The organism is Duodenibacillus massiliensis (genome assembly GCF_900128485.1).
GTDB classification, from domain to species: Bacteria; Pseudomonadota; Gammaproteobacteria; order Burkholderiales; family Burkholderiaceae_F; genus Duodenibacillus; species Duodenibacillus massiliensis.
On the sequence record NZ_LT635858.1, the window covers coordinates 54,860 to 108,193 of the forward strand.

At 58.1% G+C, this 53,334-nt stretch carries 66 protein-coding genes, 4 tRNA genes and 1 pseudogene (1 of these 71 running past the window's edge); 23 read left to right on the forward strand and 48 right to left on the reverse strand.

Annotated features, from left to right (window positions below):
- From BQ7486_RS12030 to BQ7486_RS02370, 5 genes and pseudogenes are all read right to left on the reverse strand, one after another.
- Positions 1–215 (reverse strand): annotated as a pseudogene (locus tag BQ7486_RS12030) (potassium-transporting ATPase subunit KdpA); the annotation flags it as partial.
- Positions 216–463: 248 nt separating this feature from the next.
- Positions 464–1,012, reverse strand: coding sequence for a YggT family protein (locus BQ7486_RS02355; protein ID WP_022372986.1), 549 nt, complete (start codon positions 1,010–1,012; stop codon positions 464–466).
- A 77-nt stretch (positions 1,013–1,089) separates the two neighbouring features.
- Positions 1,090–1,704, reverse strand: coding sequence for a 1,6-anhydro-N-acetylmuramyl-L-alanine amidase AmpD (ampD, locus tag BQ7486_RS02360; RefSeq protein ID WP_074008831.1), 615 nt, complete (start codon positions 1,702–1,704; stop codon positions 1,090–1,092).
- Positions 1,691–1,987: a PP0621 family protein gene (locus BQ7486_RS02365; protein ID WP_074008832.1), complete on the reverse strand. Its 297-nt coding sequence runs from the start codon at positions 1,985–1,987 to the stop codon at positions 1,691–1,693. Before BQ7486_RS02365 ends, ampD begins: the two co-directional genes overlap by 14 nt.
- Before the next feature lie 6 nt (positions 1,988–1,993).
- Positions 1,994–2,827 carry a cytochrome C assembly family protein gene (locus BQ7486_RS02370; RefSeq protein ID WP_022372989.1) on the reverse strand — a complete coding sequence of 278 codons (834 nt, stop codon included), beginning with the start codon at positions 2,825–2,827 and terminating at the stop codon, positions 1,994–1,996.
- A 256-nt stretch (positions 2,828–3,083) separates the two neighbouring features.
- On the opposite strand from BQ7486_RS02370, the gene ffh reads away from it, so the two are divergent.
- The 8 genes from ffh to trmB all read left to right on the forward strand — a co-directional run bounded on the left by ffh (position 3,084) and on the right by trmB (position 9,418).
- Complete coding sequence (gene ffh / locus BQ7486_RS02375) at positions 3,084–4,469, forward strand: signal recognition particle protein (protein WP_074008833.1); 1,386 nt, start codon at positions 3,084–3,086, stop codon at positions 4,467–4,469.
- Between the two features lie 12 nt (positions 4,470–4,481).
- Positions 4,482–5,267 (forward strand): class I SAM-dependent methyltransferase, encoded by a 786-nt coding sequence (locus BQ7486_RS02380; protein WP_074008834.1) that lies wholly within the window; start codon positions 4,482–4,484, stop codon positions 5,265–5,267.
- Positions 5,264–5,767, forward strand: a complete 504-nt coding sequence (gene rnhA / locus BQ7486_RS02385; RefSeq protein ID WP_074008835.1) for a ribonuclease HI — start codon at positions 5,264–5,266, stop codon at positions 5,765–5,767. The genes BQ7486_RS02380 and rnhA overlap by 4 nt, the downstream gene beginning before the upstream one ends.
- Positions 5,764–6,561, forward strand: coding sequence for a DNA polymerase III subunit epsilon (dnaQ, locus tag BQ7486_RS02390; RefSeq protein WP_074008836.1), 798 nt, complete (start codon positions 5,764–5,766; stop codon positions 6,559–6,561). Before rnhA ends, dnaQ begins: the two co-directional genes overlap by 4 nt.
- Before the next feature lie 149 nt (positions 6,562–6,710).
- Positions 6,711–7,763 (forward strand): methionine ABC transporter ATP-binding protein, encoded by a 1,053-nt coding sequence (locus tag BQ7486_RS02395; protein WP_074008837.1) that lies wholly within the window; start codon positions 6,711–6,713, stop codon positions 7,761–7,763.
- Positions 7,753–8,406: a methionine ABC transporter permease gene (locus BQ7486_RS02400; protein WP_022372995.1), complete on the forward strand. Its 654-nt coding sequence runs from the start codon at positions 7,753–7,755 to the stop codon at positions 8,404–8,406. Before BQ7486_RS02395 ends, BQ7486_RS02400 begins: the two co-directional genes overlap by 11 nt.
- 141 nt (positions 8,407–8,547) lie before the next feature.
- Positions 8,548–8,621 (forward strand) — tRNA-Gly (locus tag BQ7486_RS02405).
- A 74-nt stretch (positions 8,622–8,695) separates the two neighbouring features.
- Positions 8,696–9,418, forward strand: a complete 723-nt coding sequence (trmB, locus tag BQ7486_RS02410) for a tRNA (guanosine(46)-N7)-methyltransferase TrmB (RefSeq protein ID WP_022372996.1) — start codon at positions 8,696–8,698, stop codon at positions 9,416–9,418.
- 4 nt (positions 9,419–9,422) lie between these two features.
- Here trmB and hisI read toward each other — a convergent pair whose 3' ends face one another.
- From hisI to BQ7486_RS02470, 12 genes are all read right to left on the reverse strand, one after another.
- The gene (hisI, locus tag BQ7486_RS02415; RefSeq protein WP_074008838.1) at positions 9,423–9,812 is read right to left on the reverse strand and encodes a phosphoribosyl-AMP cyclohydrolase; all 390 of its coding nucleotides are present in this window, start codon (positions 9,810–9,812) and stop codon (positions 9,423–9,425) included.
- Between the two features lie 14 nt (positions 9,813–9,826).
- Complete coding sequence (hisF, locus tag BQ7486_RS02420; protein ID WP_074008839.1) at positions 9,827–10,600, reverse strand: imidazole glycerol phosphate synthase subunit HisF; 774 nt, start codon at positions 10,598–10,600, stop codon at positions 9,827–9,829.
- A 9-nt stretch (positions 10,601–10,609) separates the two neighbouring features.
- Complete coding sequence (gene hisA / locus BQ7486_RS02425; RefSeq protein ID WP_074008840.1) at positions 10,610–11,353, reverse strand: 1-(5-phosphoribosyl)-5-[(5-phosphoribosylamino)methylideneamino]imidazole-4-carboxamide isomerase; 744 nt, start codon at positions 11,351–11,353, stop codon at positions 10,610–10,612.
- A gap of 41 nt (positions 11,354–11,394) precedes the next feature.
- Positions 11,395–12,039, reverse strand: a complete 645-nt coding sequence (gene hisH / locus BQ7486_RS02430; protein ID WP_022373000.1) for an imidazole glycerol phosphate synthase subunit HisH — start codon at positions 12,037–12,039, stop codon at positions 11,395–11,397.
- Complete coding sequence (gene hisB / locus BQ7486_RS02435; RefSeq protein WP_022373001.1) at positions 12,036–12,623, reverse strand: imidazoleglycerol-phosphate dehydratase HisB; 588 nt, start codon at positions 12,621–12,623, stop codon at positions 12,036–12,038. The genes hisH and hisB overlap by 4 nt, the downstream gene beginning before the upstream one ends.
- Positions 12,624–12,668: 45 nt before the next feature.
- A complete protein-coding gene (hisD, locus tag BQ7486_RS02440; protein ID WP_074008841.1) occupies positions 12,669–13,967 on the reverse strand; it encodes a histidinol dehydrogenase in 1,299 nt (432 codons plus the stop codon).
- Positions 13,968–13,999: 32 nt separating this feature from the next.
- Complete coding sequence (hisG, locus tag BQ7486_RS02445) at positions 14,000–14,677, reverse strand: ATP phosphoribosyltransferase (RefSeq protein ID WP_022373003.1); 678 nt, start codon at positions 14,675–14,677, stop codon at positions 14,000–14,002.
- A 27-nt stretch (positions 14,678–14,704) separates the two neighbouring features.
- Complete coding sequence (murA, locus tag BQ7486_RS02450; protein ID WP_074008842.1) at positions 14,705–15,958, reverse strand: UDP-N-acetylglucosamine 1-carboxyvinyltransferase; 1,254 nt, start codon at positions 15,956–15,958, stop codon at positions 14,705–14,707.
- Positions 15,959–16,074: 116 nt separating this feature from the next.
- Positions 16,075–16,938, reverse strand: a complete 864-nt coding sequence (gene thiD, locus BQ7486_RS02455; protein ID WP_074008843.1) for a bifunctional hydroxymethylpyrimidine kinase/phosphomethylpyrimidine kinase — start codon at positions 16,936–16,938, stop codon at positions 16,075–16,077.
- Positions 16,920–18,203 (reverse strand): 3-deoxy-D-manno-octulosonic acid transferase, encoded by a 1,284-nt coding sequence (locus BQ7486_RS02460; RefSeq protein ID WP_074008844.1) that lies wholly within the window; start codon positions 18,201–18,203, stop codon positions 16,920–16,922. Before BQ7486_RS02460 ends, thiD begins: the two co-directional genes overlap by 19 nt.
- Positions 18,200–19,177, reverse strand: coding sequence for a lipopolysaccharide heptosyltransferase I (gene waaC, locus BQ7486_RS02465; protein WP_074008845.1), 978 nt, complete (start codon positions 19,175–19,177; stop codon positions 18,200–18,202). Before waaC ends, BQ7486_RS02460 begins: the two co-directional genes overlap by 4 nt.
- Positions 19,177–20,589: a glucose-6-phosphate isomerase gene (locus tag BQ7486_RS02470; RefSeq protein WP_074008846.1), complete on the reverse strand. Its 1,413-nt coding sequence runs from the start codon at positions 20,587–20,589 to the stop codon at positions 19,177–19,179. Before BQ7486_RS02470 ends, waaC begins: the two co-directional genes overlap by 1 nt.
- Positions 20,590–20,846: 257 nt before the next feature.
- On the opposite strand from BQ7486_RS02470, the gene rfaE1 reads away from it, so the two are divergent.
- The 3 genes from rfaE1 to gmhB are packed head-to-tail and all read left to right on the forward strand — an operon-like array spanning position 20,847 to position 23,325.
- Entirely contained in the window at positions 20,847–21,782 is a 936-nt protein-coding gene (rfaE1, locus tag BQ7486_RS02475; protein WP_074008901.1) for a D-glycero-beta-D-manno-heptose-7-phosphate kinase, read from the forward strand.
- Positions 21,783–22,775, forward strand: a complete 993-nt coding sequence (rfaD, locus tag BQ7486_RS02480; RefSeq protein WP_074008847.1) for an ADP-glyceromanno-heptose 6-epimerase — start codon at positions 21,783–21,785, stop codon at positions 22,773–22,775. It abuts the gene before it with no gap.
- A complete protein-coding gene (gene gmhB, locus BQ7486_RS02485) occupies positions 22,762–23,325 on the forward strand; it encodes a D-glycero-beta-D-manno-heptose 1,7-bisphosphate 7-phosphatase (RefSeq protein ID WP_235836712.1) in 564 nt (187 codons plus the stop codon). The genes rfaD and gmhB overlap by 14 nt, the downstream gene beginning before the upstream one ends.
- Here gmhB and BQ7486_RS11870 read toward each other — a convergent pair whose 3' ends face one another.
- From BQ7486_RS11870 to recA, 7 genes are all read right to left on the reverse strand, one after another.
- Positions 23,326–23,475 (reverse strand): hypothetical protein, encoded by a 150-nt coding sequence (locus BQ7486_RS11870; RefSeq protein WP_154666302.1) that lies wholly within the window; start codon positions 23,473–23,475, stop codon positions 23,326–23,328.
- Complete coding sequence (locus BQ7486_RS12455; RefSeq protein WP_074008848.1) at positions 23,451–23,789, reverse strand: AEC family transporter; 339 nt, start codon at positions 23,787–23,789, stop codon at positions 23,451–23,453. Before BQ7486_RS12455 ends, BQ7486_RS11870 begins: the two co-directional genes overlap by 25 nt.
- 256 nt (positions 23,790–24,045) lie before the next feature.
- A complete protein-coding gene (locus tag BQ7486_RS02495) occupies positions 24,046–24,732 on the reverse strand; it encodes a TerC family protein (protein ID WP_235836718.1) in 687 nt (228 codons plus the stop codon).
- A gap of 128 nt (positions 24,733–24,860) precedes the next feature.
- The gene (sucD, locus tag BQ7486_RS02500; protein ID WP_074008849.1) at positions 24,861–25,739 is read right to left on the reverse strand and encodes a succinate--CoA ligase subunit alpha; all 879 of its coding nucleotides are present in this window, start codon (positions 25,737–25,739) and stop codon (positions 24,861–24,863) included.
- A complete protein-coding gene (sucC, locus tag BQ7486_RS02505; protein WP_074008850.1) occupies positions 25,736–26,926 on the reverse strand; it encodes an ADP-forming succinate--CoA ligase subunit beta in 1,191 nt (396 codons plus the stop codon). The genes sucD and sucC overlap by 4 nt, the downstream gene beginning before the upstream one ends.
- A 127-nt stretch (positions 26,927–27,053) precedes the next feature.
- Positions 27,054–27,539 (reverse strand): recombination regulator RecX, encoded by a 486-nt coding sequence (gene recX / locus BQ7486_RS11580; RefSeq protein WP_235836713.1) that lies wholly within the window; start codon positions 27,537–27,539, stop codon positions 27,054–27,056.
- Between the two features lie 6 nt (positions 27,540–27,545).
- Entirely contained in the window at positions 27,546–28,760 is a 1,215-nt protein-coding gene (recA, locus tag BQ7486_RS02515; RefSeq protein WP_143183009.1) for a recombinase RecA, read from the reverse strand.
- A gap of 401 nt (positions 28,761–29,161) precedes the next feature.
- Here recA and BQ7486_RS02520 point away from each other — a divergent pair.
- Together BQ7486_RS02520 and BQ7486_RS02525 are read left to right on the forward strand one after the other, a co-directional pair.
- A tRNA-Lys gene (locus BQ7486_RS02520) sits at positions 29,162–29,237 on the forward strand.
- A 14-nt stretch (positions 29,238–29,251) separates the two neighbouring features.
- A tRNA-Lys gene (locus BQ7486_RS02525) sits at positions 29,252–29,327 on the forward strand.
- Positions 29,328–29,486: 159 nt separating this feature from the next.
- Here BQ7486_RS02525 and tatC read toward each other — a convergent pair.
- From tatC to BQ7486_RS02550, 5 genes are all read right to left on the reverse strand, one after another.
- Positions 29,487–30,284, reverse strand: coding sequence for a twin-arginine translocase subunit TatC (gene tatC, locus BQ7486_RS02530; protein ID WP_022373018.1), 798 nt, complete (start codon positions 30,282–30,284; stop codon positions 29,487–29,489).
- A 12-nt stretch (positions 30,285–30,296) separates the two neighbouring features.
- The gene (gene tatB / locus BQ7486_RS02535; protein WP_022373019.1) at positions 30,297–30,947 is read right to left on the reverse strand and encodes a Sec-independent protein translocase protein TatB; all 651 of its coding nucleotides are present in this window, start codon (positions 30,945–30,947) and stop codon (positions 30,297–30,299) included.
- 104 nt (positions 30,948–31,051) lie between these two features.
- Complete coding sequence (gene tatA / locus BQ7486_RS02540) at positions 31,052–31,315, reverse strand: Sec-independent protein translocase subunit TatA (RefSeq protein ID WP_022373020.1); 264 nt, start codon at positions 31,313–31,315, stop codon at positions 31,052–31,054.
- Between the two features lie 35 nt (positions 31,316–31,350).
- Positions 31,351–31,695: a histidine triad nucleotide-binding protein gene (locus BQ7486_RS02545; RefSeq protein WP_022373021.1), complete on the reverse strand. Its 345-nt coding sequence runs from the start codon at positions 31,693–31,695 to the stop codon at positions 31,351–31,353.
- 15 nt (positions 31,696–31,710) lie between these two features.
- A complete protein-coding gene (locus BQ7486_RS02550) occupies positions 31,711–32,094 on the reverse strand; it encodes a phosphoribosyl-ATP diphosphatase (protein ID WP_022373022.1) in 384 nt (127 codons plus the stop codon).
- Positions 32,095–32,489: 395 nt separating this feature from the next.
- Here BQ7486_RS02550 and BQ7486_RS02555 point away from each other — a divergent pair, with 395 nt between their 5' ends.
- On the forward strand, positions 32,490–33,083 hold the full coding sequence (locus tag BQ7486_RS02555; protein ID WP_074008851.1) for a transposase: 594 nt from the start codon (positions 32,490–32,492) through the stop codon (positions 33,081–33,083).
- Between the two features lie 18 nt (positions 33,084–33,101).
- Positions 33,102–33,518 (forward strand): transposase, encoded by a 417-nt coding sequence (locus BQ7486_RS02560; protein WP_074008852.1) that lies wholly within the window; start codon positions 33,102–33,104, stop codon positions 33,516–33,518.
- 230 nt (positions 33,519–33,748) lie between these two features.
- On the opposite strand, the gene BQ7486_RS02565 is transcribed toward BQ7486_RS02560, so the two are convergent.
- Both BQ7486_RS02565 and BQ7486_RS02570 read right to left on the reverse strand, forming a co-directional pair.
- Positions 33,749–34,783: an SLAC1 family transporter gene (locus tag BQ7486_RS02565; protein ID WP_074008853.1), complete on the reverse strand. Its 1,035-nt coding sequence runs from the start codon at positions 34,781–34,783 to the stop codon at positions 33,749–33,751.
- Between the two features lie 59 nt (positions 34,784–34,842).
- Positions 34,843–35,571: an ArsR/SmtB family transcription factor gene (locus BQ7486_RS02570; RefSeq protein WP_084765586.1), complete on the reverse strand. Its 729-nt coding sequence runs from the start codon at positions 35,569–35,571 to the stop codon at positions 34,843–34,845.
- Positions 35,572–36,262: 691 nt separating this feature from the next.
- Here BQ7486_RS02570 and BQ7486_RS02575 point away from each other — a divergent pair.
- Positions 36,263–36,676, forward strand: a complete 414-nt coding sequence (locus tag BQ7486_RS02575; protein WP_074008854.1) for a hypothetical protein — start codon at positions 36,263–36,265, stop codon at positions 36,674–36,676.
- 138 nt (positions 36,677–36,814) lie between these two features.
- Here the strand turns inward: BQ7486_RS02575 and BQ7486_RS02580 are convergent.
- The 10 genes from BQ7486_RS02580 to BQ7486_RS02625 form a co-directional block, all read right to left on the reverse strand.
- Positions 36,815–36,891 (reverse strand) — tRNA-Met (locus tag BQ7486_RS02580).
- A gap of 76 nt (positions 36,892–36,967) precedes the next feature.
- Entirely contained in the window at positions 36,968–37,261 is a 294-nt protein-coding gene (locus BQ7486_RS02585) for an STAS domain-containing protein (protein WP_022372780.1), read from the reverse strand.
- A 9-nt stretch (positions 37,262–37,270) separates the two neighbouring features.
- Complete coding sequence (locus tag BQ7486_RS02590) at positions 37,271–37,903, reverse strand: MlaC/ttg2D family ABC transporter substrate-binding protein (protein WP_074008855.1); 633 nt, start codon at positions 37,901–37,903, stop codon at positions 37,271–37,273.
- A complete protein-coding gene (locus BQ7486_RS02595) occupies positions 37,900–38,691 on the reverse strand; it encodes an MlaA family lipoprotein (RefSeq protein ID WP_074008856.1) in 792 nt (263 codons plus the stop codon). Before BQ7486_RS02595 ends, BQ7486_RS02590 begins: the two co-directional genes overlap by 4 nt.
- Positions 38,692–38,712: 21 nt before the next feature.
- Positions 38,713–39,189, reverse strand: coding sequence for an outer membrane lipid asymmetry maintenance protein MlaD (mlaD, locus tag BQ7486_RS02600; protein ID WP_074008857.1), 477 nt, complete (start codon positions 39,187–39,189; stop codon positions 38,713–38,715).
- Positions 39,190–39,213: 24 nt separating this feature from the next.
- The gene (gene mlaE, locus BQ7486_RS02605) at positions 39,214–40,008 is read right to left on the reverse strand and encodes a lipid asymmetry maintenance ABC transporter permease subunit MlaE (RefSeq protein ID WP_022372784.1); all 795 of its coding nucleotides are present in this window, start codon (positions 40,006–40,008) and stop codon (positions 39,214–39,216) included.
- The gene (locus tag BQ7486_RS02610) at positions 40,005–40,814 is read right to left on the reverse strand and encodes an ABC transporter ATP-binding protein (RefSeq protein ID WP_074008858.1); all 810 of its coding nucleotides are present in this window, start codon (positions 40,812–40,814) and stop codon (positions 40,005–40,007) included. The genes mlaE and BQ7486_RS02610 overlap by 4 nt, the downstream gene beginning before the upstream one ends.
- 162 nt (positions 40,815–40,976) lie before the next feature.
- Positions 40,977–41,819, reverse strand: coding sequence for a lysophospholipid acyltransferase family protein (locus tag BQ7486_RS02615; RefSeq protein ID WP_074008859.1), 843 nt, complete (start codon positions 41,817–41,819; stop codon positions 40,977–40,979).
- Positions 41,820–41,823: 4 nt separating this feature from the next.
- The gene (gene ruvX / locus BQ7486_RS02620) at positions 41,824–42,240 is read right to left on the reverse strand and encodes a Holliday junction resolvase RuvX (protein ID WP_022372787.1); all 417 of its coding nucleotides are present in this window, start codon (positions 42,238–42,240) and stop codon (positions 41,824–41,826) included.
- A 41-nt stretch (positions 42,241–42,281) separates the two neighbouring features.
- Positions 42,282–42,863: a YqgE/AlgH family protein gene (locus tag BQ7486_RS02625; protein WP_143183010.1), complete on the reverse strand. Its 582-nt coding sequence runs from the start codon at positions 42,861–42,863 to the stop codon at positions 42,282–42,284.
- Positions 42,864–43,012: 149 nt separating this feature from the next.
- Here BQ7486_RS02625 and BQ7486_RS02630 point away from each other — a divergent pair, with 149 nt between their 5' ends.
- From BQ7486_RS02630 to BQ7486_RS02640, 3 genes are read left to right on the forward strand one after another with little or no spacing between them, the layout of a single operon-like run.
- Positions 43,013–43,510 carry a YbaK/EbsC family protein gene (locus tag BQ7486_RS02630; protein ID WP_022372788.1) on the forward strand — a complete coding sequence of 166 codons (498 nt, stop codon included), beginning with the start codon at positions 43,013–43,015 and terminating at the stop codon, positions 43,508–43,510.
- 7 nt (positions 43,511–43,517) lie between these two features.
- Entirely contained in the window at positions 43,518–43,946 is a 429-nt protein-coding gene (locus BQ7486_RS02635; protein WP_074008862.1) for a DUF2721 domain-containing protein, read from the forward strand.
- Positions 43,947–43,959: 13 nt separating this feature from the next.
- On the forward strand, positions 43,960–44,406 hold the full coding sequence (locus tag BQ7486_RS02640) for a DUF2721 domain-containing protein (protein ID WP_022372790.1): 447 nt from the start codon (positions 43,960–43,962) through the stop codon (positions 44,404–44,406).
- Between the two features lie 62 nt (positions 44,407–44,468).
- On the opposite strand, the gene BQ7486_RS02645 is transcribed toward BQ7486_RS02640, so the two are convergent.
- The 7 genes from BQ7486_RS02645 to BQ7486_RS02675 all read right to left on the reverse strand — a co-directional run bounded on the left by BQ7486_RS02645 (position 44,469) and on the right by BQ7486_RS02675 (position 49,213).
- Entirely contained in the window at positions 44,469–44,717 is a 249-nt protein-coding gene (locus BQ7486_RS02645; RefSeq protein ID WP_074008863.1) for a hypothetical protein, read from the reverse strand.
- Positions 44,718–44,731: 14 nt separating this feature from the next.
- Positions 44,732–45,535, reverse strand: coding sequence for a hypothetical protein (locus tag BQ7486_RS02650; protein ID WP_235836714.1), 804 nt, complete (start codon positions 45,533–45,535; stop codon positions 44,732–44,734).
- A 147-nt stretch (positions 45,536–45,682) separates the two neighbouring features.
- A complete protein-coding gene (locus tag BQ7486_RS02655) occupies positions 45,683–46,687 on the reverse strand; it encodes a DUF7146 domain-containing protein (RefSeq protein ID WP_074008864.1) in 1,005 nt (334 codons plus the stop codon).
- Between the two features lie 123 nt (positions 46,688–46,810).
- Entirely contained in the window at positions 46,811–47,320 is a 510-nt protein-coding gene (locus tag BQ7486_RS02660) for a hypothetical protein (protein WP_074008865.1), read from the reverse strand.
- A 93-nt stretch (positions 47,321–47,413) separates the two neighbouring features.
- Positions 47,414–48,094, reverse strand: coding sequence for a response regulator (locus BQ7486_RS02665; RefSeq protein ID WP_074008866.1), 681 nt, complete (start codon positions 48,092–48,094; stop codon positions 47,414–47,416).
- Between the two features lie 75 nt (positions 48,095–48,169).
- Complete coding sequence (secB, locus tag BQ7486_RS02670) at positions 48,170–48,712, reverse strand: protein-export chaperone SecB (RefSeq protein ID WP_022372795.1); 543 nt, start codon at positions 48,710–48,712, stop codon at positions 48,170–48,172.
- 96 nt (positions 48,713–48,808) lie between these two features.
- Complete coding sequence (locus BQ7486_RS02675) at positions 48,809–49,213, reverse strand: rhodanese-like domain-containing protein (protein WP_074008867.1); 405 nt, start codon at positions 49,211–49,213, stop codon at positions 48,809–48,811.
- Between the two features lie 134 nt (positions 49,214–49,347).
- On the opposite strand from BQ7486_RS02675, the gene gpmA reads away from it, so the two are divergent.
- From gpmA to BQ7486_RS02695, 4 genes are all read left to right on the forward strand, one after another.
- Positions 49,348–50,094, forward strand: a complete 747-nt coding sequence (gene gpmA, locus BQ7486_RS02680) for a 2,3-diphosphoglycerate-dependent phosphoglycerate mutase (RefSeq protein WP_074008868.1) — start codon at positions 49,348–49,350, stop codon at positions 50,092–50,094.
- 61 nt (positions 50,095–50,155) lie between these two features.
- Positions 50,156–51,439: a murein hydrolase activator EnvC family protein gene (locus BQ7486_RS02685; protein WP_084765592.1), complete on the forward strand. Its 1,284-nt coding sequence runs from the start codon at positions 50,156–50,158 to the stop codon at positions 51,437–51,439.
- A gap of 135 nt (positions 51,440–51,574) precedes the next feature.
- A complete protein-coding gene (locus BQ7486_RS02690) occupies positions 51,575–53,104 on the forward strand; it encodes a S41 family peptidase (protein WP_235836715.1) in 1,530 nt (509 codons plus the stop codon).
- Positions 53,101–53,334, forward strand: the 5' end (the start) of a protein-coding gene (locus BQ7486_RS02695) for a HesA/MoeB/ThiF family protein (protein ID WP_074008870.1). It continues 507 nt past the right edge of the window; the window shows 234 of its 741 coding nt (coding positions 1–234); it begins with the start codon at positions 53,101–53,103; its stop codon lies beyond the right edge, outside the window. The genes BQ7486_RS02690 and BQ7486_RS02695 overlap by 4 nt, the downstream gene beginning before the upstream one ends.

Genomic DNA, 53,334 nt, shown 5'->3' on the forward strand with positions numbered 1-53,334 from the left:
CCCGCCATATTGAAAACCACGGCGCTTGCGGCATAGGCCGCCCACGTCTGCGGGGTGTTGGTAAGGCCCAGAAAATGCAGTACCGCGCGGTCGGCGGGTTCAACAACGGCGGGCGCACGCCCCTTGGCAAGCGGCGTAAGCCACAGCCCCAGGGGCTTGGTGATGAGAAAAAGCACGATCGAAAAGACCGTGAGGGCAATCAGTGCCGGCTGCATGGGCGGGGACCTTTTTAGCAGGCAGAAACGTCAGAAAAAACCTTACACGTTCCAGAATTTGTAGAGAACCCAGCCGATGATGAGGGCACCAGCCGTGAGAAAAATTATGTCGTCAAGCGGCATGCAGCCTCCTTCGTCAGGATGCATCCTTATCAAGAAAGCGCCTGAAAAGCGCCAAAAGCGCAAGCGTTACGCCGAAAGCGGCGGCCGCGAGAAGCGCTGCCAGCAAGTCCTGCATGAGTACATCCTTAAAACATCAGGATACCAGCGGACACCGGCGCCACAAACCGCAGCACGAGGTTAAGCAGCAGGAAAAGCACGATGGGCGACAAATCAAAGCCGCCGATTCTCGGGATAAAGCGGCGGAAGGGCCGCAGAAACGGATCAATCATCGTTGCCATCAGCGCCATCGTCCCGGAATTGCGGGCACTCGTAAAACTCATGATGCAGTAAATGATCGTGCCCCAGATGAGAAGATCCACGCCCCAGCGCACGAGAAGCGCGACGGGCATCGCGACAAAAGCAGCAACCGTTGCCGGCAGCCCCGTAAATTCCCGCGTAAAGACCGTGTAGGCAACGGCAAGAATAAGTGCCGCCGCAAGGCTTGAGAGATCCCAGTTACCGCGGGGCTTCACCAGATAAGCCACGGGATTGACAAGCCAGTCGGTGAGTTTCCAGGCAAAGCGCACCAGAGGATCGCGGGGGCTGATCGCCAGAGACCAAAGATAGGCGCGCAAAATAAGGAGGCTTCCCAAAAGCCCCACCACAACCGCCAGAACCGTTAAAAGAAATCCCATGAAAGTACTCACTTATGCGTCAGAAGTATCGTGCGGCTAGTTTAGCGGACTTCCGCATGCCGGACCTGCTTTTAAGGCTAAATATCTGAAAACCCGAGCGAATTTAAGGCCGCCGCACCGGGGAAAGCTGGGGCCCCGAACTCAGCCCTTTTAAACCACAGCCGCCGCCAGTCAAAAAACGGACCCGGATCGGTTTTGCGGCCCGGGGCAATGTCACTGTGCGCGACAACTGCCCGCACGGGATAAGCCGCGGCCAGCGCCGCAAGAAGCTCCGTCAGGGCCGCGTACTGGCTTTCGGTAAAGACCGTAAAGTCCGTCCCCTCGATTTCAATGCCGACGGAAAAGTCGTTGCAGCGGCTTTTGCCCTCAAACGTGCTCACGCCGGCGTGCCATGCTCTCTCAAGGCAGCTCACAAACTGAGTGACGCCGCCCCTGCGGTCAATGAAATAGTGGCTGCTTACGCGCACCCCGCGGATATCCTCAAGCCGCGGATCGATCGAAAAATCGAGCCTGTCGGTGAAAAAGTCCGCAACGCACCCGGAGAGAAACTCTCCCGGCGGCAGCGAAATGTTGTGAAGCACCACAAGATAAGGAAGTTGCGCCCCGGACCTCGCGTCAAAGTGATCGGAAGGCTCACGCACAACGCTTTGGCTCCAGCCGCAGGCGTCAACGGCAAACTTATTTTCTGCCATGCAGGGTCTCTTCAAAGGCGCGGCGCCGCGCCTCACCGCGGCACTTTTCCGAGCAGTAGGCAACGCCGTTACCGAGCACAGCCTCTTCTTTGGGGAAATGCGTGCCGCAGACCGGGCACTGCAGCATGGGCTGCGGCGTCTGTGCGGCTGCGGCCGCCGCCTCTGCCTCGCGCCGTGCTTCACGCCTTAAGGCTTTTTCCTCCGCCGACCGGCGCTTTCTGCCGATCACGATGACGGCGTAGATGATGACGGCCAAGCCGACCCAGAAAAGAATACGACCCATGGCGTCTTAACTCAGAAAGAGTTCAATCACAAAACGGTAGACGACGTAGGCGGCCACCAAAAACGCGTAACCGGCCCAGAAAAGCATCAATGCACGCTTGTTGCGCCAGCCGAAGAAGTAGCGCCCGACCATCAGCACGGCAAAGACAATCCAGGATATCCAGGTGAGAACCGTCTTGTGATCAAACACAAAGGGCTGCCCCATGTACTGCTGGGTGGCAAAGCTTCCGATAATGAGCACAAGCGTGAGGCACACAAACCCGCACAAAACAATGCGGTAAAGAATGCGCTCCATCGCCATGAGGTTGGGCATGTTAGCCACAAGCCCCGTTGTCTTATGCGCCGCGGCCGGATCCTTCAACTGCCGCTGCAGCATCCACAAAAGCACCGCCTGCAAAAAGGCGATCGTCATGAAGCTGTAGGCGCCAAGCGCAACAATCAGATGCACGCGGAAAAGTACGGTCCAGGTTTCGCTCGCAACGGCTTCACCCGGAAAGACAACCGGCATCAGGGCGCAGACGGCCGCCACAAAAAGAAGCACCCCCATCAGGCCCGAAACCCGCCGCACAAAGCTTTCCACAAGGGTAATGAAGACCGCAAACAAGAGTGCGATCGAAAGCGCCATGCCGAAACCGAAATAAACCGTGCCCGGGCCGAAAAGGTCGCAGCCCACCGCCGCCGTGTGCACGAGCGCCGCGGCAAAGGAGAGCCACCACATGGGTTTGAGAGCCCCTGCTTCCGGCACGCCCCGGCTGCATACACGCACGATTTTGAGGCCCGCCGCAAAGTAGCCGAGCGCTGCAACGATTGCCAGAATCCAACCCGCTGTTATCTGCGTCATACGAAATCTTTCCCGATAGCTGTTAGAGCATCCCGGCAAAGCACTGCCCGCTCGAGCCGATGCCGTACAATAAGACGTTCGGCGCACGGCACACAAAAAGTGCCCCGGAATGCTGCGCAAAAAAGGCGATTTCCCGTCTTTGCGCGGTCCGCGTTTTGCCGACGCAGACCATTCGTTACGCCGATTTTAGTTCGAAACCGTTGACAGCACACTTAATTAGCCGGTTCTTTGCAAAAAGAAAACGGCGGCCATAACCATGCTTGACACTCTGAGCTCCCGCTTATCCCGCATTCTGAAGACAATGCGCGGTCAGGCCCGTCTGACCGAAGAAAACACCCGCGACATGGTGCGCGAGATCCGCCTTGCGCTTTTAGAGGCCGACGTGGCGCTCCCGGTGGTGCGTGACCTTATTGCCCGCATCAAGGCCAAAGCCATGGGCGAAGAGGTGATCGGGAACTTAAACCCGGGACAGGCTCTAGTGGGCGTCGTGGAGCGCGAACTCACAAGCGTCATCGGCGGAGACCTTCCGCCCGAAGAGCGCACGATCCGCTTAAACGTGCAGCCTCCGGCCGTTATTTTGCTCGCCGGCCTTCAGGGTGCCGGTAAAACGACCACGGCCGGTAAGCTCGCAAAGTGGCTTAAGGAAACCCAGAACAAAAAAGTCCTCACGTTTTCAGCTGACGTCTACCGCCCCGCGGCCATTGATCAGTTAAAGACGGTAACGGAACAGGCCGGCTGTGACTTCTTTCCCTCCACGCCCGAGCAAAAGCCCCTCGATATCGCCCGGGATGCCATGGACTGGGCCCGCCGCCACTTTTACGACGTGGTGATTGCCGATACGGCCGGGCGCCTTGCTATTGACGAACAGATGATGCAGGAGGTAAGCGACTTAAGCGCTTACCTCAAACCCGCGGAAACCCTCTTTGTGATTGACGCGATGCTGGGCCAGGACGCCGTCAACACCGCCAAGGCCTTTAACGAGCGGCTGACCCTCACGGGCATCATCCTCACCAAGGTCGACGGCGACAGCCGCGGGGGTGCAGCGCTTTCAGTGCGCATGGTCACCGGCAAACCCATCAAATTTGTGGGCGTCGGCGAAAAGCTCACAGGTTTTGAACCGTTTAATCCCGAGCAGATGGCCGGACGCATCCTCGGCATGGGCGACATCGTGGCCCTTGTCAAGGACGTGCAGAAGTCCGTGGATATCGAGCAGGCTCAGAAACTTGCGCAAAAGATCAAGACGGGCGAGCGCTTTGACCTCAATGACTTTAAGGCCCAGATTTCTCAGATGAAGTCGATCGGCGTCTCAGGCCTCATCGACAAACTCCCCGCGCAGTTTCAGGAAGCCGCGGCCAAGGTTAAGGACAAGGACGTCAACAAGACGATCGGCCGCACCGAAGGCATCATCAATTCGATGACGCCGAAGGAGCGGCGCAATCCGGACCTCATCAAGGCAAGCCGCAAGCGCCGTATCGCCGCGGGCGCCGGGGTCTCGGTGCAGGAAGTCAACAAGCTTCTCAAGCAGTTTGAGCAGACCCGTGAAATGATGAAGCGCATGCAAAAGGGCGGCCTTGCCAAGATGATGCGTGCGCTCGGCAATTTCGGCGGCTTCGGCGGGGGCTTCCCCGGCTTTAAGCGCTAAAGGCAAGAGCTGATGACGCGCGGCAAAACACTTGCCTGGCTGCAGTTTCTGGGAACGGCGCACGGCGTAACGGTGCTTAACTGGGAACGCGCCGCGTATGCGCGCTCGGTGAAAACCGTCACCGGGTCGCGGGCCGTACAGATCGGCAGGCCCGAACTCGATGCTTTGTCCGGCAGCAGCATCGGCCACCGGATTCTGGTGACGCCAGAGGTATGCCGTCTCTCTGATGATGACTGGCGCGAGCCCGTTGCGGCGCTCCCCGAAGCTCTGCCCCTTGCGGCAGAATGCGCCGACCTCGTTGTATGGCCTCACGGACCGGACGATACCGCAAGCGAAGCAAAAGCGGTTTTAGCTGAAATCACGCGCGTTCTCGCCCCCAACGGCGTTCTCGTTCTCACATTTTTTAATGCTTCGGGCTTTTGGGCCCTGCGGCAGAAGCTCTTTTGTACTTCACCCCGTTTACCCACGGATACGCGCGCCAGCACGGTCGCAGGCGTCAAAGCGCTTCTTGCCGCCGCAGGTCTTACGGTCGAAGGCGGTTTTTACGGTGTCTACGGAACCGCGTCGCAAAAAGAGCGTACCGAAACCACGGAAAAAGCCTCAAACCTTCTGCCCACGGGGCTTGACCTCGCGGGCAACCGCTGGTGGCCCACCTTAAGTAACGTCGTGATTCTCACGGCCCGCAAAAAAGTCTCCGGCTTGACGCTTGTGGGGCGGGCGGCCTTCAGTAAAAGCGCAGTGGCCGCGTCGGTTAACCCTGCCGTGCAGCAAAATGCCTCCCGAAAAGATGTCTTATGAGTGAAACCGTTCTTGAAATCTGGACCGACGGCGCCTGTAAGTTCAACCCGGGCCCGGGCGGCTGGGGTGTGCTGATGGTCTACGGCGGCCACCGCCGCGAGCTTTGCGGCGGCGCGCGTGAAACCACGAATAACCGCATGGAACTCAGGGCCGTGATTGAGGCCTTAAGGGCCGTCAAACGCGACTGTCCCATGAAAATTCACTTGGACAGCAGCTACGTCAAGGACGGCATCACCAAGTGGATTCACGGCTGGAAGAAAAAGGGCTGGAAAAAAGAGGGGAAGACCCCGATTAAAAACATCGAGCTCTGGCAGTGCCTCGACAGAGAGCGCAACCGCTTTACGCAGATTGAATGGTGCTGGGTGAAGGGCCACGCCGGCAACCCCGGCAACGAAAAGGCCGATGAGCTCGCCAACAAGGGCGTGGCCGGTGTTTTGGCAGGCACCATCCCCGAGGACATCCCCATTGGTTCCGCCGCCGCGGAAGGAAGTTTGTTATGAGCACGCGTCAGATCTGTCTGGATACGGAAACCACCGGTATTAATGCCGAGAGCGGCGACCGCATTGTGGAAATCGGCTGCTTTGAGATTGTGGGCCGCACGCTCTCTGACGATCCGAGCCACGTTTACTGGGCTTACATCAATCCTGAGCGTGATGTGCCGGACGAAGCCGTCGCCATTCACGGCCTCACCAACGAGTTTCTCGCGGACAAACCCGTCTTTGCCGACGTGGCCGATGACTTTCTCAAATTCATCAAGGGCGCCGAACTCATCATTCATAACGCCAAGTTCGACGTGGGCTTTTTAAACGCGGAACTAAAGCGCATCGGCAAAGGCCGCGTGGAAGACTACTGCAGCAATGTAATCGACACCCTGGCGATGGCCCGTGAGATCTTTCCGGGGCTAAGAAATACCCTGGACGTTCTCTGCGGCCGCTACGGTGTGGACCGGTCGGCTCGTACGCTGCACGGAGCTTCGCTTGACGCCCGGCTTTTGGGCGAGGTGTACCTCGCGATGACGCGCCGCCAGGAAAGCCTCATCGGAGACACGGTGGAGGAAATGCTCAAGGAGGGCGGCACGATTTCGATGCCCGACAACAAGCTCTTGCTCGCGGCATCCTGTCCGGATGAAGAAATGGCCGTGCACAAAGCCTTCATTGAAAACATGAACAAAAAGTCCAAAAAGGGCCCGTGCCTCTGGACCACAAAGCTGGGAAGTCCCGAAAGCACCGTGCCGCAGCCTGCGGGCTCTGCTGATGCGCCCGCAGCCGCCGCCGCAGCCCCGGCTCAGAAGTAATACCGCAAAGAACCGCCGGATTTTTCGGGAAATACCGGCCTTTTCTCCCTCACGGGCCCAATAACCCGATAGACTCGCGGACACATTACATTGGGACGGGTGGGCGCACACGGTGCGCCTCCCTTCCCTACCAAAGAAAAAACTCACTTATGATCGAGCTGCAACACATTACTCAGCGCTACCGCACGCCGGAAGGCCGCGACTTTTTTGCGCTCAACGATGTCTCCTTAAGCATCAAATCGGGAGAAATCTTCGGCATCATCGGCCGCTCGGGCGCCGGCAAATCCACGCTTGTGCGCTGCATCAATTTCTTAAACCGCCCCACCGAAGGGACGGTGACCGTGGACGGCAAGTGCCTCAACACGATGACGAACGCTGAACTGCGCGCCGCACGCCGTCAGATCGCGATGATCTTTCAGCACTTCAACATTCTCTCCTCGCGCACGGTCTACGACAATGCCGCGTTTCCGCTGGAACTTGCGGGCTGGGACAAGACCGAGATCCGCAAAAAGGTGGAGCCGCTTCTTGACCTCGTTGGCCTGGCGGATCACCGCAACAAGTACCCCTCGCAGCTCTCGGGCGGCCAAAAGCAGCGCGTGGGCATTGCCCGAGCGCTTGCCTCTGACCCCAAGGTCCTTTTAAGCGATGAGGCAACCAGTGCGCTCGACCCGGAAACCACGGTTGCGACGCTGCAGCTTCTTAAACAGATTAACCGCGACCTCGGGCTCACCATCGTGATGATCACCCACCAGATGGACGTCGTGAAGGAAATCTGCGACCGCGTGGCTGTCATGAATAAGGGCGTTGTGGTTGAAGAAGGTCCCGTCATTGACGTCTTTCGCCGTCCGCAGAGCGAAACGGCGCGCGCCATGGTCGGTAACATCATGGGCCAGGAAATTGCGCCCGCGATGGTCGAGAGAATCCGAGCGCAGGTCAAAGCCGTCACCGACGGCATCCCCAACCACATTCTGAGGCTTACCTTTGTCGGAAGCGAAGTCACGCGTCCCATCATTTCCGAAGCCTCGCGGCTTTTTAACGTCGACTTCAACATTCTTCTCGGGCAGATTGCGGAAGTGCAGGGGAAGAGTTTCGGCACGCTCACGGTTCTCACCAAAGCTGATGCCGACACGCTCAGCAAGACCGTTGCCTATTTCCGCGAACACAACGTCACCGTAGAGGAGAAAACAAACAATGTCCTCTGAACTGCTGTTAATGCTTTGGAATTCTCTGCTTGAAACCATCACGATGGTGGGAATTTCAGGGCTTTTGGGGGCCGCAATCGGCATCCCCGTGGGTATTCTTCTTTATACGACAACGCCCACAGGCATTCATCCGATGCCTGTTGCCAACCGCCTGATCGGCTGGGTTGTAAACGCCATCCGCTCCACCCCCTTCATCATTTTGCTGGTGGCAATCATCCCCTTTACCCGTATTGTGGCCGGCACCTCGATCGGCACGACCGCAGCGATTGTGCCGCTCACAATCGCCGCGGCCCCCTTTATCGCACGTCTGGTGGAAACCAGTTTGCGTGAAGTGGATAAGGGCCTTATTGAAGCGGCGCAGTCCATGGGCGCCACGAATCTCCAGATCGTGACGAAGGTTCTGATTCCGGAAGCGCTTCCCGGCATCATCGCGGGGCTCACAATCGCTCTGGTCGCTTTGGTCGGGTCCTCTGCCATGGCAGGCGCCATTGGCGGGGGCGGTCTGGGCGACATGGGTATCCGCTACGGCTATCAGCGCTTTATGCCTGACGTGATGCTCGCCGTTGTCGTGATTCTGATTGTCTTTGTGCAGTCGCTGCAGAGTTTCGGTGACTGGCTTGTGAAACGCATGAGTCACAGATAACCGGCCCGTCATTTGAAGACGGCTCCGCCGGGAATTTTCCTGCGGGGCCGTTTTTTTGCGGGTCGGCGTTGGAAAAAGCCCGCCGATTGCGGCATAATCTCGTGCGCTTCGGTGGTTGCCGGAGCGAAAAACTCAAAGTGTGCGGGCGTAGTTCAATGGCAGAACGAAAGCTTCCCAAGCTTTATACGAGGGTTCGATTCCCTTCGCCCGCTCCACAGAATTCCTGATAACGGATCGTTTAACGAATGAAACGATCCGTTTTTCATATGCACCGCCCGGGGACACCGCCATGGCCACTGACCTCACGCCCGAACAGATTGAAGAGCTCAAGCACCGTCATATCCGCAGCTTTGTGCTGCGCCGCGGACACATCTCGGCCGCGCAGGAACGGGCCCTCGATGAGCTTTTTCCGCGTTACGCCGTTACCTACGAAACAAAGCTTTTTGACGCGGAGGCAGTTTTCGGGCGCAAAGCTCCCCTGGTGCTTGAAATCGGCTGCGGCATGGGGGAAACGACGGCAACAATTGCCGAAGCTCACCCCGAAATCAATTTCCTCGGATGCGAAGTCTTTGCGGCGGGCGTCGGAGCGCTGAGCAAACTTTTAAACGAAAAGGGGCTCACTAACGTCCGTATCTGCCGGCATGATGCGATGGAAGTTGTGCGCGACATGATTGCGGATAACTCGCTTGCCGGTATCCACGTCTACTTTCCGGATCCCTGGCGCAAGGCGCGCCACCATAAGCGCCGTCTCATCCGTCCGGACTTTGTGAAGGTGCTTGCCGCCAAACTTGTGCCCAGGGGCTACATTCACTGCGCCACCGACTGGGAAAATTACGCCGAACAGATGCTTGAAGTGCTCTCCGCGGAGCCGCTTCTTACAAACGCCCACGGCTCGGGATTTTCACCGGTGATGGCCAACCCCTTGTGCGAGCGCCCCTGCACGAAATTTCAGGCCAGGGGCGAGCGGCTCGGGCACGGCGTGTGGGATCTGGTGTACCTCAGAAAAGCCTGATGCATCAGGCATGAGGCTTGGCGTACATCGATTCGGGAGCTTTAAGAACCGTTTCGGCCTCACGCCAGGCGCCGTCAGTTAATTCACGGTAAAAGCAGCTCGCGTGCCCGGTGTGGCACGCCACGCCCCCCACCTGCTCAATTTCATAGATAACGGCGTCGCCGTCACAGTCAAGCAGGATTTTCTTCACAATCTGGACGTTGCCGGACTCTTCACCCTTGCGCCAGAGCTTGCCCCGGGAGCGGGAAAAATACACGCCCCGTCCGATGCGCGCGGTTTCTTCCAGAGCCTCACGGTTTGCCCACGCCAGCATCATGACTTTACCGTCAGAAGTACGCTGTGCAATAACCGGCACCAGACCCTTCTCATCAAACTTTACGTCGTCAAGCCACATGGCGCACCCCTCTGTCAGAGTCTCACGGTGATTCCCTGAGACGCCATAAAGTCCTTGGCTTCCCGGATCGTGTACATCCCGTAGTGAAAGATGGATGCGGCCAGCACCGCGTCGGCGCCCCCTTTGGTGACGCCGTCAGCAAGATGCTGAAGGTTTCCGACGCCCCCGGACGCAATCACCGGCACCGAAACGGCGTCGGCCACAGCGCGGGTGAGTTCCAGGTCAAACCCTGCCTTGGTGCCGTCTGCGTCCATCGATGTGAGAAGAATTTCGCCGGTACCGAGTTCAGCCACGCGCTTAGCCCATTGAACGGCATCCAGGCCCGTTGCCTTTCTTCCGCCGTGCGTATAAACCTCCCAGCCCTTTGAAGGATCGTTTTTGTCGCGGCGTCTTGCATCCACCGCCGTCACGATGCACTGCGAGCCGTAAAGCGCGGCCGCTTCCCCGATGAGGTCGGGGTTATTGACGCCTGCGGTATTAATGGAAATCTTGTCCGCGCCCGCGTTTAAGAGACGGCGGATATCGGCGACTGCCCGCACACCCCCGCCCACGGTAAGCGGAATAAAGACCTGGCCGGCAACGGCTTCGATGACGTCCAAAATAATGTCGCGGTCATCGCTTGACGCGGTGATGTCAAGAAACGTGAGTTCATCGGCGCCCTGCTCGTTGTAGCGCCGGGCGACTTCGACCGGATCCCCGGCGTCCCTCAACTCCACAAAGTTAACGCCCTTCACCACGCGGCCCGCGGTGACGTCAAGACACGGAATAATGCGTTTGGCAAGCATCACTGATGTCCTTTACTTTTGAGCCGCTTCCACGACCTTGAGTGCCTCGGCAAAATCAATCGTGCCTTCGTAGAGGCTGCGGCCCAAAACAGCGCCCGTGACGCCGTCTTTTTCAACCGCAAGGAGCGCCCGCACGTCGTCCAAGGTATGCATGCCGCCCGAAGCAATCACCGGAACCGAAACGGCACGGGCAAGTTCCGCGGTCGCCGCGGCATTAACGCCCGTCAACATCCCGTCACGGCTGATGTCGGTGTAAAGAAACGCCTCCACGCCGAAATCTTCAAAGCGCCGGGCAAGGTCTTTCACCTCGTGCCCCGTGCTCTTGACCCAGCCGTCGGTGGCGACAATACCGTCTTTGGCGTCAAGCGCCGCGATGATGTGGCCGGGAAAGGCCGCGCAGGCTTCACTTAAAAACCCCGGCTGCTTGACGGCGGCGGTGCCGATCACTACGTAGCGCACACCCTCATCGATGTACTTTTCCACCTGGTTTAGCGTGCGGATGCCGCCTCCGAGCTCGATATCGATCCCTTCGCCGATTTCCTGAATCATTTCGCCGATCAGTTTCGCGTTCACGGGTTTTCCGGTCTTGGCGCCGTCAAGATCCACGATATGGATGCGCTCGGCGCCGAGATCAGCCCAGCGCCCTGCCTGATCCACGGGATCTTCGTTATAAACCGTCACGTTGTTTTTCAGGTCACCCTGACGTAGGCGGACGCACTGTCCGTTCTGAATATCAATGGCCGGAATCAGAAGCATGATGAATTGTCGGTGAGTGGTTGTCGGTTAAACGCCGGTCCTTACGGATTCCAGCGCAGGAAATTGGCAAAAAGCCGGAGGCCGTCGGCAGCACTTTTTTCCGGGTGAAACTGCGTGGCAAAAATGTTGTCGTGCGCCACGGCGCACACGAAAGGAAGCCCGTAACTCGACGTCCCCGCCGCGATCGCGTCGTCTTCGGGACAGACAAAGTAGCTGTGGACAAAATAAAACCAGGCGCCGTTTTTAATCCCCTGCCAGACGGGGTGATCCATGCGCTGCGTCACGGTGTTCCATCCCATCTGAGGGACCTTGAGGCGCGTGCCCTGCGCGGTCACAAGGGCCGCTTCCGGAAAGCGGATCACCTTTCCCTTAAAAAGCCCGAGCGCGGCAGAGCCGCCCCCCTCATCGCTTGCTTCAAAAAGCATCTGCATGCCGATACAGACGGCAAGCACGGGTTTATTTGCAAGCGCACGCAAAACTGCTTCCTTAAGGCCCGAGGCATTCAGGTGCACCATACAGTCGCCGATCGCGCCCTGACCGGGGAAAATCACGCGGTCTGCGGCGTCAATGGCCGCTGCCTCGTGCGTCACGATCACGGTATCGGCCGGCGCTGCCGCGCTTTTGACGGCCTGGCTCACACTGCGTAAATTACCGCACCCGTAGTCAACGACAGCAATCGTAGTCACAGCGCCCCCTTGGTGCTCGGTATTGCATCAGGGCAGCGGGGATCGGGGCTCACCGCCATACGAAGCGCCCGGCCGAAAGCCTTAAAGATCGTCTCGGCCTGATGGTGGGCGTTGTCACCCCGGAGATTGTCGATATGCAGCGTCACGGCGGCGTGGTTCACAAAGCCCTGGAAAAATTCCCGCACGAGCTGCGTGTCAAGCTCCCCGATCATCGGTGCCGTAAAGTCCGCGGCAAACACAAGACCCGGGCGCCCCGAGAGATCAATCACCACACGCGAAAGCGCTTCATCCAGGGGCACGTAGGCAAAGCCGTAACGGATAACGCCCTTTTTGTCTCCGAGAGCCTTTTTAAAGGCTTCCCCCAGGGCAATCCCCACGTCTTCCACGGTGTGGTGACCGTCCACGAAAAGATCGCCCTCAGCCTTAACCGTGAGGTCCACGAGGCCGTGGCGCGCAATCTGATGCAGCATGTGGTCGAAAAAACCGATGCCGGTAGCGATGTCAGCCTCACCGGTGCCGTCGAGGTTTACCTCAACGGCAATTGCCGTTTCGGCGGTCTTTCGTTCAATACGGGCACTGCGCATGGGTGTGTCTCCCGAAAAATGTCCAAAACGATGGGCGGCGCTTACTTACCTCTTCAGACGGTAACGTGCGCTCTGAGCGTGCGCGGTGAGGTGTTCGCCTTCGGCGAGAATCCCCGCAACGACCCCAAGGTGCTGCACACCGGCGTCAGAAATATGAATCATGCTCGTGCGCTTCTGGAAGTCGTAGACACCCAGGGGCGAGGAGAAACGCGCCGTGCGGCTCGTGGGAAGCACGTGGTTGGGGCCGGCACAGTAGTCACCGAGTGCTTCAGAGGAGAAGCGCCCGAGGAAGATGGCACCGGCGTGGTGGATTTTTTCCGCCCACTTTTCCGGCTCATCGGTGCTCATTTCAAGGTGTTCCGGCGCGATCTGATCGGCGACGGCACAGGCTTCGGCCAGATCCTTCGTAACGATGATCGCGCCGCGGTTGGCAAGCGACTTCTCGATGATCGCCTTTCGCGGCATGCCGGGCAGCTGCTTATCGATGGAAGCGGCAACGGCGTCGGCAAAAGCGGCGTCGGGCGTGAGAAGAATGGCCTGGGCAAGTTCATCGTGTTCAGCCTGGCTGAAAAGATCCATCGCAATCCAGTCCGCCGGGGTCTTGCCATCACAGATGATGAGAATTTCCGAGGGGCCGGCAATCATGTCGATGCCCACGCGCCCGAAAACCTTACGTTTGGCAGCGGCCACATAAGCGTTGCCCGGCCCCACGATCTTATCGACCGAAGGAATCGTTTCCGTGCCGTAAGCAAGAGCCGCCACGGCCTGGGCGCCCCCGATCGTGAAGGCGCGCGAAACACCGGCAAGGCTTGCCGCAGCAAGCACCAGCTGATTTTTCTCGCCGCCCGGGGTGGGCACCACCATTTCAATGCGGCGCACACCGGCCACACGCGCGGGCATCGCGTTCATCAGAACCGAGCTCGGATACGCGGCCTTGCCGCCCGGGACGTAAAGGCCCACCGAATCAATGGGCGTGACGCGCTGGCCGAGGCGGCTGCCCATGGCGTCAGTCATCGTGAAGCTTTCAGCGAGTTCCTTTTCGTGAAACACGCGGATGCGTTCCGCGGCTTCTTCAAGGGCCTTACGCTGCTCGGAGGGAAGCGTCTCAAGGGCGTGCTTCATCTCGTCGGCCGTCACCATCAGGTCCGAGAGTTTTTCTGCGGGCAGATGGTCAAACTTTGCCGTGTACTCAAGCACGGCGGCGTCGCCGCGTTCGCGCACGTCTTCGACAATGGCTTCCGCGCGCTGGGTGATCACCGGATCGACACTCGCGTCACGCGCCACGAGATGATTGAACTTTTCCTGAAAGTCTGCGTCCTTAGTGGATAAACGCCGAATCGTCATACTGTGTACTCCCGTTAATTTTGTATTTGTTCTCAGGATTTAAGCGCGGCTTTCTGCCGCCGCTCCTCTGCCTTTTTAAGTGCTGTTTCGCGCATTGCGGTGATAATCGGCATCAGGTCCGTGCGCTTTAACTTCATGGCGCCCTGATTGACGATGAGCCGCGAGGAAATCGGCGCCACGGTTTCGATTTCCACCATGTTGTTGGCTTTAAGCGTCGCCCCGGTGCTCACAAGGTCGACAATGGCGTCCGCGAGCCCCGCAATGGGCGCAAGTTCCATCGAACCGTAAAGTTTGATGAGATCAACGTGCACGCCGGCACGCGCAAACCAGTCCCGCGACCACTTCAGATATTTCGTCGCGATTCTGAGGCGCGCTCCGCTTCGGACGTTAGCCGCCCAGTCAAAGGTTTTGGGCGCGGCCACACACATGCGGCAGCGGGCAATCTGCAGATCCACGGGCACATACAGGCCGTTGCCGCCGTGCTCATAGAGCGTGTCCCATCCCGTTACACCCATGTCGGCCGCCCCGTACTGCACGTAGGTCGGAACGTCCGTTGCTCTTAAAACGACGATCCGCAGGTCACTGCGGTTCGTGTCGATCATGAGCTTTCGGGACTCTTCCGGATTTTCAAGCGGCCTGATGCCGGCTGCGGCCAGAAAAGGCAGCAACTCCTCAAAAATGCGGCCCTTGGAAAGTGCCAGTGTGATCACAGGTTTCTCCCCTTATCCCAAACGGCTTTACTTAATCCTAACAATGTCGGCGCCAAGCGCCGAGAGCTTTGTCTCCAGATGCTCGTAGCCCCGATCAAGATGATAAATACGGTCAATCACAGTTTCCCCGTGTGCGGCAAGTCCGGCAATCACAAGGCAGGCCGAAGCGCGAAGGTCGGTGGCCATCACGTTGGTGCCTGCGAGGGCCTCAACGCCTCTCACGACCGCCGTATGGCCGTCCACCGCGATGTCAGCGCCCATGCGCTGCAGTTCCGGCACGTGCATGAAGCGGTTTTCAAAAATTGTTTCCACAATGCGGCCCGTACCGTCAGCGACCGCATCAAGCGCCATAAACTGCGCCTGCATGTCGGTGGGAAATCCCGGATGCGGCACCGTGCGGATATCCACGGCCTTGGGTCGCTCACTGATCCTTGCGCGGATCCAGTCGCTGCCGGTTTCTACCGTAGCGCCCGCTTCTCTCAATTTGCCGATCACGGCTTCAAGCGTTGCAGGCGCCGCGTGCGTCACGAGAACGTCGCCGCGCGTCGCGAGCGCCGCACAAAGAAACGTCCCCGTTTCGATGCGGTCGGCCACCACGCGGTGCTCGGTGCCGTGCAGTTTCGCAACCCCCTCGACCTCGATCACGGGGCTGCCGGCGCCGCGGATTTTGGCGCCCATGGCGTTAAGCATCGCCGCCAGGTCCACGATTTCGGGTTCACGCGCCGCGTTTTCAATGACGGTGGTGCCTTCGGCCAAAACAGCGGCCATCAGAATATTTTCCGTACCGGTCACGGTCACCATGTCGGTGACGACCCGCGCACCCTTAAGCCTCGCGGCCCTTGCCGTCACATACCCGTGATCAATCGCGATATCTGCGCCAAGCGTCTTTAATGCCTTGATGTGCTGATCCACGGGCCGCGCGCCGATTGCGCAGCCCCCGGGCAACGACACCTTGGCCGACCCAAAGCGCGCCGTCAGGGGGCCGAGCACGAGAATGGAGGCGCGCATCGTTTTCACCAGTTCATAGGGTGCTTCGGTGCTCGTAACGCCTGCGGCGCAGATTCGCACCGTGTCGCCGTTGATGCGCTCAAAAGCCGCCCCCATGCCCGTGAGCAGTTTTCCCATGGTTGCGACGTCAGCCAAATCCGGGACATTGTGAAGGATCACCTCGTCCGCGGTTAAAAGCGCCGCCGCCATGATGGGAAGCGCCGCATTTTTTGCGCCCGAGGCGCTTACTTCACCCACAAGGCGCCGGCCGCCGACAATTTTGAGTTTCTGCATGGATTCTGACTTCTTTCGGGGAAAACAACACGGGGAAAAATACCGGTCACGCCGGCTTTTTCCGCACGGGCGGACATTGTAACGGACGGGCCAAAGCCCGCCCTATTCAAAACAGCTCAGGACTCACGCGGCAAAGAGGGTGTTTCTGTCTGCCAGAGACGTACAAAATGATGTACGGGGCCGTGGCCGCTGCCGACACTGAGGCTGTCGGCGGCAGCAATCGCCTCCGCGAGATAGGCTTTTGCCAAGCGTACGGCTTCGGCAGCATCGTCCGTGCGCGCAAGAAACGCCGCCAGGGCTGAAGAGAGCGTACAGCCCGTGCCGTGCGTATTTTTTGTGGCCGTGCGCGGCGCTTCAATCCAAAACGTTTCCCCGCGCGAATAAAAGAGGTCGCTTGCAGCGCTTGAGGCCTCGAGGTGCCCGCCCTTTAAAAGAACGGCGCCGCCGGCCTTCATCATCGCTGAAAGCGCTTCTGCTGCCTCAGCCATTGCGTCTTTCGTTTCAACCGTGCGCCCCAAAAGGTCGCCGGCTTCGGGCAGATTCGGCGTCACGATGTCGGCTAAAGGCAAAAGCTCGGTTTTAAGCGCCTCAAGCGCGTCTTCGCGCAAAAGGCGGTCCCCGCTTTTTGCGACCATTACCGGATCGAGCACCACCCAGCGGGGTTTATAGCGGCGAAGCGCCCCGGCGACAACCCCGATCACCGCCGCGTCGTTCAGCATCCCGATCTTGACGGCCGCAGGCGGCACATCGGTAAAAACGGCCTCAAGCTCTTTACCCACAAAGTCCGCGGGCACGGGCATCACGCCCGTCACGCCCCGCGTATTCTGAGCAGTGAGCGCCGTCACCACGCCCATGGCGTAAACGCCGCAGGCGCTCATTGCCTTAATGTCGGCCAAAACCCCGGCGCCGCCCGAGGGATCAACGCCGGCAATGGAAAGGCAGTTCTTGACGGCGCCCTTTTTTACGCACTCTTTTTCCACAGCTCCTCCGCCTTATCAGCCATCTTGCCCACGGCACCCGTGTAGGTCTTGGCAAAGATGAGCGCCCTTTGCGAAGCCAGACTGCGCAGTGCGGCATTGTCCACAAGTTCCAGGGCCCGGGTGACGCCCTCTCGGGCATCCTTTACGGCAAAAGCCGCGCCCATACGCAGCGCATCCACGGCAATCTGCGCGAAGTTATAGGTTGAGGGGCCAAGAATCACAGGGGAACCGGCCGCAGCCGGTTCAATAAGGTTCTGACAGCCCGTGTTGCCGAAACTGCCGCCCATGAGGCACACGTCCGCAGCCGCGCAGTAAAAACTCATCTCCCCCATGCTGTCGCCCAGAATCACATCGTGCCGGGCGTCAAGCGCCTCAAGCGACGGGCAAGCGCTGCGGCGGACAACGTCAAGCCCTGCGGCCTCCAAAAGCTGCGCCACTTCGTTAAAGCGCTGCGGATGGCGCGGCACCAAAAGCACCGTGGCCTTGCCGGCAAAACACCTTAAAAGCGGCGCAAACATCGCTTCTTCGCCTTCGCGGGTGCTCGCTATCAGAACAACGGGCCGGCCGGCTTTTGCCTTAAAGTCCCGCGCAAGACGCATCTGTCCGGGATCCTCACGCACCTCAAACTTAAGCGAACCGCAGACCGTGATGTTTTTGGCGCCGAGCGCCTCAAAGCGCGCCGCATCGGCTTTACTTTGCGCAAGCACTGCATCAAACGCGGCAAAGGCCGGACGCATGACGGCCTCAAACTGAAGCGCCTTTTTCAGGCTTTTTTCCGACTCACGGGCGTTCGCCAGCACCACAGGAATCCCGCGGCGGTGAATTTCGGCGAGCATATTGGGCCAGACCTCGGTTTCCATGAAGACCGCAAGCCGCGGACGCGTCTCATCCAAAAACCGCCGGGCATACGCAGGCACGTCGTACGGGAGATAACACTGCGTAACGCGCCCGGCAAAGCGTTTGGCAAGTTTCAGGCCGGCATCCCGCCCCGTCGGCGTCATGCAGGTAAGAAGCACTTCAATATCCCCGAAGCGCTTGACGAGTTCTTCAATCAGGGGCGCCGCCGCATTGGTTTCACCGACACTGACCGCATGCACCCAAAGGCGGGGCTTTACGGGGGAGGGAAAAGGCTTTCGGGCAAAACGCTCATCCCAGTTAAGCAGATAGTCGGGCTGCTTTTTGGCACGTTTTTTCAGGTAGAGCTTTGCCAGCGGCACGCAAAGCGACGTGAGCAAGCCGTAGATGCGCGGCGTCACGAGCGTCATACCGCGACCTTTCGGCCGGTAACGGCGTCAAAGGCGTCAAGCACTTCGCTCACGCCCGGAACAACCCCCTTATCACCCACCGTCACGGCTTTACCTTCGCTCACAAGCGAGAAAAGTTGCGCCGAGGTGCCGACAATGATGCCCACGGCCGGCACGGCAAGCGCGGCTGCGAGGTGCGAAAGCCCCGTATCCACGCCGATCACACCCACTGAGTCCTTCATGACGGAGGCAATTTCGGGAATCCGCATATGAGGCGCCACAACGGCTCCGCGCACCTGCGCGGCAATGTCTTCCACGCGGCTTTTTTCTTTCTGGTTACCCCAGACAAAAAGAGGTGTGATGCCGCTTTTAACGAGCGCATCGGCAGCCTCCGCCCACCGCTCGCGCGCCCAGAGCTTTTCCTCGCGGCTTGTGTTGACCGCAAGAACCGCAAAGGGTTCCGCGCAGGGGGCTTCTGTCAGGGGCTTGGCCTTAAGGCCGAACTGAGGGTGTTCCTCATCAATCGTGTAACCGAGGCACCGGGCCGCCATCACACGGTAGCGCCGAACGGGCGTGAGGCTTTCCGGCACCTCTTCGGTTTCGGAATAAAAGTAGCTTGCCAGAGGCTCACGGATCGTGTTTTTGGAGTACCCCACGGACTTCACGCCGCACCAGCGGGCAATAAGCGCCGTTCGGATCAGTCCCTGCAGGTCAATCACGATGTCGTAGTGATTTTCTCTGAGAAGGTGTCTGAGATCCGACACCTCCCTGCGGGTGACCGCAGAAAGCGGATGCTTTCTCCAGCGCCTGAAGGCCGTGACAATCGTGTTGTCGATAAAGGGACTTAAGTCGGTGACGTCCCGGAAACTTTCCTCAATCACCCAGTCAAGCTGCGCCTCGGGCAGCGCCTGTTTGATGTCAAAGGCTGCCGGGAGCGCGTGAATCACGTCGCCCATGGAGCTTGAGCGGATCACTAGAATCTTTTTTACTGTCATCAGAGAATGTCGGCTTCAGCCGAGCGGCTCAGTTTCTTACCGAGCTCCACCCCCGGCTGATCAAAGGGATTGATGCCGAAGAGTGTACCGAGCATTGTGGTCTTGTGTTCGTAAAGCGCCATCAGAGCGCCCAGGCGCCCGGCGTTTAATTCGTCCACGGCGAGGGTGCTCACGGCATTAAAGTACGGTTCTGCCGGATCGCGCGTCACAAGCGCTTCGGCCTGGGCCTTGGCGTTTGCGATCAGCACGCGGTGCAGATCCGCATGACGGTGCCCGGGCTTCTCGCACCAGCACAGATCAATCGAAGAGCACGACGTCCCCTCGCGCAGCCACTGATAGAAGGAGTGCTGCGACTCGTTGCCGTGACCGCCCCAGATCCCCTGCCCCGTGCGGCCTTTAATGCGGCTGCCGTCAGGCGCCCGGTTCTTGCCGAGGCTTTCCATCTCAAGCTGCTGAATCCAGGAAACAAGCACCCGCAGCCTTTCGTCGTAGGGAAGGAAGCAGTGCGTGGGAATAGCCTGCGTGACGGCGTTGTAGTAGGTCATCAGGGCCATTAAAAGCGCCATATTGTCTTCGGCCGGGGTGTCCGCGACGTGTTCGTCCATAGCGTGAGCGCCCGCGAGAAGCTGCCGGAAAACCTCCGGCCCCAGGGCAATCGCGCAGGGCAGTCCCACGGCACTCCAGACGGAAAAGCGCCCGCCCACCCAGTCCCAGATCGGGAAGAAGTTTTCTTCGGGCAGGTTCATCGACTGCGGGGCCTTGGAATTGGCGGACACGACAACCATATGGTGCGTTCTGTCCTTGCCGGAAATACCTGCGTCCAGAAGCCACTGATCCAGCGCCGCGGCGTTAACCGCCGTCTCACGCGTTCTGAAACTTTTGGAAGAAACAACGACGAGCGTCTTAAAGGGGTTTAAGCCGCTCACGACCCGGTCAAAAAGCACGCCGTCAGCCGAACTCATAAAGTGCAGGCGGATTGAAGGCTGCACATAACGCAGCGCGTGGTAAACGGCGCGCGGCCCCATTTCCGAGCCCCCGATACCAACATTGATCACGTCGGTGATCGCGTCACCGCGGCAGCCGCAGAAAAGACCGCTTCTGACGTCTTCGGCAAAGCGGCAGACCTGGTTTAACGCCTTCATCACTTCGGTGTGAAAAGGCGCCGAGACCGAGGGGTCTCTTAAAGCCGTATGCAGTGCCGGACGGTTTTCGCTCGGATTCACGATTTCGCCGCTTCGCATCGCGGCGTTGGCGGCAAGAACCCCTTTTTCTTCGGCAAGGTCGAGAAGCCCCTTTAAGTCCCGTCCCGTGAGGCGCTGCCTTCCGATGTCCAGTGTGATGCCGCAGGCGGTTTTGACGCACCGGCCGGCCAGGGTGTCGCGAAGGAAAGGATGCTGAAGCGTATCGGGCATGACAAAGACGGATTTGTGGTCCAGGCAGGGCAAAAACAGCCGCCGGGAACGTGTTGCAGATAACCTGAAAGTTTATCAGGGTACTTCCCTGAGCCCGCCGCCCTATTCGTTACCCGCCGTTTCCGCGGAAACACTGTTTTGCAGATTGCGCAGCGGCCGCGGACAAAATGCGCAGAAAGCCGCCGTTTTCCCACGTTGCCTCGGCTAAAATCAGCAAAATCGAGCGGCACCTCCCTTATGCCGCGAAAGCTCTGCGAATGATTACAAAAGAAGAACTCTCCGCCAAACGCCTTTTAGTGGTCGGCGACTCAATGCTTGACCGCTACTGGTTCGGCGACACCAACCGTATTTCCCCCGAAGCGCCCGTTCCCGTGGTGCGTATCGTCAAAGAGGAAAACCGGCTCGGGGGAGCGGCCAACGTGGCGCTAAACATCGCCTGCCTCGGAGCCCGCGTGTCTCTGATGAGCGTGATCGGGCGCGACGATGCCGGGCACGCCCTGCGTGACCTTCTCGATAAAGCCGGTATTGAAGGCTTGCTGCAGGAAGACACCTCAGTGCGCACCACCGTGAAACTCAGGGTGCTCGCACGGCGCCAGCAACTTGTGCGCGTGGACTTTGAAGACCACCCCGCCGGCGAAGTGCTTGCCGCACTCACCGAAGAATTTTCCGCCAAGATTGCCGGTTACGACGCACTTGTGCTCTCGGACTACGGCAAAGGCGGGCTCGAACATATCCGCCGCATCATTGCAACGGCCCGCGAATGCTGCATTCCGGTGCTTGTTGACCCGAAGGGCGACGACTACAGCCGCTATCACGGCGCCACCGTCATCACCCCGAACCGCTCAGAACTCGCGCAGGTGATCGGCCAGTGGAAAACCGAAGAAGAACTGCACACCAAGGCGCAGAACTTAAGAAAGGAGCTTGCCCTCAAGGCGCTTCTTTTAACGCGCAGCGAAGAAGGCATGACCTTATTTACCGATGCGGGTGCTCTCACCGTACCCGCACAGGCGCGTGAAGTGTTTGATGTTTCAGGCGCCGGTGACACCGTGATTGCCGTCACCGCCGCCATGCTTGCCGCAGGGCTCAGTGAAGAAGAAGCCGTGCGCATTGCCAACAGAGCCGGAGGCATCGTTGTCGGAAAACTCGGCACGGCTTCTGTGAGTTTTGAAGAACTTTTCTGTCAGGATCATTAAATGTCGATTCTTGTGACCGGAGCCGCGGGTTTTATCGGCTGCAACTGTGTGCTTGCCTTAAACAAAGCGGGCTTTAACGACATCATTGCCGTGGACAACCTCACCCGTGCCGAGAAGTTTTTAAACCTCGCACAGGGACACATCACGGACTACTTCGATAAAAACGACTTTATTGAACGCGTGCGTAAGGGCACGGCTCCGATTCCAGAGGCCGTGGTTCACATGGGCGCCTGTTCCGACACGATGGAAACGGACGGACGCTACATCATGGAGAACAACTACCGCTATACGCTTGACCTTTTTGCCTGGGCCCAGAAGCTCAAGATCCCCTTTGTAAACGCAAGTTCGGCCGCCACCTACGGCGCAAGCACCGTCTTTACCGAAGACCTCAAAAACGAGGGGCCCCTGAACTGCTACGGCTACTCGAAGTTCCTGTTTGACCAGGTGCTCCGAGCCCGCATGGCAAACCTCTCCGCCCCCACCGTGAACCTGCGCTTTTTCAATGTCTACGGCCCGCACGAGCAGCACAAGGGCCGCATGGCCTCCGTCGCGTTTCACCAGTATTTCCAGTTCAAAAAGGACGGAAAGGTGAAGCTCTTTGAAGGGTGCCTCGGTTACGGCAACGGCTGCCAGATGCGCGACTTCGTGTATGTGGAGGATGTCGTCAGCGTCGTGCGGTACTTCCTCACCGCGGGCGTTTCCGGCATCTTTAACTGCGGCACAGGCCGTGCGCAGCCCTTTAACGACATTGCCCTTACCGTCGTGAATTCCCTCACGGGCGTAAACCGCACACTTGAAGAAGCGGTGTCTGCGGGCCTTATCGAATACATCCCCTTCCCCGAAGCGCTCAAGGGAAAATATCAGGCCTACACGCAGGCTGATCTTTCGGCACTGCGAAACGCCGGCTGCAACGTCAAGTTCCGCAGCGTCCAGGAAGGTACGGCCGAATACATGAATTACCTCGCCAAGACCTATCCCGATGGCAACCGGTAATTTGCGCCGCGCGGTTTTCTTAGACAGAGACGGTGTCATCAACGTCGACACCGCCTACTGCTCCCGGATCGAAGACTTCCGGTTTGTGGACGGCGTGCTTGAAGCCGCTAAAGCCCTTTACGCTGCGGGCTGGCTTCTGGTGGTGGTCACCAACCAGTCCGGCATCGGCCGCGGCTACTACACCGAGGTGGATTTCAGGCGGCTTACGGGCTGGATGAAGGATGTCTTTGAAAAGGCGGGAGCACCCTTGGCGGACGTCCGTTTTTGTCCGCACCACCCGGACGCTGCCGTCCCCGAATACCGCTGCCGCTGCAACTGCCGCAAACCCGCGCCCGGGATGATCCTTGAGGCTGCCGAAACACTCGGTATCGATCTCACGCAAAGCGTGATGGTCGGTGACAAACAAGGCGACATGCAGGCCGCCAAAGCCGCCGGGATCCCCCACCGGATTTTGGTCGGTACCGACGGCAAAGCCGTGCCCGAAACCGTCCCCGAAGCCACCGATACGGCCCGATCGCTCACCGAAGCCGCGGCGCTCATTCTCGGGTAGTCAGACTTTTCCGGCCAGCGGCGCAAGAACAAACGCGCACCAGACAGAAAGCGTCACCATCGAAACCAACGTCTGGGCAGTGGTGACGTTTGCCACCGCCGCGGCATTTCCCCGCATCGACGCCGTCATGACGTAACAGGACTGTGCCATCGGAAGCGCCGCAAAGAGAATAAGCACACCGCTTTCGACCGCCCCCAACCCACCAGCGGTACGGCAACAAGCCGCTGCACGGACGAAGCCGCCATCAGCGAAAGCTCTTCCTTAAAGGCCTTCCACTGCAGGCCCGCACCGATGCAAAGCAAACCCATCGCAAGTGAAGCGCTCCCGAGGTGTTGTAAAAAAGACTCCGCGGGCACGGGCAGTTTCAGACCCGCACAATTCACGGCAAGACCCAAAAGCGTTGCGATGATAAGGGGATTTTTAAGAACGGTTTTAATGACCGATGTACGAGGCCGTCCGGACACGGCAAGAAGCCGCAGGAAACCAGGGGGAGGCCGCCAGAACAGCTCTTAGCAAAATGATCAGAAAGTCCGGCAGGACAAGAAACACACTGTCCATCTTTTCTCCCGAGAACCTCGGCCGATACCGCAAGGCTACCGAACTTTCGGCAATCGCGGAGCACCCGCGCCTGAGCGCTCGCTCAAAGACAGGATACAGGCAGCAAAAAGGCCGGGTATCTGCTTTTGATATCCCGGCCTTTTTCTTACCGCTTAACGTGCATTACGGCTTTTTCACCACAACGCCTGCCGCGGGCTTTAATTTGGCCCTGGCCTTTGCGCGCTGCACGCAGATCGCGCCCACAACCACCACGATCGCCGCACCGACAGCGGCGCCGAGGTAATGCCATTCAGGCAGCGTCGGCCAGTACTTCACAAGGAAACCGTCGCTTGTGAACATGCCGCCCGCGATCCACCCGAGAAGACCGCCGCCGAACCACACAATCACCGGGAAGCGGTCAATCAGGCGCAGAATCACCTGGCTGCCGAACACAATAAAGGGCACGGAAACCACAAGGCCGAAGATCACGAGCAGTGTCTGATGGTCTTCATGCGCCTGCTGCGCAGCGCCCGCGATGGCGATCACGTTATCCAGACTCATCACAAAGTCCGCAACGATGATGGTCTTGATCGCACCGAGGAGCTTGGAAGATCCGGCAATGTTTTCATGCGAATCCTCAGGCTCAGGCAGCACAAGCTTCACGCCGATCCACAACAAAAGCGCCCCGCCCACAACTTTCAGGAACGGCAGATCCAGCAGCAGCACGGCAAACGTGATGAGAATCACGCGCAGGATGATGGCGCCGGCGGTACCCCAGAAAACGCCCTTAAAGCGCTGTTCGTGCGGCAGGTTGCGGCACGCAAGCGCAATCACGACGGCGTTGTCGCCGCCTAGAAGAATATCAATCATGATGATCTGGCCCACCGCACCCCAGTGCAGGTTGACCAGAAGATCCCAAAGCCACTCCACTTTTTACGCCCCCAAAACTGTCTCAAAAAATAAGCGGTGCATTATGGCACCGCTGCATGACAATAAATTTACAAAACCGATGCAAGAAGCTCACCGATAGCGGCCGGATCCCGCGTGGTACGGATGCCGCAGGCGTTCATCACCGAGAGTTTCTCTTCGGCCGTGCCGCGCCCCGCGGCGATGATGGCGCCGGCGTGCCCCATACGACGCCCTTCCGGAGCCGTCAGTCCCGCGATAAAGCCCACCACGGGTTTAACCATATTGTCCCGGGCCCAGCGCGCGGCAATTTCTTCGTCTTCGCCCCCGATCTCACCGATCATCACCACGGCGTCCGTATCGGGATCTTCGTTAAAGAGCTTCAAAACGTCAATATGCTTTAGTCCGTTCACAGGATCCCCGCCGATACCGACGGCAGTGGACTGCCCGAGCCCCAGGGCCGTCAACTGCGCCACCGCTTCGTAGGTAAGGGTGCCGGAGCGCGAGACCACGCCGATGCGGCCCTTCCTGCAGATGTGTCCCGGCATGATGCCGATCTTCATCTCATCAGGCGTAATGATCCCGGGGCAGTTGGGTCCCAGAAGCAGCGTACGGCTTCCCATGTCGCGCATGGTATTTTTCACGCGCAGCATATCCATCACGGGGATGCCCTCGGTGATGCAGACCACAAAACGCAGTTCCGCCTTCACCGCTTCAAGAATTGCGTCCGCGGCAAACGCGGGCGGCACGTAGATGACGGACGCGTCCGCGCCGGTTGCCTCTTTGGCTTCCGCCACCGTCGCATAAATCGGAATATCGTCAAAAAGCTGTCCGGCCTTACGGGGATTGACGCCAGCGACAAAGTTGGCGGCATTGGCGTATTCCCGGCAGGCTCTCGTATGAAAAGCTGCCGTCTTGCCGGTAATGCCCTGGGTGATGACGCGCGTGGCGCCGTTAACCAAAATACTCATGACGCCTCCGAACTGTTGACGGGTTTGCCGGCCGCACAGGCAACGGCTTTTTCCGCGGCCTCGGCCATGGTGACCGCCGTAATCACGGGCAGGCCGCTTTCGGCGAGAATTCTGCAGCCGAGCTCTTCATTGGTGCCGTGCATGCGCACCACCAGCGGGACCTTAAGCTGCACCGCGCGGCAGGCTTCGGTCACCCCTTGGGCAATCGTGTCGCAGTGCATGATGCCCCCGAAGATATTCACGAGAACCGCTTTTACCTTCGGATTGGCCAGCATCAGCTCAAACGCGGTTTTGACGCGCTCGGCATCGGCGCTCCCCCCGACGTCAAGAAAATTCGCGGGCTCGCCGCCGTAAAGCTTGATGGAGTCCATGGTGGCCATCGCAAGCCCCGCACCGTTCACCATACAGGCAATGTTGCCGTCAAGGTTCACAAAGCTCAGATGACTTTCCTGGGCCTTCACTTCGGTCGGGTCTTCCTGTGTGACGTCACGCAACGCTGCAATGTCCGGATGCCGGAAAAGCGCGTTGTCGTCAAAAATCATCTTGGCGTCCAAGGCGCAGACCGTGCCGTCAGCCAGGACCGCCAGCGGATTGATTTCAATGAGTGAGGCGTCCTTGTCTTCAAAAAGCCGGCACAGTCCCTCAAAGTACGCGGCAGCGAGTTCGGCCGTCTTGCCTTCAAGCCCCACCGCGCGGGCAACTTCAAGAAATGCGCCGGGCTCAGCGCCCTTTACAGGGTCAATAAGAAGGCGCTTGACGGCATCAGGGGCCTTCTGCGCCACCTCTTCAATATCCATACCGCCCGAAGCGCAGGCAATGAGGCAGAGCTTTTGCGCGGCTCTGTCAACCAAAACCGAGGCATAAAGCTCACGGGCAATCTCTGCGCCCGACTCAATGTAAAGCCGGGAGACCGTCTGACCTTCGGGGCCGGTCTGTTTGGTGACAAGGCATTTACCGAGCATGCCGGCCGCCAGTGTTTCCACTTCGTCCGCGGAGTGCGCGATTTTGACGCCGCCCGCTTTGCCGCGGCCGCCCGCATGAATCTGCGCCTTGACGGCATAAACGGGACCGGCAAGACGCTCTGCGGCTTCTTTAGCCTGGGCTGCACTGAAGGCAGGAAGTCCGGCGAGCACCGCAAGGTCCGCGGCCTTCAGAAGCTCTTTTGCCTGATATTCGTGAATTTTCATTTTGCGGTGTCGGCCGCTCAGGCCGCATCAGTCAAATCGAAACGGGGGGGGGGGGGTTAATTGGGCAGACTTTCCGCGCCCAGTGCCTCAGCAATCAGACTTAGAAATTCCCTTCCGGCCGCGGCCTTTAGGAAAAATCATCCTCGTCGGCGCTGCTGCCGGCTTCCGAGAGAATTTTGGAAATCACGTCAAAGGAAAAGCCGCGGGCCGCCAGAAACCGGATCTGCCGTGCTTTTTCCTTGTAGTCGGCAGGCGCCTCGCCGAACTTACGCTGCCAGACAGCGCGCGCCCTGTCGATTTCGGGTTCGGTCTGCTCCATGGCGGCTGTGATTGCGTCGGCATCCACCCCCTGCTGCCGCAGCTCCTGCGCCACACGGCGGTTGCCGTAGCGCATGCTTCTTACGCGTACCCGCCCCTCAGCGTAACGTTCGTCGGAGAGGTAGCCCTTTGCCTGCAGATCGTCCAAAACCGCAATCACGTCGTCTGCGGTCTCCCCTTCTGTGAGGGTACGCATGAGCTTACGGTAAAGCTCCAGCCGGCTGTACTCACGTCTGGAGAGGGCATCAATGCCCCGCATCATGAGCGAGCGGGGCTTTTTCTCACGTCCGGGCAACTTCGCTTACTCGTAAAGTTCTGCCGGATCAATCACGGTTTCGGCAACCGGATCGACGGTCTTGGCCTTAGCAGGGACCGGGTCCTTCGCTTCCGCCTTCTTGGTGGGCTTGTCGGCCTTAGCGGCCTCAGCTTCGACGGCCGGAGCGGGCTTGGCGTCCAGAGACACCGTCTTATTCTTCATGCCCTTTAACGCACGGATCTTGTTTTCAATCTCAAGGGCCATCTCCGGATGTTCCTTAAGGTAGTTGCGGGCGTTGTCCTTACCCTGACCGATACGGGTGCCTTCGTAGCTGTACCAGGCGCCGCTCTTATCGACGACGTTAAGGTCCGAACCGATGTCAAGGAGTTCGCCTTCGTAGGAGATGCCTTCCCCGTAAAGGATGTCAAAACCGGCTTCCTTAAAGGGAGGCGCCACCTTATTTTTCACAACCTTCACGCGGGTTTCGGAACCGTAGACTTCTTCGCCCTTTTTCAGCGCGTTCTTGCGGCGGATATCGATACGCACGGAGCTGTAGAACTTCAGGGCATTGCCGCCCGTCGTGACTTCGGGGCTGCCGTAAGTGACGCCGATCTTCATACGGATCTGGTTAATGAAGATCACAAGGGTCTTTGTCTTCGTGATCGAAGCGGTGAGCTTACGCAGAGCCTGACTCATCAGACGGGCCTGCAGGCCGGGAAGCGCTTCACCCATATCGCCTTCGATTTCGCTTCTCGGCGTTAAAGCCGCCACCGAGTCAATGACGATGAGGTCAACGGAACCCGAACGCACGAGCGCATCTGTGATTTCCAGTGCTTGTTCACCGGTATCGGGCTGCGACATGTAAAGCTCATCAAGATTCACTCCGAGCTTGGCGGCGTACTGCGCGTCAAGCGCATGTTCGGCATCGATAAAGGCGCAGGTGCCGCCGATTTTCTGCATCTCGGCAATGACGTGCAGCGTAAGCGTCGTCTTACCGGAACTTTCAGGCCCGTAGATTTCAACCACACGGCCGCGGGGAAGTCCGCCCACGCCGAGCGCGATATCAAGACCCAAGGAGCCCGTACTCACCACATCAACGTCTTCGACCTTTTCAGTGCCGGACATACGCATGATGGAGCCCTTGCCGAACTCCTTTTCAATGAAGGAGACGGCGGCGGCCAGCGCCTTCTTGCGTTCTTCCTTGTCGCTGATGCGCTCAACCTTCGGCAGTTCCTTGTCCTTTTTCTTGTCAGCAGCCATGATGCAACTCTTTTCTCTGAAAATATATAATAGAAATAAACTATTTTGCAGTTTTCCACTCCGAAAGCAGCTGAATCAGAAGATCATCAATTGCTACTTTTAGAATATTCAGATTGTTTATTCCTTTATTTAAAAGGGATCAGAACAAACATCCGTCATCTGCTTAATCGGAATCTTGCCTGAAGAAAATGAGAAAAGCGAGAAAATCCGAGTCATTTTTGTTAGAGTTAACCCTAAACATTGAGACACTGTTAACAAAAATTTGAAAAATTCTCTCTATTGATCCTCTGCTCCGGGCGCTCTTTCCCGCAAAAAAATTTGACAAGAGAAAAAAACTCGTGTTTAATTCGCGTCCTCGGTTGATTGTTCCTCTGCGAACTGGACAGATCGCCAGGTTCTGGGGGTCGTTAGCTCAGTCGGTAGAGCAGCGGACTTTTAATCCGTTGGTCGTGAGTTCGAATCTCGCACGACCCACCAACAATTAATCGATCGGGAGCGTAGCTCAGTTGGTAGAGCAGCGGACTCTTAATCCGTCGGTCCAGAGTTCGAGTCTCTGCGCTCCCACCACAATTCAGAAAGCCTGACAATCTCACGGTTGTCAGGCTTTCGTCTTTTCCGCCCCTTCTCCCCGACAAAGAAAACGTCCCGCCAGACGCAAAAAAACCGGCAAAACACAGTGCGCGTCCTGCCGGTTCGGTTCGTTTCGCTTCGCTTCAAAGAGAAGCGTCAGCTTTCTTCCTCGTCGTCATCGTCGTTTCCCTCGTCCCTGCGCCCGAACATACGCACGCAGAGAAGCCCCACTTCAAAGAGAACAACAAGAGGAATCGCAAGCAGCAGCTGCGAGAGCACATCGGGCGGCGTAAAGATCGCCGCCAGCACGAAAGCGCCCACAATGATGAAGGGCCGGGCTTTAACGAGCTTTTCATAGGAAGCCACGCCCACGCGGTTTAACACCACCACAAGTATCGGCACTTCAAAGGTAATGCCGAAAGCAAAAAACATCGTGAGCACGAAGCTGAAGTAGCTGTCAATGTCAGGCGCAAAGTTCACGGAATCCGGCGAAAACCCGGCAATGAACTTAAAGACCATCCCGAAGACGATGAAGTAGCAGTAGGCCATGCCGACGGCAAACATCACAACGCTTGAGATAATCACCGGCAGCGCCAGGCGCTTTTCCCTGCGGTAAAGCGCAGGCGCAATATAGGCCCAGAGCTGATAGAGCACATAAGGCAGAGCCACCACAAAGGCCGCAAAAAGCGTGACCTTTAAGGGCACCATAAAGGGCGCCACAACGCCCGTGGCAAGAAGTTTTACGCCCTGCGGCAGCGCCACCATCAGAGGTCTCGACAGGTAGTCAAAGATCTGCTTCATGAAGGGCGACATGCACGCAAAGACGATCAGAATCGAAATCGCCGCCTTGACGATGCGGTTTCTCAGTTCAATGAGGTGCGAGACAAGCGGCTGCTCGTTGGCCGGATCGTCCGGCGCCTCAAGCTGTTCAGGTTCGTTTTTGATGTCAGCCATAGTGCTCAGTCATCAACGGTAAATACGGACCCGGTTGGAACGGGCACGGGACGCAAAACGGCGGTTGTTGCCGCCCAACTGAGGTGAGCGGTCGCCGAGCTCAGCCTTGAGTTTTTCGATCTGCTCGGCGAGTTCGTCAATGCTCGGCCCCGCCTTATAGCGCTTCTCAAAGACGTGCGAGGTGTCGTTGGCGGACGGATCTTCCCCGTACCAGCTGTAAAAGTCATCCGTGGCACTGGCCGTATTGTCAACGGCCGGCACTTCCTTGTACTTGGGCTCAGGATCGCTTTCAACGGCACCCGTCGTGTTTTCGGTGAGTTCCTTATAGCTGTCGGCAACGTCCTTGGCGGAAGCGTTGATGTCGTTTTCCACGCCCTTGACGTCATTTTCAAGTTGCTTGACTTCCGACTGCAGGCTGTCGGTTTCACCCTTAATGGTCTTGGTGAGGTTGTCTGCGGCGCTTTTGGCTTCTTCCTGAATCTTTTTGAGTTCAGCCAGTTCGGCCTCGCGCTCAATATCACCTTTGACCTGCGCCACCATGCGCTGCGCCTTGCCGATCCACTCGCCGGCGGTGCGCGCCACGACGGGCAGTTTTTCCGGGCCGAGCACGACAAGCGCCACAGCGCCGATCACGACAAGCTCTGAAAAACCGAAATCAAACATTTGGATGTTTCCGTAGGCTTACAAACACGCGAAAAAGGGGATGCCTGCCGAAAAACACGTTCCGGCAGCATCCCGCTTACATCAGTATCAGACCGAAGAAAGAATCAAGCGTCTTTCTTTTCGGTGGCCTTGCCTTCGACCACGTCGGCAGCGGCGGTCTTGGCGGCTTCGGTCTTTTCTTCAGCGACCTGCTTGGGGGCTTCGGCGGTCTTTGCCGCAGCGCCCTTGTCGCCTTCGTTCATGCCTTCCTTAAAGCCCTTGATGGCGCCGCCCAGGTCCTTACCCATGTTCTTGAGCTTGCCGGTACCGAAAACGAGCACAACAATCGCCAGAACGATGAGCCAGTGCCAGATAGAAAGGGAACCCATTTTTTTACTCCTTGGCTTTAAGCCGCTGAATCGATTTACTTATCCCAGGGCTGAGGTCCGCCCAAGACATGAATATGCAGGTGAGGAACTTCCTGACCGCCGTCGCGGCCGGTGTTGATCACCGTTCTGAAACCGTTTTTGCAGCCGGCCTTTTTTGCAAGAACCGGCACAAGATTGATCATTTTACCCAACAATGCCGCATCTTCGGGAGCGGCGTCGGCCAAAGACTGAATGTGCTTTTTGGGAATGATCAGAAAATGCACGGGGGCCTTGGGGTGAATGTCATTGAAGGCGACGACGTCATCGTCTTCGTAAATCTTGCCGGCGGGAATATCGCCGCGTGAAATTTTGCAGAAAATACAGTCATCGAGCTGATGCATGCTTTCTCTCCCGGGTTATTTCTCAACAGTAGTTTGTGTCTGGTTTCTGCGGCGCTTTTCCTCAAGGCCGCTTAGACCCTCGCGGCGGTGAAGTTCCGCGAGAACCGTCTCAGGCCGCAGCCCGTAGTGCGAAAGCATCACGAGTGTGTGAAACCACAGGTCGGCCGTCTCGTAAATGATGTCTTTGGGGCTCTTATCCTTAGCCGCCATCACCACTTCGCAGGACTCCTCCCCGATCTTTTTCAAAATGCCGTCAGGCGCCTTGGAAAAAAGCTTGGCCACATAGCTCTTATCGGGATCGGCTCCCTTGCGGCTCTCAATCACATCGGCAATTTCCGTGAGCGTACGGCTCACATCAAAGTCCGGCGGTTCAATACGTACCTGATCGTGTTCCGACATAAAAACAAAAGTTCCTTACGCAAAGGATTCGTTGTCCGAGAAGGATACCAGCAAAGATTACGTGCGGCATTATCCCGAAGGCGGTATGCGCGCCGTCCTGAATACTCTGACGAGGGTTTCAGCCTTGGTTCGAAATACCCAGATTCCTCTGTACAAGCATTTGATTTATCAGGGCTATCAGAAAATTCAAAAGCAGAGAAACTCGGCTTCCCCGATGCCAAAAATCAGAACTATCCGTCTGCTTTCCCTTCCGGACAGCAGTGCTTAGTCTGAATTTTGCATGAGCGCTGAAAAAACAGCGCTCTTTTCATGGGTTAAATTCTGATTTTAATAAAGAAAAAAGGTCTTTTTGTTAATGTTTTTCTACCACAAAAAACAAAACAAAAGACCTTTTCATGAATTCTACTCAAACAGCAACAACTGATGGGTTCGGCCGCAGCGTGCAGATCACCAACGGGCGGTTTGTCGCCACCATGATGACGGGCCTGCTGCCCGTCGCCGATATGGTCTCCCGGATTCAGCTTTTGGCCCCCTTTGAGCAGGCGTTGGAGCAGACACACAAGCCGAAAGACCGCAGTCTGTATTCCGCCGGAGCCATGTTTCGGCAGCGTGTTTTCGCACATATCTGCGGATTTGAGGATTTGGCTGACCACGACGTCATCACAGAAGACGAAGGCTTTCTTTCCGCACTCGGGGTTAATGATGCTGCAGGCAGCTCAACTCTCTGCAGATTTGAAAACTCAATAACCCGACACGATCTTGATCGCCTCAACTGCTGTTTTTGGACGCACTGCTTCGGGCCAACCGAAAGCATCGCATCTTTTCCAGGGCCGGGGCCAGGAAGACTCCGGTACTCACCACGACCGGCATGGCTCACCGCGCCATCGGTGAACTCGTTAATTACAAAGCTAAGTCCTGGAAGCAGGAACGTCGGCTCATCGCCCGACGACAGCATGACGCTCGTACCAACCAAATGGATCTGCGCCTGATTCAGACCAACATCAAACATGTCAAAAAAGGGGGAAGACGGCTGGTACGGAAAGTATTCCGAGTACGGCGCTGCCAAGCTGTATGAAGACCTTTACTGCGGTCGGGCGGCTGACTGCGAACTCAATATCGCAGATTTTAAAACGGATTGCTTTGGCGGCAGAGCTAGTTCAACGCGCTTCTGCACCAACGGCTACCGCATGATATTGGGCATGGTGACATTGCTGGTGCTCAAGTTGGCCCGGCACTATCTCTTTGGTGTTGTGAAGGAAAGCGCGAAAAAAGCTGTACGTGTTTCCATTGCCCGGCTCAGAGCCACTGTCATCCTGGTGACTGCTAAATGGAGCTCAATGATAAACACCGTCCGACTGACGCTGCCCTCTGTTTTGCCGGGAGCCCGCGAGCTGGGAGCGCTTTTCAAGATACCGATACTCTGACGCCTGAGCGTCCCCGACTCACAAAGCGTGCCATCGGGGGTTGGGGGGGGGCAATGCACCCAAAATCGGGCTCCGCGTGAATTTTTGCCATGATGTCCCCAGAATTTTCTCGATTTTTGATCTTGCACCAGCCTGCTTTTCTGAAAAATCAAGCTGGTGCAAAATGCAGGCTAGTGCTCCGGGAGATCAGGGGGAGGGCGCGCGCTCGATGCGGCGCCCTGCCGCAAGCATCAGCCCGCGCTCTTTTCGGGCTTGGGAATGATGGTGCCGGCCACAAGGCCGCGCACGGTGCCGATGGCCGCGGCGAGCCACACGAGCATCAGGAGCCCAAAGAACGCCTGCGCGAGATGGCTCAAAAGCAGGAGGTTGGCGAGGTTGCTCAGGCGCACGGCGAGCACCGTCAGGGCGCCCACCGGGAAGACGAAGGCCCACCACGACAGCGCAAAGGGCAGTTCGCCGCGCACGTAGTTGCGCACGGTCATGGCGATGCACAGCAGCAGCCACCAGATCGAGGCGCCCATGAAGCCCGTCGAGACAAGGATGCCGTAGGTGAGGGCGCCCTCATTGCCGATGGCGTGCAGCAGCGAGAGGAGGCTCAGCGGAATGACCCCCAGAGGCGCCAGATGCACCCAGAGCGTGGGGGTCATCTTGCCGGTGATGCCCGGGCGCAGGAAGTGTCGCAGCATCGACATGGCGAGCAGCCCGATGTACATGAAGCAGCCCGCACCCAGGCCGAGCATGTTGATGCCGAAGTAGACCTCGCGCATCAGGCCCTCGGCGTGGGCCGCCAAGCCTGCGCCCGCCACCGGAATCACCACCAGGCCCACGGCCGGGATGAAGTGCGCGGGCGTGACCATCTCGAGCTTGAGCTTGTCGAGCGTGAAGAGCCGAAAGAGGATGATGTAGCTCGCAAGGAACGTCCCCGCGGTGCCCGTCCACCACAGCGCGCCCACGCAGACAGGGTCGATGCCGCGAATGCTCCACTGGCCCGCCATCACCAGCATAGCGATGGGGAAGGTGGCGTAAAAGCTCCCTTCGACGGGGTGCGACATCGTCTCAAACACGCGCCGCGGGAACATGAGGATGCGCGCCAGGCCCGCCAGGCCCAGCACGACCATCATGACGATGGCCAGATAGTGCAAAACGTCGGCAACGATCTGCCAGGGGGTGCCGGCAAAAAGAAGCCATGCGGCCAGACTGGCCACCGAGGTGCCCATGACGGAGGCAAACCAGCCCGGCGCCATGGTTTGGATGAAGTGCTTCATGATGAACGTGATGTTTCAATGAATGAGAGAAATCGAAGTGACGGGCGGCGCGGCTTGCCTCAAGCCGGCTGCTCTTCTTTTTCAAGCAGTTCGTCCCTGCCATCACCGCGCCAGTCCATGACGCCCTCGCGGATCACCAGCAGCTCCCGGCCGTACTCGGCAAAGACGCGCGCCGCGCGCTGCGCAAGAAAGCAGTAGGAGCCCCGGCAGTAGGCCGCGCACAGCTTGTCGGCGGGCAGATCCGGGAGCATGCGCTCGATGCATTCAAGCGGCATGCTCTTGGCGTTGGGCAGATGCCCCGCGTCGAACTCCTCGCGCGGGCGCACGTCGATGAGCACCAGATCACCCGCGTCGGCAAGCTTTAAGGCCGACTCGAGATCCACGCCCGCGTCCTCCCGCGCCTGGGGCTCCTCGTGCTCGCCGCCTTGCGCGTTGCTCGCCGCGGCGACTTCTGTGACGCGCGCCGTCTGCTGCAGGACCACCACCAGATGCAACACCTCAGTCGAGGAGATGGCATACTGGCGGAAGCGCCCGAAGCGGCGCACCGACACAAGGCCCGCCTGCAGCAGCACCTTCAGATGCGCGCTCACGTTCTTGTAGTCGATCTGCAGAAGGTCCGTGAGCGTCTCGACCGTGCGCGGGCACTGCGCGAGAAACTCCAGAATCTCCAGGCGCACGGGCTGGCTGCACGCCTTGCCCACGCGGGCGACCTGCTCGTACAGGGCGCGCTTGTGCTCGCGGGGGTCTTCAGGCAGAGGGTACACAAGAGGTGAATCGGTCTGCGGCATGGGTGAACGGGTCCGGGGAAAAGAGAAAAACGTGCTTTGCTGATATTCTAATAAATTTTAGAATGAAGTGAAACCCCCGGTTGAACCCGAATTTCAAGGCAAAAAAGGGGCCCGTCTCCACCCAAACTCCCGGCCTGCTAGATCAGATCCGGCTTGACCTTTGTCAACACGCTGATTAATAAAGTTTTTTGCCTTTGAAAATCCTGCATTTTTCGGTCGCCCGGAATGCAGGATTTTTATTTTTGCTATAATAGATCATACTTTAATTAATTTGATCTATCACGCCGCGAATCACAGATAAAGACGGGAAGCTCTGGTCGTTAATGTCCTACAAATCTGGTATCGGCCGCGTTTACATCCGCGCCTATCGCAATGACTGGGATCGTCAGAAGAAGCGCTCATTTCCGGAGGCGCGCATGCAGGTCGGTCCCTTGCAGCCCGACGGCATGGTCAGGCTCTCAGCAGAGTTTCGGGAGCACTTTCCCGCTTACGCTGAGGGTGATTGGTTCTGGTCGGATCATGAGCTTGTCAGCGAGGAGCAGTTCAGAGAGGAGTTCCCGACAACCCCTCAGCCCAAAGACATCAGCTGGAGCGATGAAACGATCCGCGTGGGTCTGACTTTTGCGGCCTGGACGACTGCTCAGAGAATGGGAATCCTCGAAGATTTGACGAGGATTTTTGGCAGAGAGGGATGGGCTGCTGGGCCATTCGCACCAATGCCATTGACGATCCCTTTGAGACCAACAGCATCTATCGTCAGCGCGACATTATTGAAAAGGGCTTCAACCAACTCAAGAACGAGGTGGATGGCTCAAGGCTGGAGGCCACGGAAAGCGCCTACAGAGGCAAGCTCTTCATCTACACGCTGGCTCAGTCCTTGCGCATGAACATGCTGGTGACGGCGCGCGAGGCGCAGAGGGCTAATAAAGACCTCAAAGTACCCGAGGAGTCCTTGAGCAAGCTCATCGGTCAGTTGGGGAGTATTCAGGCCCGAAAGCACCGCTCGACAGATACGTTTGTAACGGGAGCGGTGGCGAAGAAGCGCCGGGACCTGCTCGCGCTTCTTCGCATTGAAAAACTCCCGAAGTACTTCGATCGTTTTTGATCTAGTGCTCCGGGAGTTCAGGTCTTAACGACAGGAACCAAAGAATATCTGCCGGCAAGAAAAAAGCCGCAAACCTTTCATTTTCGAGGCTTTGCGGCTTGATACGGCAGTTTCCTGAAAAACTGCGGTATTTTGAATTGGTGGCGCATCACGGATTCGAACCGCGGACACAAGGATTATGATTCCTCTGCTCTAACCGACTGAGCTAATGCGCCGTCAGCGAAACGCTGAGCTGTGCATTATGAAGAAGCCTTCGGATTTTGTCAAATGCAGCGTAAACCGAAGATTTCCTCATTTAGCCGCTGTCTCTGACGCACGCTGCGAGCAGAATCCCTTTAAAAGATCCCACACCCCGTAAAGACGCATCAGCGAAACCATTTTCGCCGGAACGTTTAAGACCTGCGGCGTGCCGCCCTTAGCCTGCACGGCACGCACCCAGGAAAGCGTGAGCGCCACGGCCGAGGAATCGGCTTCGGCTACAGCGGCAAAGTCCAGCACGGTTTCGCCCCCGGCAGCAGCCTGCATCAGCGTCTCTTTAAGCGCCCGGGCATTGCCGCGCGTCACCTTATCCGCGGTGATTTTCATACACGTTCCTTACTTTGCGGCGCTCTGCCCGACCTTTTCGCGCAGGCTCTTGATGAGCCCGTCGATGCCGGAGGAGTTCACAACCGAGGCAAACTGACTGCGGTAGTTGTCCACGAGCCAGATACCTTCCACATCAACGTCAATGATGCGCCACTCGCCCCTCACCTTCTTTAAGCGGTAGTTGATGCGCATATCGGGCTTACCCGGCGCCACCAGAAGCGTACGGACAATGGCGTCCGTTTCCGTGGGCTTGACGCGGTTGGGCGCAAGCTTCACCGTCTGATCCTTCACGGTCGCAAGAGCCCCGGAGTAGACGTTGGTGAGCTGAGCGCGGAAAAGGCTCTGCAGTTCGGTGCGCTGCTCTGGCGTTGCCGTACGCCACTTCGGGCCCACGGCCATACGGGTCATGCGCACGAAGTCCACAACCGGCATCACCATTTCGTCCACGAACTTGCGGACCTGCTGGGGATCGGCCTGCGCGAGCTTGGCATCGCCCTTGATGCGCGAAAGGATGTTGTTGCTGATTTCAACGACCCAGGTCTCAGGATCGCCCTTGGCGTCAGCGGCGGCCAAAACGGCCGGAATCTGCGTTAAAAGTCCGAGTGCGGCAGCTGCTGCCGCAAGCGTGCGTCTTGTAATCATTTGGCTTTCTCCGCGGACGCGGCCTCTGAAGCAGTCTGTGCCTCAGCCTTCTCGTCCTCATCTTCAAATTCATCGGGCGTAAGTTCCAGCGGGGGATTACCGTCGTAAACGGCGTTTCTGCGCGTAGAGAAATACGCTTCCCGCGCCATCACATAAGGATCAATCGAATCACGCAGAAGGTCCGTAGCAGGGAGCATCCGCGCTCTCAGATCCACCGCGTACACGCCCCATGAACCCCAGCTCACCAAGTCGTTTTCAACATAGGTCATGGGTTCGCCGAAACAGTCGACAACGTCACCTGCGGCATCCGTCACGGTCGAGGGCCCTAGGAAAGGAATCACGAAGTACGGTCCCCTGGGGACACCCCAGACCTGCAGCGTCTGGCCGAAGTCCTCACGGCGCTCGGGCTGATTGCCCACCGTTCCCGCCACATCAAAAATACCGCCTAGACCGAAGGTGGTGTTGATCAGGAAGCGAAACACCGAGGCAAGCGTATCCTCGCCCTTACCCTGCAGCGCGTTATTGACAACGTTGGAGGGTTCGCCGAGGTTAACAAAAACGTTGGTGACACCGGTGCGCACGGGCTCAGGCACCACGTTGACGTAGCCCTTGGCGATCGGACGCATCACGAATTCGTCCAGAACCGTATTCATCATGAAGGTCTGGCGGTTCATTTTCTCCCAGGGGTCTTCGGGATTGGTACCGGCATCGGGCGGCACCGAAGCGCAGCCCGCAAGCACGAGTGCCGAGGCAAAGCCCGCCGCCAGAGACAATTTATTGAAACGCATCTTCTTATTCCTGCGCGCGTTTTATTTTTTGTCGTCGCCGCCCTTTTCAGCCATCTGGAAAAGGAACTGACTGATCAGGTTTTCCAATACGAGCGCCGACTGTGTCTGTTCGATTTTGCTGCCCTCTTTGAGATCACCGTCGTCGCCCCCGGCCTGCAGCCCGATGTACTGCTCGCCCAGCAGGCCCGAGGTGAGAATCTTTGCGGAGGTGTCGGCCGGGAACTTGTAGCCGCTGTCAAGGTCCATCTTCACCGTGGCCTGAAAAGTCGACTGGTCAAAGGTGATGTCCCTCACGCGCCCCACAACAACGCCGGCGCTTTTGACCGGCGCACGGGCTTTGAGTCCGCCGATGTTGTCGAAGTTTGCCGTCACTTCGTAGGTTTTGGCACTGAAGGAGAAGTTTCCGAGGTTAGCCGCCTGCAGTGAGACAAAAAGCAAAGCGACAAAGCCGGCCAGAACGAAAAGGCCGACCATAAATTCCATGCTTCTGCGTTCCATAGTCTGTCTGTCAACTCAAAAAAGTTAAATTCCGGAAAACATGAGGGCGGTCATCATGAAGTCAACGCCCAGCACCAAAAGCGAACTGATCACAACCGTACGGGTCGTGGCGCGCGAAACGCCGTCAGGGGTCGGGCGCGAGCTGTAACCCTGAAAAAGAGCCACCAGCCCTACAATCACGCCGAACACAAAGGACTTGATGACGCTGTTTACAACGTCAATGTAAAGGTCCACGCCGTTTTGCATCTGCGACCAGAAGGCGCCGTTATCCGTGCCGATTAACTGCACGCCCACAAACCACGAACCGATGATGCCGATGGCGGAGAAAATAATTGCCAGAACCGGCATTGAAATGACGGCCCCCAAAAAGCGCGGCACAATGATGCGCCGCAGGGGATCCACCCCCATCATTTCCATGGCGGCAAGCTGTTCGCCCGCGCGCATCAAACCGATTTCAGCGGTAAGCGAGGTGCCGGCGCGGCCCGCAAACAAAAGTGCCGTCACCACCGGGCCGAGTTCACGCAGCAGTGACACGGCAACCAGAACGCCCAGCGCCTGTTCGCTGCCGTAGCGCACCAAAATGTAGTAGCCCTGCAGCCCCAGCACAAAGCCCACAAAAAGCCCCGAAACCGAAATGATCACCAGGGAATAGTTCCCGATAAAGTGAATCTGCTGGACAACCAGCCCGAAGCGCGAAAACCCCGCACCCAGACGCAGGAAAACCTGCCAGGAAAAAAGCGCGAGCTTGCCGATGCCTCTGACCTGACTGATGACGTAGTGCCCGAGCGCGGCAATCACCTGATAAAGCCACTGACTCATAAGGGCCTCACTGAAAAATCCGCCGCACGGTCGGCTGCCGGATAATGAAAACGCACGGGACCGTCCGGGGCTCCGTCCAGAAACTGCCGCACATAGGGATCCTTGGAAGCCGAAAGCACCTCGGGTGTGCCTTCCGCAGCAATGCGGCCCGCGTTAATCATGTAAACGTAGTCGGCAATCGCAAAGGTTTCCGCAACGTCGTGCGTCACGATAAGGCTTGAGGCGTTTAAGGCATCGGTAAGCCTGCGGATCAACTGCGCGGTAATGCCCATCGAAATGGGATCAAGCCCCGCAAAGGGTTCGTCATACATGATGAGGGCCGGGTCCAGGGCAATCGCGCGCGCGAGCGCCACGCGCCGCGCCATGCCGCCCGAGATTGCCGAAGGCATCAGAGCGGCGGCGCCTCTTAACCCTACGGCATCAAGCTTCATGAGCACCAGATCCCGGATTGTTTCTTCATCCAGATCCGTCTGCTCCCTCAAAGGGAAGGCGACATTGTCAAAAACGGAGAGATCGGTAAAAAGCGCACCGAACTGAAAAAGCATCCCCATCTTGCGCCTGAGCCGGTAAAGCTCTTTCTGATCCGCGGCGTCAAGCGTCTCACCGTCTAGAATAATGCGGCCTTTCTGCGGCTTTAACAGTCCGCCGATGAGCTTTAAGAGCGTCGTCTTACCCATGCCCGAGCCGCCCATGATCGCCACGACCTGCCCGCGGCCGAAACTCAGGCTCACGTCATCCAAAATAACGCGGCTTGAGTAACCGAAGGTCACATCGTCGATCTGAAGATAAGGATCCGTCAGGGACATCGTATTAATGCGTCTGTGAGAATAAAAAGCTGAACGGATGTTCAGCATGGTTCATTCGATTATGGCACGTCAGGCTTACGGCTGCATACCGCAAAGCCCGCTGAAACTGCAACAATTTTTGAGCCCGCCTTAAGAGGCCGCCCGTTTTTGCACCCGACTCCGTCAGAGTGCCGGCTCTTTCAATGGCGCCTTTATGGCCTCAGGCTGCAGCACAGCTTCAGCTTTTACCGCGAGGGGATCGGCCACGCCGATCGCCGCGCTCATCACGGCACTGGCGCGGCGGCACAGGCTGTGACGGTCTTCACCGGCCATCGGCCGGATGGGTTCGCCGATTTTGATCAGAATTGTCAGATCCGGCGTATTCACAACCTTCCAGAGGCACTCAAAAAGTCCGACCTTACCGACGTAGGCGGGCGCTGTTGTAATTTCGCCGCGGCTTTTGTAGCGCAGCACCACCGGAATCACTTCGGCACCGGTTTTGGCGGCCGCATCAAACAAATTGGCATGAAGCTTTAAAAGGCCCGTACCGTCAGAGGTTGTGCCTTCCGGAAACATCAGAAGGGTTTTGCCTTCTTCCAGGGCCTTTTGCATGTTGGAGCCGATTCCGAGCAAAGCCTTGCGGTTGCCGCGCTCAATAAAGATTGTGTTCACGGCCTTGGCGATACCGCCGAAGACCGGCCACTTGGCAATTTCAGCCTTGGCAACAAAAGCCGAGGGCACAACGCTGTCCAGGGAAAAGATATCCAGAAACGACACGTGGTTGGAGACGACCAGCCGCCCCATCGCCCCGGGTGTAATGCCGCAGTCGTGCACTGCTTCTTCGGCAATTCTGCCCTCCACTTCAACGCGAATGCCGAGCCAGCGGGGAAGTTTTCCGGCCCAGCGCCGGATAATGCGCCCCTTTTTCTCATCCGTTGACCGCGGAAAAACAAACGCAATCAGAAAAAGGCAGCAGACGGTGTAGACAAACACCGAGAGAAAACGGGCACAGGCACCGATACGCATTGCTTTAAACCTCCGGATGCCGCTCGGGGCACCCTTCATCAAACCATTGCTGCAGGATAACGGCGGCCGCGGCATCGTCAATCACCTCGGCCCCGGGATTGTCCCGTTCGGCTTCAACCGACGAGTAGCGCTCATCCACCGTGAAAACGGGCAGATGAAAGCGCCCTGCGAGCTGCCTGGCAAAGCGCGAAGCCCGCACGGTCACTTCGTGCGCCGCGCCGTCGGGGTGCCGCGGAATACCGCAGACCAAAACCAGCGGCTGCCACTCACCGATGAGCTTTTCAATGGCGTCCCACCGGCGTTTTGTGGTGCCGTCGATCACGCAGTGAGCGTGCGCTGAGGCCGTGAGTGTGTTTCCGAGCGCCACGCCGATGCGCTTAACACCGAAATCAAAGCCCAAAACGGTTCCCTGCGGCACCATGCCCGTCATCCCTGCTGTTGTTTTAGTACGTCGGGCGCATTTTACGCGTGCCCCGGGCCCGGCATCCGGAAAACCGAGGGGGTGTCGGTGGGCTCAGGCGGCTCGTCTCCGACGGCCGCGAGGGCCGCCTCATAGCGCTCCTCAACAGGCATATCAAAGACAATCCGGTTGTCCGCGGGCGCAATCAGCCAGGCGCCGCTTTCGATCTCCCCTTCGAGCTGCCCGGGTTCCCAACCGGCGCAACCCAAAACGATGTAGGACTTTGCGGGGCCCTTACCTTCGGCAATGGCCTTTAACAGATTGGCCGAAGCCCCGAGCGCAAGTTCCCCGTCCGTGAAAATCAGGGGCTCACCGTCAGCGGCCGGCGCATGCACGATAAAGCCCCGGGTATTGGCAACCGGCCCGCCCCAGCCCAGGCGGGCCGAGGGATCAGCCGTGCATTCAAACCCAAGTTGCCGGCAGGCTTCCTCCATCGTCACCGACGACTCACGGTTAAGCACCAAGCCCAAAGCCCCGGTCCCAGCGTTATGCCCCACAAGCAGAATCACGGTTTTGGAAAAGAACGGATCCTTCATGGAGGGGGTGGCCACCAGAAAGCGTCCGGCCAATGTTTTTTCTGTCACGATTCAATGCCTCCAGGGACTAAAATACGCTCCTAGCCCGCCATACGGGTTCACACCTCCCATATGCGGACGAGAATAAATATATCAAGACCGGCGAAGAAACTATCCGCCGGTTTTCTTTTCCGCGTAAAGCGGATCCGGAAAACGCCATGGTTGAACAGGTTCTTGAAAAACTCTGCACACTTTTTGATGAAGGCAAAGCCCGCTACCGCGTCATGCACCACCCCGCAGGTGAACGCTCAAGTGCGTCGGTGGCTGAACTTCGCGGCACCGAGCTCGGTCAGGGCGCCAAGGCCCTCGTGTGCATGGTGAAGGGTAACGGCGTCAAGCAGTACGTCCTTGCGGTGCTCCCCGCAGACTGCCAGGCCGATCTCGTAAAGATTGCGCACGCTTTCGGCGGCACGCGCTGCGGACTGTGCAGCGCCTCGGAAGTCATGGACCTCACGGGCTGCATCTTCGGAGCCGTCCCGCCCGTCTCCTTTCACGAGAAGCTTCTTAACATCGCAGACCCCACGCTTTTTACGCGCTATGAGAAACTCGCCTTTAACGCGGGCTCGCGCGACACCTCAATCATCATCAATACCGAAGACTTTCACCGCATCGTGCACCCGAAGGAAATCGATTTTCTGAAATCCGCTGAAAACTGATAAAAAAATGAACCATATTGATTTTGCGCAGGTTTTAAGTGCTGCGCTCACACCCATTACGCTCATTTCGGGCGTGGGTCTACTGCTTCTTACCATGTCGGCCCGGTACGCGCACACCACCGGGCGCGTACGGCAGCTGCTGCGCACACGCAACCTGATCGGCAACAACGATCCGAAGCTCAATCACGCCATTGAACTCATCTTCATGCGTGCGGCACTTCTGAAAAAAGCGATTCTGCTTGTGGTGCTCTCAGCGGCCTGCTCGGGGCTTCTCGTGTTGGCAAGCGTTGTTGAAGCGATGTTCGGCACGCCCCTTGAAACCCTCAAAGGCATTCTTCTTTTGGGCGCTGTGGGTCTTATCGTGATTTCAACGATTTTCTTTTCGTTTGAAGTCAACATCTCGCTTAAAGCGCTCGGCATGAGCGTGCATCACTGACGGGGAAAGAAAAATGGAATACATTGACTTTGCCTACGTTTTAAGCACGTCGCTCACCCCCATTACGCTCATTTCGGGCGCGGGGTTTCTGCTGATGACGATGTCGGGGCGCTATGAGCACACCACAGGCCGCGTAAGAGAACTGCTTCAGGCCAAGGATCTCGCAGGCTACGAAAACCCCGAGCTTGATGAAGAGATCGAACTTATTTTCCGGCGCGCGACGCTGCTGAAAAAGGCGATTCTTCTGGTGACGCTTTCGGCGACGTTTTCCGGTCTTCTGGTGCTTTCCAGCGTCGTGGAATCGATGTTTAACGTGCCGCTTGAGATCGTCAAAAGCATTCTGCTTTTAATCTCCGTGGGGCTTATTGTTCTCGCGGCCTTTACCTTTGCCCTGGAGGTCTCAATTTCGGTGCGGGCTCTGGGGATGAGCGTACACCACACGGACAACACGCACGGCTAAACGCACTGCACAAAAAAAATGCCGGAACTCTTTTGTCGGAGCCCGGCATTTTTTTGTTGCCTTCAGCTTTCCTCAGCCAAGGCTTTAAGCGCCTCTTCGTTTTGCCGCAGAAACTGCACCATGGCGGTTTTGCGCTTCACCGCAGCAATCTCGGGATAGCGGTCTTTGAGCCGCGCGACGATTTCCTTCACGGAACTTGCCGCCACAAGTTCGGCCGCAGCCGCGGTCTTAAGGGCTGCGGCCGCAAGGCGCTCAGTGCTTGCGGCCTGGGCACCGGCGGGATAAATCACCCGCTTCGGACGTCCTGCCATCGCCGGAGCAATCCTTAAGAAGCCTTTGCCTGAGGCGCTGCTTCAGGGGCCTTCACCTCTGCAGCAGGCGCGCTCTTAACGGTCTCAGCGGGCTTTTCGGCGGGCGCCGTCTTTTTCACGGACTTTTCGGCGGCGGGTTTGGCCGCTGCCGCTTTCCTGACCGTTGTCTTGCGGGCCGCGGGCTTTTTAGCTGTCGTTTTCTTCGCGGGCACCTTCGTTTCAGCTGCAGTTTCCGCAGCGGGCGCAGCAGCCGGTTTCTCAGCCTCCGCCTTCACGGTCTTTTTTGCGGTTGCACGGGGCTTTTTCGCGGCAGCTGCGGCTGTTTCAGCCTTGGTTTTAGCCGTCCGGGGTTTGCGTGCAGCGGGTTTGGCGGCAGGCTTAGCCTCCGCCTTCTCTTCCGGCGCCGCGGCCGTTACCTTTTCCGGTTCGGCCGTCTTGGCTGTCTTGGTCGTCTTGCGGGCGGCGGGCTTTTTGGCTGCCGGCTTTTTAGCCGCCGTCTTTTTCACAACGGGTTTCTTGGCGGCCGCCTTTTTCGCGGCCGGCTTTTTTCCCTCTCCGGACTCAGCGTCCTTGGCGGCTTCAGCGGGCTTCGTGCGCATATGGCGCTTATCGGGCACAAGGCGCGGTTCGCCGGAATCCTTCGGGGCCTTCACAGCGGCTTCAAGCGTATCAACCGGATCTCCCCCCGTGCGGCTCGGCTCATGACGCCGGACGTCGGTGCCTTCCTGATTGGTCCACTCATAGTCGATTGCCTTGGGGCAATGGCCGGGCTTTGGTTCGTAGAGCTTCCGGATGAAATTGAGAATAGCCTTGAACATCGATTCTGCCTCCTTGCCTGATCCACACATGAGAGTTGTATCAACACACACCGCTCCCATCATAGTCAAGCCATTGACGGAAAAGCCAAACCAACCCCCCGTTTTTCTGCCGTTCGTTGTCGAAAGCACACAAAAAAGACCCGCCGTTTACACGGAATTTGCATTAAAGCCCGGTTTTGACCCGCGGTTTTTGCTGTTGAGCACATCAAGCCAGTCCTCTCCCACGGCGTCCGGCACCTTCACTTCAACGGTGAGTCCGGAAAGACTCAGGCGCCTTGCAAGCTCGAAGGCCGCCGCCTGTCCAGCGAAATTGGCATCGTTATCGGAAAAGACCACCACTTTTTTCACGCCCGCGGGCACCGCCTCAAAAGCGGCAAGATTTGAGGCTCCGAGCGCCGCCCAGACGGGAAAGCCGAAAAGCGCAGAGGCGGCCAGTGCCGTTTCAACGCCCTCCGCGACCCCGAGCACAGCTCCGGGGTTACCGAGTTCAACGGCGGCGCCCCGGATTTTTCCGGGCGTCACGCGTTTGGGCGACTCAATCGGGGCCTTCATGCCCTCCTCGGTGAGATAGGTTCGGTGCAGTGCCGTCACGATGCCTTCGGCGTCCGTCACGCGGGAGAGCATCGCCGGGAAAACGGTCTCAGTCTCTTCCTCACTGTCGCTCACAAAAAGCGCGGGGTGGCAGCGGATTTCGCTCCCGGCGTTTGCCGGGTCAAGTCCGCGGTTTACAAGGTACTTCCATACGGGATCAGCGGGCGCCACGGGACGCGCCTGCGCCCAGAGTTTCAGATGAAAGGCGACCGGTAAAGAGGCATCTTCCTGCGCTTCTCTCACGGACTTTACGGGCTCGACCGGGACGTCAATCCCGCAGAAAGATTCCACTTGTGCCAAAGCCGCCGTGCGCGAAATGCCGTTAACGCGCGCTATAAGTTCAAACCCGTCTCCGGGGCCGCAGCCGCGGCAGAAGAAGTTGCCGGCGCCGAACTTGTCGTCAAAAATAAACCGGTCGCGGCCGCCGCAGTTGGGGCACGGCCCCGCCCGGCGCGATAAAAACGCTTCGTCAATGCCGCAGGCAATAAAGATTTCGCGCCAACGCCCCTGCGCCGCACGCCGGGCCCTCTCAAAGCGCTCCGACAGTACCGTGCTCTGCATGATGAGCCTCCTTATGCAAAAAAGGCCGGCCAAAAACGAAAATCCCCCGCGGATTCAGTTTTAATCGTGGGGGATTTTCAGCCGGCTGTCAAGCCGGCTTCATGCGGAGGCAATGCATGACGGTTACGGGAAGGCCATCCAGTCGGAATCACGGTCCTTCCAGGGGTCCGTGGTCACATCAAGGCTTCTCACGATCCCCTTGGTGTCAAACTGCGGCCACACGGCCATATCAAATCCGCCGTGATCCTTAAAGCGGTACATCCAGGCGTGTTCGTTCACCAGGTGAAACTCGTACTTCTGCGCGCACCGTCCCCAAAGTTTCCAGACATCGGCTTCGGTGGATTCGCCGATTTTGATGAGCGGAAAATATTTTTCCTGCAGCCCCTGCTCACGCCCAACGACGCGTCCGGTCTTATCCATGAAAAGCCACCAGACTTCCTGGCCGAAAGGCTGCATGGAATAGGTCCAGCGTTCCGTGCCGTCAGGCATCGGTGTTTTGGCCATGGGCTCTCCGAGCTCCTGCGCCACAACCGCTGAGGACTCACCCATATCGATTAACTGCGGATGAGCGCACCCGGCAAGAAAAACCACCGCGGCCGCGGCCGCACAGAAAAGACGAAAACCACCCTTCATAACGCAACCTCAACGGGCAAAGAAAACCCCGTACGCCTTCGATTGTAGGAAGGCCGCACGGGGGCGCACAAAAACAGACCGCCAAAAGTCGTTTCAGAGTTTGTCGAGGTGGTGTTCCACGGCAAAGACGGCCGCCTGCACACGGCTCTTGATGTTGAGCTTACGCAACACGCTCTGCACATGCACCTTCACGGTGGATTCCGCGAGGTCAAGCGCACGGGCGATTTCCTTATTGGAAACGCCGCGGGCCAGCCACGCCAAAATCTGACGTTCACGGGGCGTAAGCGACTCCACGTCAGGAGCCGGGGCCGCGAGGTAAGAGTCGCGCCGCAGTTTCATTACGAGCTTACTGGTCATCTCTGGAGAAATGACCGAGTCACCCGCCACGGCGTGGCGCACGCTCTGCAGCAGAAAGTCCGCGTCAATCTTCTTTAAAAGATAACCGCGGGCACCAAGCCGCATGCATTCGGCCAGATCATCACCGTCTTCGCTCACGGTGAGCATCAGCACTGCCATGTTGGGATCGGCTTCCAGAATCTGCTCAAGCGCCTCATGCCCGTTCATGGTGGGCATATCAAGGTCAAGCAGAACCAAGTCGGGCTTAACCTGCTCCACGAGCTTGACGCCCTCAAGACCATCGGCGGCTTCGCCCACGATCTCAAAGTCGTTCTGACGCGTCAGAAGCGCCTTCAGACCGCTGCGGAAAAGCGTGTGATCGTCAATGAGCGCAATCCGGATTTTTTTGACTGCCTCAGTGTTATCGGCGGCTTCCATGCTTTTGACTCCCAAAAGTCCTCAAAAACTGCGCAAACAGAAACAGCTGCACAGTCTCTGACGGTTAAATGTGTTTTACGCGTGCGCGGCGCCTTCATCGGCAGCAGCCGGGGCCGCACCGCTTTCCTGGGCCTTGGCCTGCGCCTGTGCGAGACGCTGCTGATAAAGCGCTTCAAAGTTCACTTCCGGCAGATGCACCGGGGGCAGTCCTGTACGGGTCACGATGTCGGCGAGGTTAGCACGCAGATAGGGGTAAACGATCGTCGGACACATGACGTTGGTGAGGTGCGCCACGGCTTCGTCGGGAATGTTGCGGATATCAAAGATACCGGCCTGCTTGCCTTCCACGAGGAACATCGTCTGATCCTTCACGGTCACGGTGATCGTGCCGCGCACAACCACTTCCCAGGCGCCTTCCATCGGAAGCCGGCGCTGAGAGACCTCAAACTGAATGTCCACATTGGGCTGCTCGGCGGGCGCCGTGAGGAAAATCTCCGGGGCGTGCGGCATTTCAAGCGAGGCGTCCTTTAAATAGCAGCGCACGAGCTGGAAGCTGGGCTGCTGCGCCGCTTCTTCGTTGGCAGGCTGGGCATTGTTGGTGGTGTTTTCTTCGGCCATGGATAAACTCTGTCAAAAAAAATTCGGACTGAAAACAAACGGTCTGCCGGCTTTATCCGAAGCAGCCGGCAGACGCCGAAAAACCGGGGGAAAAAATCAGCGCGAGAAGGGAAGCTTAGCGGTACGCCAGGCGTTTAAGCCGCCCGCGAGAATAAAGACTTCCTTAAAGCCCGTGCCTCTTAAAAGGGGCGAAGCCATCCGGGAGCGCCGGCCGTCGTCATCGACGAGAAGCACCGGGCGCGTCTTATCGAGCTTACCGAGTTCGTTCTGAATACGGTCGGCGGGAATATTAACCGAGCGGGCGATGCATTCCTTTTTAAAGTCCGCCGGGTCTCTGAGATCCACAATCTGGGCGTTTTTATGGTTGATGAGTTCGGTGGCTGAGCGGTTGTCGACTTCCGGCCCCCAGCGGCGCTTGGCAACGTAAGGCCACGCAAGCGAAACCACGCACACGCAGATAATGGCAATCAGCAGAATATTGTCCAGCAAAAAGGCGTTCACGATTGACTACTTTCACTTAAAGGAAAAATCCTTTCGCCGACTGCATCAGCACAGTCTTTTTGGAAAGGGCGCAGTCCGTCATTATAGAATGACGGAATAGGCTTCTTTTTTCCTGATCTAGGGCAGTCAATACCATGCATAAACTCGTTCTGATGCGCCACGGACAAAGTCAGTGGAACCTTGAAAACCGCTTTACCGGCTGGACCGATGTGGACCTCACCGAACAGGGCCGCGCCGAAGCCAAAAAAGCGGGCGAACTTCTCAAAAGCGAAGGCTACGGGTTTGATATTGCCTTTACGAGCGTCTTAAAGCGCGCGATCCGCACGCTCTGGATTACGCTTGACACACTGGACGAAATGTGGATCCCGGTGAAAAACTCCTGGCGCTTAAACGAACGCCACTACGGGGCGCTGCAGGGGTTAAACAAAGCCGAAACCGCCGCCAAGTACGGGGAAAAGCAGGTGCTTATCTGGCGCCGTGCCTACGCCACGGCCCCCAATCCGCTGCCCGAGGGGGATCCCCGCAGTGCGCTCACAGATCCCCGGTATGCTGACGTCGATCCGAAACTCATTCCCGCAACCGAATGCCTCAAAGACACGGTCGCCCGCGTCGTTCCCTACTGGGAAGAAGTGATTAAGCCCACGGTTGCCTCGGGTCAGCGCGTCATCATTGCCGCTCACGGCAATTCCCTGCGTGCGCTCATCAAGCATATTGATAAGGTGAGCGATGATGACATCGTCTCGCTTAATATCCCCACGGCGCAGCCCCTCGTCTACGAGTTTGACGATGCGATGAACCCGATCCGCCACTACTACCTCGGTAACGCCGAGGAGATTGCGGCGGCGGTGGCTGCCGTCGCCGCCCAGGGTAAGGCAAAGTAAGCCCGATCGGAGAAAAACCGGCCCGCCGGAGGTTTACCGGGCCGGCCGGATTATTTCTGCCATGCAGCAGCGCTTTATCCCGCGGGTGTTGGGCCCGCTTGCCGTGTGTGCCGCCCTTTTGGGCGCGGCATCAGCGGTGTTGCCTGCCTGGAGCAAACCATCGCCCGACGCAGACCGCAAAACACTCACCCGTGAGCGCGACTCCCTTAAGGGGCAGATTTCCGACATCCGCCGCGACATCAACCGCAAGGAAGCGCGGCTTGACGCGATCAACACCGATCTCAGAAAAAGCGAACAGGCGATCAGCCGCAGCAGCCGGACCCTTAAAGAGTTGAGCGAACAGAAAAAAGGCGTTGAAAACCAGCTCTCCGACTTAAGGCGAGAAGCCGCGATCGTCGGCGAACACGTTAAGGACGCCGAGGGGACGGTCGCTTTGATCAGCCGGGCGCAGTACATGAACACGCTACGGCATCCCTGGCAGACAGTTTTGATGGGCGGCAACCCCAACGACATCTCCCGCATGACCGGGATGCTCCGATACATGGCGCGCGAACAGGACCGCACGATTGACCGCCTGGAAAACCGGCAGAAAAACATTGCCGAGGTGACGCGCAAAACCAACGCCAAACGCACGGAACTCGCCAAAATCGAAAAAGCCGAGCAGGATAACCGCCGGCAGCTTGAGCGTGAGAAAAAAAGCCGCGAGACGGCGTTAACCGACCTCAAAAAAGCGCTGGACAGCCAGCGGGCCCGCTACGAGCAGCTCGTCAAAAACGACCGCGAACTCAGTAACCTCATCGCAGGGATCGACAAGCGCATTGCCGAGGCCGCCAAAAAGGAAGCCGCCCGGCAGCTTGCGCTTAAAAAAGAGGCGGAAAAGCGCCGCCGCGAACAAAAAGCCACGGCCCGCACCGAGCCCCCTGCAATTGCCTCACCGTCGCTTAATTTCAGGTCACTTCGCGGGAAACTTCTCATGCCCACGCGAGGCACGGTTGCGGCGCGCTTCGGCCAGAAACGCGCGGGCGCTGCGGCAAGCCTTCCCTGGCGGGGTCTTTTAATCCGCGCAAAACCGGGGCAAAGCGTGGTGGCCACGGCCCCGGGCACCGTTGTCTTCAGCGACTGGATGCGCGGCTTCGGCAACCTCCTCATTCTCGATCACGGCTCCAACTACCTTTCCGTCTACGCCAACAACGAGTCGCTTTATAAGTCTGTGGGCGACAAGGTGCGCCAGGGCGAAACCATTGCGAGCGTCGGTAGCTCCGGAGGCGAAGACGAGCCCGGCCTATACTTTGAACTCCGTTACAAAGGAAAACCCTTTGACCCGAGCCGATGGCTTGCCCGGTAAGCCCGCGCTTCGGTATTCTTGACGTCTTTGGTATACGTGTGCACCGCTTTTACTGCGCTTTGCTGCGGCAAAATTTCCGGTGCTCAACCGGCGTACCCTCAACAAACATAAAAAACTGACTCTCCCCTCGAGATCATGACCATTCGTACATTCATGCGCTCAGCGGCACTCGCTGCCGCGGGCGTTGCCTGCGGCGCAGCGCTTACCGTGAGTCTCACGGCTTTTGCCGAAAAATCCCGTACGGTGCAGCTGCCGGTCGAAGACATCCGGCTCTTTGCCGACGTCTTCGGCTCCGTCAAAAACTATTACGTGGATGAGATTTCGGACAAAAAGCTCCTGGAAAACGCCGTCAAAGGCATGGTTGAAGGGCTCGATCCCCATTCGACGTTTCTTGACGCGAAAGCCTACGCGGACATGGAAGAAAGCACGATGGGCGAATTCGGGGGCCTGGGGCTTGAGGTCACAAAAGATCCTTCGGGCGTCAGGGTTGTCTCCCCGATTGACGACACGCCGGCGGCCCGCGCAGGCGTCATGGCGGGCGACCTCATCATCAAGATTGATGACAAAGCCACGGCCGATCTGAGTCTGAACGAGAACGTCAAGCTCATGCGCGGCAAACCCAAAACAAGCATTGTTCTGACGATTGCCCGCAAGGGGTCGGCAAAACCCATCGTCATTAAGCTTGAGCGCGCGATCATCAAGATTCAGTCGGTAAAAAGCAAGCTTCTCACCGATAACGTGGGCTACATCCGCATCTCGCAGTTTCAGGAGCGAACGGCCGATGATGTGGCGCTTGCCTACACAAAACTTGCCGATCAGGCGCCCCTTAAAGGCGTGGTGCTTGATCTGAGAAACAACCCCGGGGGACTTCTGCAGGCCGCCATCGGCGTCTCCGCTGTGTTTCTGCCGGAACACAGCCTCGTTGTTTCCACCCGCGGGCGCACCCCTGAAAACGAGAAAAAGTACCTCGCTGTGCTGCGTGACTACGCCGTCGGAAACGAGTCGCCGGACCATATCGCACAGGTTCCGGAATCCGCCAAGAGCGTGCCGCTCGTGGTTCTCGTCAATCCCGCCTCGGCTTCGGCCTCTGAAATCGTCGCGGGCGCCCTGCAGGACCACAAACGCGCCACGATCATGGGCACGCGCTCCTTCGGCAAGGGCAGCGTTCAGACCATCATCCCGCTGCGCGTCAAAAACGGTGAGACAACGGGCGTGAAATTTACGACCGCACGCTACTACACCCCCTCGGGCCGCACGATTCAGGCCAAGGGCATCACCCCCAACATCGCCGTAGACGATACGCCGGAAGGCAACTACCCGTCCTTTAACCTCAGAGAGTCCGACCTCGCGCACCACATTGAGGTGACGGACGGCAAGGATGAGGACGCAAAGGCGGCGAAAAAGGAAACGGACGACGCCGGTGAGGAGGCCTTTGACGAAGAAAACGCCAAAGTACCGACCCTTCGCTACATGTTCGGAGACGACAAGGACTTTCCGCTTGAACAAGCCAAAAACCAGCTTCTCGGCAAGAAAGTGATCACGCACGCCGAAACGCAGGCAAAGCTTAAGGCTGAAGCCAAGACCGCCAAGGAAAAAGCCGCCAAGGAAGCCGCTCAGAAAGAAAAAGCCAAGGCAAAAACCGACGCCAAGGGGGAGAGCAAATGACAAATCCCGCAGCTGAACGCTACAGCCGGCAGGTGCTTCTGAAAGAATGGGGCGAAGCAGGTCAAAGAGTGCTTTCTGAAGCACACTTTGTGGTGATCGGCGCCGGCGGCATCGGCTGCCCCGCACTTTTGGCGCTCGCGGAAGCCGGCGCCGGCCGCATCACGGTGATTGACTCCGACACGGTGGATGAAACCAACCTGCCGCGTCAGATTCTGCACATTCCGGCGCGC

Coding starts and splice junctions, on each gene's coding strand:
- BQ7486_RS02565 (WP_074008853.1), bottom strand. CDS start 34,783: ATGAAGCACTTCATCCAAACCATGGCGCCGGGCTGGTTTGCCTCCGTC.
- ffh (WP_074008833.1), top strand. CDS start 3,084: ATGCTTGACACTCTGAGCTCCCGCTTATCCCGCATTCTGAAGACAATG.
- BQ7486_RS02690 (WP_235836715.1), top strand. CDS start 51,575: ATGACCATTCGTACATTCATGCGCTCAGCGGCACTCGCTGCCGCGGGC.
- BQ7486_RS02550 (WP_022373022.1), bottom strand. CDS start 32,094: ATGTCGGAACACGATCAGGTACGTATTGAACCGCCGGACTTTGATGTG.
- BQ7486_RS02470 (WP_074008846.1), bottom strand. CDS start 20,589: ATGCCCGATACGCTTCAGCATCCTTTCCTTCGCGACACCCTGGCCGGC.
- rnhA (WP_074008835.1), top strand. CDS start 5,264: ATGAGTGAAACCGTTCTTGAAATCTGGACCGACGGCGCCTGTAAGTTC.
- BQ7486_RS02665 (WP_074008866.1), bottom strand. CDS start 48,094: ATGGAAGCCGCCGATAACACTGAGGCAGTCAAAAAAATCCGGATTGCG.
- BQ7486_RS02365 (WP_074008832.1), bottom strand. CDS start 1,987: ATGGGTCGTATTCTTTTCTGGGTCGGCTTGGCCGTCATCATCTACGCC.
- mlaD (WP_074008857.1), bottom strand. CDS start 39,189: ATGGAACGCAGAAGCATGGAATTTATGGTCGGCCTTTTCGTTCTGGCC.
- mlaE (WP_022372784.1), bottom strand. CDS start 40,008: ATGAGTCAGTGGCTTTATCAGGTGATTGCCGCGCTCGGGCACTACGTC.
- BQ7486_RS11870 (WP_154666302.1), bottom strand. CDS start 23,475: ATGGCACAGTCCTGTTACGTCATGACGGCGTCGATGCGGGGAAATGCC.
- BQ7486_RS02355 (WP_022372986.1), bottom strand. CDS start 1,012: ATGGGATTTCTTTTAACGGTTCTGGCGGTTGTGGTGGGGCTTTTGGGA.
- BQ7486_RS02545 (WP_022373021.1), bottom strand. CDS start 31,695: ATGCATCAGCTCGATGACTGTATTTTCTGCAAAATTTCACGCGGCGAT.
- BQ7486_RS02570 (WP_084765586.1), bottom strand. CDS start 35,571: ATGCCGCAGACCGATTCACCTCTTGTGTACCCTCTGCCTGAAGACCCC.
- BQ7486_RS02650 (WP_235836714.1), bottom strand. CDS start 45,535: ATGTTCAAGGCTATTCTCAATTTCATCCGGAAGCTCTACGAACCAAAG.
- waaC (WP_074008845.1), bottom strand. CDS start 19,177: ATGACAGTAAAAAAGATTCTAGTGATCCGCTCAAGCTCCATGGGCGAC.
- ampD (WP_074008831.1), bottom strand. CDS start 1,704: ATGGCAGAAAATAAGTTTGCCGTTGACGCCTGCGGCTGGAGCCAAAGC.
- BQ7486_RS02495 (WP_235836718.1), bottom strand. CDS start 24,732: ATGATTGATATTCTTCTAGGCGGCGACAACGCCGTCGTGATTGCGCTT.
- murA (WP_074008842.1), bottom strand. CDS start 15,958: ATGCAGAAACTCAAAATTGTCGGCGGCCGGCGCCTTGTGGGTGAAGTA.
- BQ7486_RS02590 (WP_074008855.1), bottom strand. CDS start 37,903: ATGATTACAAGACGCACGCTTGCGGCAGCAGCTGCCGCACTCGGACTT.
- BQ7486_RS02370 (WP_022372989.1), bottom strand. CDS start 2,827: ATGACGCAGATAACAGCGGGTTGGATTCTGGCAATCGTTGCAGCGCTC.
- tatB (WP_022373019.1), bottom strand. CDS start 30,947: ATGTTTGATTTCGGTTTTTCAGAGCTTGTCGTGATCGGCGCTGTGGCG.
- BQ7486_RS02645 (WP_074008863.1), bottom strand. CDS start 44,717: ATGGCAGGACGTCCGAAGCGGGTGATTTATCCCGCCGGTGCCCAGGCC.
- recA (WP_143183009.1), bottom strand. CDS start 28,760: ATGGCTGCTGACAAGAAAAAGGACAAGGAACTGCCGAAGGTTGAGCGC.
- BQ7486_RS02585 (WP_022372780.1), bottom strand. CDS start 37,261: ATGAAAATCACCGCGGATAAGGTGACGCGCGGCAATGCCCGGGCGCTT.
- sucC (WP_074008850.1), bottom strand. CDS start 26,926: ATGAAAATTCACGAATATCAGGCAAAAGAGCTTCTGAAGGCCGCGGAC.
- BQ7486_RS02660 (WP_074008865.1), bottom strand. CDS start 47,320: ATGAAGGGTGGTTTTCGTCTTTTCTGTGCGGCCGCGGCCGCGGTGGTT.
- sucD (WP_074008849.1), bottom strand. CDS start 25,739: ATGAGTATTTTGGTTAACGGCGCCACGCGCGTCATCACCCAGGGCATT.
- hisA (WP_074008840.1), bottom strand. CDS start 11,353: ATGCTTCTGATTCCGGCCATTGATATTCAGAACGGACAGTGCGTCCGC.
- BQ7486_RS02380 (WP_074008834.1), top strand. CDS start 4,482: ATGACGCGCGGCAAAACACTTGCCTGGCTGCAGTTTCTGGGAACGGCG.
- dnaQ (WP_074008836.1), top strand. CDS start 5,764: ATGAGCACGCGTCAGATCTGTCTGGATACGGAAACCACCGGTATTAAT.
- secB (WP_022372795.1), bottom strand. CDS start 48,712: ATGGCCGAAGAAAACACCACCAACAATGCCCAGCCTGCCAACGAAGAA.
- BQ7486_RS02640 (WP_022372790.1), top strand. CDS start 43,960: ATGGAATACATTGACTTTGCCTACGTTTTAAGCACGTCGCTCACCCCC.
- BQ7486_RS02595 (WP_074008856.1), bottom strand. CDS start 38,691: ATGCGTTTCAATAAATTGTCTCTGGCGGCGGGCTTTGCCTCGGCACTC.
- trmB (WP_022372996.1), top strand. CDS start 8,696: ATGGCCACTGACCTCACGCCCGAACAGATTGAAGAGCTCAAGCACCGT.
- BQ7486_RS02395 (WP_074008837.1), top strand. CDS start 6,711: ATGATCGAGCTGCAACACATTACTCAGCGCTACCGCACGCCGGAAGGC.
- BQ7486_RS02615 (WP_074008859.1), bottom strand. CDS start 41,819: ATGCGTATCGGTGCCTGTGCCCGTTTTCTCTCGGTGTTTGTCTACACC.
- hisI (WP_074008838.1), bottom strand. CDS start 9,812: ATGTGGCTTGACGACGTAAAGTTTGATGAGAAGGGTCTGGTGCCGGTT.
- BQ7486_RS02635 (WP_074008862.1), top strand. CDS start 43,518: ATGAACCATATTGATTTTGCGCAGGTTTTAAGTGCTGCGCTCACACCC.
- gmhB (WP_235836712.1), top strand. CDS start 22,762: ATGGCAACCGGTAATTTGCGCCGCGCGGTTTTCTTAGACAGAGACGGT.
- tatC (WP_022373018.1), bottom strand. CDS start 30,284: ATGGCTGACATCAAAAACGAACCTGAACAGCTTGAGGCGCCGGACGAT.
- hisB (WP_022373001.1), bottom strand. CDS start 12,623: ATGCGCAGTGCCCGTATTGAACGAAAGACCGCCGAAACGGCAATTGCC.
- BQ7486_RS02575 (WP_074008854.1), top strand. CDS start 36,263: ATGGGCTGCTGGGCCATTCGCACCAATGCCATTGACGATCCCTTTGAG.
- BQ7486_RS02400 (WP_022372995.1), top strand. CDS start 7,753: ATGTCCTCTGAACTGCTGTTAATGCTTTGGAATTCTCTGCTTGAAACC.
- ruvX (WP_022372787.1), bottom strand. CDS start 42,240: ATGGTGCCGCAGGGAACCGTTTTGGGCTTTGATTTCGGTGTTAAGCGC.
- rfaE1 (WP_074008901.1), top strand. CDS start 20,847: ATGATTACAAAAGAAGAACTCTCCGCCAAACGCCTTTTAGTGGTCGGC.
- BQ7486_RS02460 (WP_074008844.1), bottom strand. CDS start 18,203: ATGACGCTCGTGACGCCGCGCATCTACGGCTTGCTCACGTCGCTTTGC.
- BQ7486_RS02560 (WP_074008852.1), top strand. CDS start 33,102: ATGTCAAAAAAGGGGGAAGACGGCTGGTACGGAAAGTATTCCGAGTAC.
- BQ7486_RS02610 (WP_074008858.1), bottom strand. CDS start 40,814: ATGTCCCTGACGGATCCTTATCTTCAGATCGACGATGTGACCTTCGGT.
- BQ7486_RS02630 (WP_022372788.1), top strand. CDS start 43,013: ATGGTTGAACAGGTTCTTGAAAAACTCTGCACACTTTTTGATGAAGGC.
- BQ7486_RS02655 (WP_074008864.1), bottom strand. CDS start 46,687: ATGCAGAGCACGGTACTGTCGGAGCGCTTTGAGAGGGCCCGGCGTGCG.
- hisD (WP_074008841.1), bottom strand. CDS start 13,967: ATGACGATTCGGCGTTTATCCACTAAGGACGCAGACTTTCAGGAAAAG.
- BQ7486_RS02685 (WP_084765592.1), top strand. CDS start 50,156: ATGCAGCAGCGCTTTATCCCGCGGGTGTTGGGCCCGCTTGCCGTGTGT.
- tatA (WP_022373020.1), bottom strand. CDS start 31,315: ATGGGTTCCCTTTCTATCTGGCACTGGCTCATCGTTCTGGCGATTGTT.
- rfaD (WP_074008847.1), top strand. CDS start 21,783: ATGTCGATTCTTGTGACCGGAGCCGCGGGTTTTATCGGCTGCAACTGT.
- gpmA (WP_074008868.1), top strand. CDS start 49,348: ATGCATAAACTCGTTCTGATGCGCCACGGACAAAGTCAGTGGAACCTT.
- BQ7486_RS02555 (WP_074008851.1), top strand. CDS start 32,490: ATGAATTCTACTCAAACAGCAACAACTGATGGGTTCGGCCGCAGCGTG.